Origin of the sequence: Streptomyces sp. NPDC085866 (assembly GCF_044541035.1) — a bacterium.
Taxonomy (GTDB): Bacteria; Actinomycetota; Actinomycetes; order Streptomycetales; family Streptomycetaceae; genus Streptomyces.
In genome coordinates, this window is record NZ_JBITSQ010000007.1 from 140,477 (window position 1) to 198,147 (window position 57,671).

37 protein-coding genes, 5 pseudogenes and 1 riboswitch are annotated in these 57,671 nt (G+C 71.5%); of the genes and pseudogenes, 24 read left to right on the plus strand and 18 right to left on the minus strand.

Going from position 1 to position 57,671, the window contains the following annotated elements; genetic code table 11:
- The first annotated feature begins 115 nt into the window (after positions 1 to 115).
- Positions 116 to 1,978 (plus strand): PAS domain S-box protein, encoded by a 1,863-nt coding sequence (locus ACIF83_RS19140; RefSeq protein WP_399728814.1) that lies wholly within the window; start codon positions 116 to 118, stop codon positions 1,976 to 1,978.
- A 142-nt stretch (positions 1,979 to 2,120) separates the two neighbouring features.
- Here ACIF83_RS19140 and ACIF83_RS19145 read toward each other — a convergent pair whose 3' ends face one another.
- Positions 2,121 to 2,657, minus strand: a complete 537-nt coding sequence (locus ACIF83_RS19145) for a lamin tail domain-containing protein (protein WP_393479294.1) — start codon at positions 2,655 to 2,657, stop codon at positions 2,121 to 2,123.
- A gap of 411 nt (positions 2,658 to 3,068) precedes the next feature.
- On the opposite strand from ACIF83_RS19145, the gene ACIF83_RS19150 reads away from it, so the two are divergent.
- Positions 3,069 to 4,313, plus strand: a complete 1,245-nt coding sequence (locus ACIF83_RS19150) for a DUF2993 domain-containing protein (protein WP_398140710.1) — start codon at positions 3,069 to 3,071, stop codon at positions 4,311 to 4,313.
- 29 nt (positions 4,314 to 4,342) lie between these two features.
- On the opposite strand, the pseudogene ACIF83_RS19155 reads toward ACIF83_RS19150, so the two are convergent.
- A pseudogene (locus ACIF83_RS19155) lies at positions 4,343 to 12,396 on the minus strand (type I polyketide synthase).
- A gap of 290 nt (positions 12,397 to 12,686) precedes the next feature.
- Between ACIF83_RS19155 and ACIF83_RS19160 the strand changes: the two are divergent.
- From ACIF83_RS19160 to ACIF83_RS19175, 4 genes are all read left to right on the plus strand, one after another.
- The gene (locus ACIF83_RS19160; protein WP_393479286.1) at positions 12,687 to 13,511 is read left to right on the plus strand and encodes an SGNH/GDSL hydrolase family protein; all 825 of its coding nucleotides are present in this window, start codon (positions 12,687 to 12,689) and stop codon (positions 13,509 to 13,511) included.
- Positions 13,512 to 13,636: 125 nt separating this feature from the next.
- Positions 13,637 to 15,973: a glycosyl hydrolase family 95 catalytic domain-containing protein gene (locus ACIF83_RS19165; protein WP_399728235.1), complete on the plus strand. Its 2,337-nt coding sequence runs from the start codon at positions 13,637 to 13,639 to the stop codon at positions 15,971 to 15,973.
- 161 nt (positions 15,974 to 16,134) lie between these two features.
- On the plus strand, positions 16,135 to 16,854 hold the full coding sequence (locus ACIF83_RS19170; protein WP_399728238.1) for a class I SAM-dependent methyltransferase: 720 nt from the start codon (positions 16,135 to 16,137) through the stop codon (positions 16,852 to 16,854).
- A 153-nt stretch (positions 16,855 to 17,007) separates the two neighbouring features.
- Positions 17,008 to 19,671, plus strand: coding sequence for a SpoIIE family protein phosphatase (locus tag ACIF83_RS19175; RefSeq protein WP_393479278.1), 2,664 nt, complete (start codon positions 17,008 to 17,010; stop codon positions 19,669 to 19,671).
- Between the two features lie 15 nt (positions 19,672 to 19,686).
- Here ACIF83_RS19175 and ACIF83_RS19180 read toward each other — a convergent pair whose 3' ends face one another.
- Complete coding sequence (locus ACIF83_RS19180; RefSeq protein ID WP_393479276.1) at positions 19,687 to 20,064, minus strand: winged helix-turn-helix transcriptional regulator; 378 nt, start codon at positions 20,062 to 20,064, stop codon at positions 19,687 to 19,689.
- Between the two features lie 168 nt (positions 20,065 to 20,232).
- Here ACIF83_RS19180 and ACIF83_RS19185 point away from each other — a divergent pair, with 168 nt between their 5' ends.
- Positions 20,233 to 21,246 (plus strand): MBL fold metallo-hydrolase, encoded by a 1,014-nt coding sequence (locus ACIF83_RS19185; RefSeq protein WP_399728243.1) that lies wholly within the window; start codon positions 20,233 to 20,235, stop codon positions 21,244 to 21,246.
- Positions 21,247 to 21,319: 73 nt separating this feature from the next.
- On the opposite strand, the gene ACIF83_RS19190 is transcribed toward ACIF83_RS19185, so the two are convergent.
- Positions 21,320 to 22,789 (minus strand): aldehyde dehydrogenase family protein, encoded by a 1,470-nt coding sequence (locus ACIF83_RS19190; RefSeq protein WP_399728246.1) that lies wholly within the window; start codon positions 22,787 to 22,789, stop codon positions 21,320 to 21,322.
- Positions 22,790 to 22,820: 31 nt separating this feature from the next.
- Positions 22,821 to 23,561, minus strand: coding sequence for an aquaporin (locus ACIF83_RS19195; protein WP_393479268.1), 741 nt, complete (start codon positions 23,559 to 23,561; stop codon positions 22,821 to 22,823).
- Positions 23,562 to 23,750: 189 nt separating this feature from the next.
- On the opposite strand from ACIF83_RS19195, the gene ACIF83_RS19200 reads away from it, so the two are divergent.
- Positions 23,751 to 25,433: an IclR family transcriptional regulator C-terminal domain-containing protein gene (locus ACIF83_RS19200; protein ID WP_399728250.1), complete on the plus strand. Its 1,683-nt coding sequence runs from the start codon at positions 23,751 to 23,753 to the stop codon at positions 25,431 to 25,433.
- 35 nt (positions 25,434 to 25,468) lie between these two features.
- On the opposite strand, the gene ACIF83_RS19205 is transcribed toward ACIF83_RS19200, so the two are convergent.
- Positions 25,469 to 26,701, minus strand: coding sequence for an FAD-dependent oxidoreductase (locus ACIF83_RS19205; RefSeq protein WP_399728253.1), 1,233 nt, complete (start codon positions 26,699 to 26,701; stop codon positions 25,469 to 25,471).
- Positions 26,702 to 26,864: 163 nt separating this feature from the next.
- Between ACIF83_RS19205 and ACIF83_RS19210 the strand changes: the two genes are divergently transcribed.
- On the plus strand, positions 26,865 to 27,890 hold the full coding sequence (locus tag ACIF83_RS19210; protein WP_393479261.1) for an aldo/keto reductase: 1,026 nt from the start codon (positions 26,865 to 26,867) through the stop codon (positions 27,888 to 27,890).
- A gap of 226 nt (positions 27,891 to 28,116) precedes the next feature.
- Positions 28,117 to 29,316 carry an enoyl-[acyl-carrier-protein] reductase FabV gene (gene fabV, locus ACIF83_RS19215; RefSeq protein WP_399728256.1) on the plus strand — a complete coding sequence of 400 codons (1,200 nt, stop codon included), beginning with the start codon at positions 28,117 to 28,119 and terminating at the stop codon, positions 29,314 to 29,316.
- A 261-nt stretch (positions 29,317 to 29,577) separates the two neighbouring features.
- On the opposite strand, the gene ACIF83_RS19220 is transcribed toward fabV, so the two are convergent.
- Positions 29,578 to 30,558, minus strand: coding sequence for a hypothetical protein (locus tag ACIF83_RS19220; RefSeq protein ID WP_399728259.1), 981 nt, complete (start codon positions 30,556 to 30,558; stop codon positions 29,578 to 29,580).
- Between the two features lie 372 nt (positions 30,559 to 30,930).
- Here ACIF83_RS19220 and ACIF83_RS19225 point away from each other — a divergent pair, with 372 nt between their 5' ends.
- The gene (locus ACIF83_RS19225; RefSeq protein ID WP_399728262.1) at positions 30,931 to 32,094 is read left to right on the plus strand and encodes a PP2C family protein-serine/threonine phosphatase; all 1,164 of its coding nucleotides are present in this window, start codon (positions 30,931 to 30,933) and stop codon (positions 32,092 to 32,094) included.
- Positions 32,095 to 32,186: 92 nt separating this feature from the next.
- Positions 32,187 to 32,254: riboswitch (guanidine-III (ykkC-III) riboswitch) on the plus strand.
- A gap of 12 nt (positions 32,255 to 32,266) precedes the next feature.
- Complete coding sequence (locus ACIF83_RS19230; RefSeq protein WP_393479252.1) at positions 32,267 to 33,145, plus strand: MBL fold metallo-hydrolase; 879 nt, start codon at positions 32,267 to 32,269, stop codon at positions 33,143 to 33,145.
- 24 nt (positions 33,146 to 33,169) lie between these two features.
- On the opposite strand, the gene ACIF83_RS19235 is transcribed toward ACIF83_RS19230, so the two are convergent.
- Genes ACIF83_RS19235 through ACIF83_RS19250 form a run of 4 tightly spaced genes read right to left on the minus strand, consistent with a single transcriptional unit; the run spans position 33,170 to position 38,019 of the window.
- Positions 33,170 to 34,312 carry an XdhC family protein gene (locus ACIF83_RS19235; RefSeq protein ID WP_399728265.1) on the minus strand — a complete coding sequence of 381 codons (1,143 nt, stop codon included), beginning with the start codon at positions 34,310 to 34,312 and terminating at the stop codon, positions 33,170 to 33,172.
- On the minus strand, positions 34,305 to 36,437 hold the full coding sequence (locus ACIF83_RS19240; RefSeq protein WP_399728268.1) for a xanthine dehydrogenase family protein molybdopterin-binding subunit: 2,133 nt from the start codon (positions 36,435 to 36,437) through the stop codon (positions 34,305 to 34,307). The genes ACIF83_RS19235 and ACIF83_RS19240 overlap by 8 nt, the downstream gene beginning before the upstream one ends.
- Positions 36,434 to 37,426, minus strand: a complete 993-nt coding sequence (locus tag ACIF83_RS19245; protein WP_399728271.1) for an FAD binding domain-containing protein — start codon at positions 37,424 to 37,426, stop codon at positions 36,434 to 36,436. The genes ACIF83_RS19240 and ACIF83_RS19245 overlap by 4 nt, the downstream gene beginning before the upstream one ends.
- A complete protein-coding gene (locus ACIF83_RS19250) occupies positions 37,423 to 38,019 on the minus strand; it encodes a 2Fe-2S iron-sulfur cluster-binding protein (protein ID WP_399728274.1) in 597 nt (198 codons plus the stop codon). The genes ACIF83_RS19245 and ACIF83_RS19250 overlap by 4 nt, the downstream gene beginning before the upstream one ends.
- 243 nt (positions 38,020 to 38,262) lie before the next feature.
- Between ACIF83_RS19250 and ACIF83_RS19255 the strand changes: the two genes are divergently transcribed.
- Positions 38,263 to 38,841 (plus strand): TetR/AcrR family transcriptional regulator, encoded by a 579-nt coding sequence (locus ACIF83_RS19255; RefSeq protein ID WP_399728276.1) that lies wholly within the window; start codon positions 38,263 to 38,265, stop codon positions 38,839 to 38,841.
- Between the two features lie 37 nt (positions 38,842 to 38,878).
- Here the strand turns inward: ACIF83_RS19255 and ACIF83_RS19260 are convergent, their stop codons facing one another.
- Both ACIF83_RS19260 and ACIF83_RS19265 read right to left on the minus strand, forming a co-directional pair.
- The gene (locus tag ACIF83_RS19260) at positions 38,879 to 39,058 is read right to left on the minus strand and encodes a hypothetical protein (protein ID WP_393479610.1); all 180 of its coding nucleotides are present in this window, start codon (positions 39,056 to 39,058) and stop codon (positions 38,879 to 38,881) included.
- Between the two features lie 239 nt (positions 39,059 to 39,297).
- A pseudogene (locus ACIF83_RS19265) lies at positions 39,298 to 39,498 on the minus strand (ankyrin repeat domain-containing protein); the annotation flags it as partial.
- Between the two features lie 280 nt (positions 39,499 to 39,778).
- Here ACIF83_RS19265 and ACIF83_RS19270 point away from each other — a divergent pair.
- From ACIF83_RS19270 to ACIF83_RS19280, 3 genes are all read left to right on the plus strand, one after another.
- Entirely contained in the window at positions 39,779 to 40,132 is a 354-nt protein-coding gene (locus ACIF83_RS19270) for a hypothetical protein (protein ID WP_399728279.1), read from the plus strand.
- A 177-nt stretch (positions 40,133 to 40,309) separates the two neighbouring features.
- On the plus strand, positions 40,310 to 41,878 hold the full coding sequence (locus ACIF83_RS19275; RefSeq protein ID WP_399728282.1) for an FAD-dependent monooxygenase: 1,569 nt from the start codon (positions 40,310 to 40,312) through the stop codon (positions 41,876 to 41,878).
- Between the two features lie 221 nt (positions 41,879 to 42,099).
- On the plus strand, positions 42,100 to 42,513 hold the full coding sequence (locus ACIF83_RS19280; RefSeq protein ID WP_399728285.1) for a cytidine deaminase family protein: 414 nt from the start codon (positions 42,100 to 42,102) through the stop codon (positions 42,511 to 42,513).
- 118 nt (positions 42,514 to 42,631) lie between these two features.
- Here ACIF83_RS19280 and ACIF83_RS19285 read toward each other — a convergent pair whose 3' ends face one another.
- Both ACIF83_RS19285 and ACIF83_RS19290 read right to left on the minus strand, forming a co-directional pair.
- A complete protein-coding gene (locus ACIF83_RS19285; protein WP_399728288.1) occupies positions 42,632 to 43,126 on the minus strand; it encodes a nucleoside deaminase in 495 nt (164 codons plus the stop codon).
- A gap of 87 nt (positions 43,127 to 43,213) precedes the next feature.
- Positions 43,214 to 43,699, minus strand: a complete 486-nt coding sequence (locus ACIF83_RS19290; RefSeq protein WP_399728291.1) for a DoxX family protein — start codon at positions 43,697 to 43,699, stop codon at positions 43,214 to 43,216.
- Positions 43,700 to 44,002: 303 nt separating this feature from the next.
- Between ACIF83_RS19290 and ACIF83_RS19295 the strand changes: the two genes are divergently transcribed.
- Both ACIF83_RS19295 and ACIF83_RS19300 read left to right on the plus strand, forming a co-directional pair.
- A complete protein-coding gene (locus tag ACIF83_RS19295) occupies positions 44,003 to 47,224 on the plus strand; it encodes a BTAD domain-containing putative transcriptional regulator (protein ID WP_399728294.1) in 3,222 nt (1,073 codons plus the stop codon).
- 69 nt (positions 47,225 to 47,293) lie between these two features.
- Entirely contained in the window at positions 47,294 to 48,706 is a 1,413-nt protein-coding gene (locus ACIF83_RS19300) for an FAD-binding oxidoreductase (protein ID WP_399728297.1), read from the plus strand.
- A 395-nt stretch (positions 48,707 to 49,101) separates the two neighbouring features.
- Here the strand turns inward: ACIF83_RS19300 and ACIF83_RS19305 are convergent, their stop codons facing one another.
- Complete coding sequence (locus tag ACIF83_RS19305) at positions 49,102 to 50,049, minus strand: LysR family transcriptional regulator (RefSeq protein WP_399728300.1); 948 nt, start codon at positions 50,047 to 50,049, stop codon at positions 49,102 to 49,104.
- Between the two features lie 146 nt (positions 50,050 to 50,195).
- On the opposite strand from ACIF83_RS19305, the gene ACIF83_RS19310 reads away from it, so the two are divergent.
- The 4 genes and pseudogenes from ACIF83_RS19310 to ACIF83_RS19325 all read left to right on the plus strand — a co-directional run.
- Positions 50,196 to 51,158, plus strand: coding sequence for a DMT family transporter (locus ACIF83_RS19310; RefSeq protein ID WP_399728303.1), 963 nt, complete (start codon positions 50,196 to 50,198; stop codon positions 51,156 to 51,158).
- Positions 51,159 to 51,326: 168 nt separating this feature from the next.
- Positions 51,327 to 51,782 (plus strand): annotated as a pseudogene (locus ACIF83_RS19315) (lectin); the annotation flags it as partial.
- A 111-nt stretch (positions 51,783 to 51,893) separates the two neighbouring features.
- Positions 51,894 to 52,115: pseudogene (locus tag ACIF83_RS19320) on the plus strand (RlpA-like double-psi beta-barrel domain-containing protein); the annotation flags it as partial.
- Positions 52,116 to 52,144: 29 nt separating this feature from the next.
- Positions 52,145 to 52,534: pseudogene (locus ACIF83_RS19325) on the plus strand (nucleotide disphospho-sugar-binding domain-containing protein); the annotation flags it as partial.
- Positions 52,535 to 52,603: 69 nt separating this feature from the next.
- Here ACIF83_RS19325 and ACIF83_RS19330 read toward each other — a convergent pair.
- Positions 52,604 to 52,780: a hypothetical protein gene (locus tag ACIF83_RS19330; protein ID WP_393479217.1), complete on the minus strand. Its 177-nt coding sequence runs from the start codon at positions 52,778 to 52,780 to the stop codon at positions 52,604 to 52,606.
- A gap of 715 nt (positions 52,781 to 53,495) precedes the next feature.
- Here ACIF83_RS19330 and ACIF83_RS19335 point away from each other — a divergent pair.
- Together ACIF83_RS19335 and ACIF83_RS19340 are read left to right on the plus strand one after the other, a co-directional pair.
- Entirely contained in the window at positions 53,496 to 55,403 is a 1,908-nt protein-coding gene (locus ACIF83_RS19335) for a glycoside hydrolase family 5 protein (RefSeq protein WP_399728306.1), read from the plus strand.
- A 648-nt stretch (positions 55,404 to 56,051) separates the two neighbouring features.
- Positions 56,052 to 56,297, plus strand: coding sequence for a Smr/MutS family protein (locus ACIF83_RS19340; RefSeq protein WP_393479209.1), 246 nt, complete (start codon positions 56,052 to 56,054; stop codon positions 56,295 to 56,297).
- Positions 56,298 to 56,318: 21 nt separating this feature from the next.
- On the opposite strand, the gene ACIF83_RS19345 is transcribed toward ACIF83_RS19340, so the two are convergent.
- Positions 56,319 to 57,587, minus strand: a complete 1,269-nt coding sequence (locus tag ACIF83_RS19345) for an alpha/beta hydrolase family protein (RefSeq protein ID WP_399728309.1) — start codon at positions 57,585 to 57,587, stop codon at positions 56,319 to 56,321.
- Positions 57,588 to 57,671: the final 84 nt, after the last annotated feature.

Below are 57,671 nucleotides of genomic sequence, written 5' to 3' on the forward strand. Positions count from 1 at the left end.
CGAATTCCCCGTCGAGATCAGCCTCAGCCCCCTCGAAACCGCCGACGGACTCCTCGTCTCCGCCGCCGTACGCGACGTCAGCGAACGCAAAGCCGCAGAGGAACGTTTCCGGGGACTGCTGGAGGCGGCGCCGGACGCGATGGTCATCGTCGACGACACCGGCATCATCAGGCTCGTCAACGCCCAGACCGAAGCCCTCTTCGGCTACGGCCGCGCAGAACTCCTCGGCCACCCCGTCGAACTCCTCGTCCCCGGCCGCTTCCGCACCCACCACACCACACACCGCAACGGCTACGCCCACAACCAGCAAGTACGCCCCATGGGCGCCGGCCTCGACCTCTACGGCCTCCGCAAGGACGGCACCGAATTCCCCGTCGAGATCAGCCTCAGCCCCCTCGAAACCGCCGACGGACTCCTCGTCTCCGCCGCCGTACGCGACGTCAGCGAACGCAAAGCCGCCGAAGAGCGCATCAACGAGCTGGCCGCGCTGGTCGAGTCCTCCCAGGACGCGATCCTCGCCAAGACCCTCGACGGCCGGATCACCTACTGGAACGCCGCCGCCCAGCGGCTGTACGGGTTCTCGGCCGCCGAGGCGGTCGGACAGCATGTGTCGATCCTCGCCCCGCCCGACCGGGAGGACGAGATCCTGCTGCTCCTGGACCGGTTGCGCCGGGGCGAGAAGGTCGAGCACTTCGAGACGCTGCGGGTGACCCAATCCGGCGCGATGCTCGACGTCGACGTCACCCTGTGGCCGACCCGGTCCCCGGACGGCGCGGTCATCGGCGCCTGTGCGATCGTCCGCGACATCAGTGACCGCAAGCGGGCCGAGGCGGAGCTGACCGAACTGTACGAGCAGCAGCGGCACATCGCGCTGACGCTGCAGCGCAGTCTGATGGGCACGCCGCCCGCGATCCCCGACCTGGCCACCGCGAGCCGCTACCTCCCCGCCACCCAGGGAGCCGGCGTGGGCGGCGACTGGTTCGATCTGATCCCGCTGGGTGCCGGCCGTGTCGGGGTGCTGATCGGTGACGTGATGGGCCGCGGCCTGGAGGCGGCCGCCGTGATGGGTCAGCTGCGGTCCGCCGCGCACGCGCTGGCCAAGACGGGTATGCGGCCCCGTCAGCTGATGCAGGCGCTGGACACGGTCGTGGCCGACCTCAACGTCCCCGACCAACTGGTCACCTGCTGCTATCTCGTCGTCGCCGCCGACTCCGGCGAAGTGGTCATCTGCTCCGCGGGGCATCTGCCGGTCCTGGTCGCCGTCCCCGGCGAGGGTGCCAGCACCCTGTCGACGCCGGTGAACGCGCCCCTCGGCGTCGGCGGTGTGATCTACGAACAGCGCACCACGACCATCGCACGCGGTGCCACCCTCTTGCTCTACACCGACGGTCTCATCGAGACCCCGGGCACCGACATCGAGGACCAGCTCACCCAGCTCATCGGCGCCCTGGACAAGCTGGCGAGCGCCGGCCTCGATCTGGAGGCCGCCGCCGACCACGTACTGACGACGCTGCTGCCCGACGCGAACGGGCACGACGACGTCACCCTGCTGCTCACGCAGGTGCCGGCCGCCCCGCTGGCCACGGCCGGGGCCGAACTGTGCGCGGAGCCGCGCGCAGTGCGTGACGGTCGCGGATTCCTCGCCGCGACCCTCTGCACGTGGGGCTTCGTCGAGCGGGCGGACGACGCGTGTCTGCTGCTGTCGGAGATCCTCACCAACGCGGTGCAGCACGCGCAGGGCCCAATCGGCCTGCGTGTGCGCCGCACGGACACCGAGCTGACGGTCGAGGTCAGCGACCCCAGCCCGCAGCTGCCCCAGCCCCGGGTCGCGGCCGAGGAGGAGGAGTCCGGCCGGGGGCTGCAGCTCGTACGGGCCCTCGCCGACGACTGGGGAGTCCGGCCGACCGACGAGGGCAAGACGACGTGGTTCAGCCTCCGGATCGACCGGCCGCTCGCCCCGCGGCCGACATGGCCGTAGACCCAGGACGAGCAGGAGCCGGTCGACGCGGCCGCACGGGGCCGAGAAGCCGTTGCGAGCGCGGCGCGCCGCCCCCCTGGAGCGGCGCGCCGTGGTGCGGGTTGTCGGGTACCGAGGCAGGGGGGTCGGCACCCCGCGGCGGTCAGAAGCGGTGGTCGCCGCGGTGGTCGCGGCCGTCGCCGAGGTAGTGACGGTCACCTTCACCGCGGTAGTGACGGTCGTGGTCACGCCGGCCCTCACCCCAGGACGAGGCGTCGACGAAGCGGCCGTGGTCGTTGCGCAGGGTGGCGGTGTCGGCGTCGCGGTCCCACACGGAGTAGTGGCGGTCCTGGTAGACGTCGGTCGAGCTGTCGCGGCCGACTCCGGTGTGGACGCGGACGGTTGCCCGGCCCTCCAGCCAGAAGTGGCGGAAGGTGTAGGTGTTGCCGTCCCGGTCGGACAGGGTCCAGCCGCTCAGGTTCACGTCGCGACGGCTGTTGTTGGTGATGTCGACCCACTCCCGGTTGAGGGACAGGTTGGATCGCACATAGCGGCCTTGGCTGTACTGCACGTCACCGATGACCACCTGAGCGCGGTCCGGGTACGCGCTCGCTCGGTCCGCAGCGGAGGCGGGCAGCGCCACCGCTCCGACCAGGGCTGCCGCCACGGCGGCAGCTGCGGTCAGGCTACGCGGGGTCACAGAAACGGAAGCGGACACAGGGTCCCCCTTTGCAGGGTGTGGGCACGTCCGGGCTGCACGGCATCGGGCCGTGGGCCGGGCGGCATGTGAGGAGCGGCCGTGCGGCCGCGCCCCCACACCCTCGTGCCCCGAGCAGGAGAAGCGCGGCACAAACGGGGTGTGTTACAAATCGTCAACATATTGGTGACACTCGCATGTATAGTGCACCTATGCGTTGAATGCCCATTTTGATGCTATTTCAGGCCATCTTTCACATGCGCGCGCACCTGCCTGTCACCCGAAAGTGAGCAACAGTCCTCAGGCGTCTGCCGCGCGTACACCCCCCGACCGTCGGCCGCGAAGTGACCGATTCCGAGCCTTACTTCAGGTAGGACTTGCAAGTCGGGTAGGACTATATGATCAAATCTCCCGATGCGTACCCCCCACATACCGACGCATCAACCTGCCCAGTTCGACGGGCATTCCGCCGAGCGGGTTCCACCCAGCCGCAATCCGTACGACGAACTGGCCGCACTGGCGGACAATCCGCTGGAGGACTTCCTCACCGACGACAGCACGCCGACCTCGCAGGACGACGACGCCGAGGAGCCCTGGGCCCCGCCCAACCACCGGCGCGGCAGCCGCCGCCGCAACCGCGCCACCGGCCTGCCCACCGTGGTCAGAGTCCTCGCGTGGGCGCTCACCCTCGCCTGCCTCGTCACCCTCGCCGACCGCTGGGCGCTGCTGTATGCCGAGCACAAGGCCTCGGAACGGCTCAAGGACCAGCTGCATCTCGCCGCCGCCCCCGAGGTACGGATCGGCGGTTTCCCCTTCCTCACCCAACTGGCCGCACAGCGCCTCGACTCGGTCCGGATCACCGTCCCCGGCATCCCGGCCCGCCGGGTCACCCTCACCCAGGTCACCGCGACCGCACGCGACATACGTATCGACGGCGACGGACCCACCGCCGTGCGCGGCGCACTCGTGCGGCAGGTGCACGGTCGGGTCCTGCTGTCCTTCGCCGACATGAACCGCGAACTCGGCGCCTCCCAGGTGTCCTTCACGGCCCGCGGACCGGGCCGCGTCCGGGCCCACGGCGATCTGCGCGTCGCGGGGAACGATCTGCGGGTCCGGGCCGACGTCCGCATCCGGCGCGAAGGGGAGCGGGGCATCGCCACCTCCGTGGACGGCATGCGGCTCGACATCGGTGACCTCGCGACGTACCGGCCCGGCACCGGGCCCGCCGAGGGCCTCCACCTGACCCGCGACTCGGCGCGCCGGCTCACCCAGGAGGCGGAGAAGATCAGGGCCTTTCTGGCCGTCCCGGAGATCGTGCGGCGCCTGGGCGTCCCCGACAGCGCGGTGCGCGCCGCGCTGCACGACGAGGACAGGCTCCATCAGCTCACCGGCGCGCCGCGCTTCCTGCACGACCTGACCCGCATGAACCTCGTGGACGTGGCGCTCGCCCACCCGGGGCTCCTCAAGCGGCTGGGCCTCGACCTCTCCCTCCTCACCGCACTGACCAAGCTCACCCGCCCACAGGTCGCCGACCGCTTCTCGTTCTCCTTCCAGCTCCCGAAACCGCCCTCGGGCGCCCTGCGCCTGCAGGACGTGACGGTGGACAAGGACGGCATCCACGCCGACGTCACGGGGTCGGGGCTGCTCCTCGGGCACTGAGCATCCGCGCCACAAGCACTGACGATGCCTCAGTCCACGGGCCTCCCGAGCCCGTTCACCCAAGCTTGAATCGCCCGTGCCGTGGTGGGTGCGTGTTCCTCGGCGATGGTCCAGTGGTCGCCGGGGACGTCCACGGTCTCGGACAACTGTGGCCAGGAGGCCCGCCAGGCGTGGCTTCCTGTCTCGCGGCTGCCGTGGGTGCGCATCTCCGGCAGCTGGTCGATGGCGCGTACCAGGAGTGTGGGTACGTTCACCGGTTCGGGGCTCCAGCCGCGGAGCATCCGGGTGTAGGCCCCGAGTGCGGCCAGCGCCATGTCCTCCACCGCGGTGTCGAACCCCTCCCCCATGGCCAGGGCCGCGCGGGCGGGCAGGGCGAGCAGCCATGGCTCGGCCTCCCGCTCGGGAGTCACGTGGTAGGTGTCGACGAGGACCAGGCCGGCGGGCGGGGTACCGGTCTCCGCCAACCGCGCGGCGACAGCGTGTGCCGGACAGCCGCCCATCGACCAGCCCAGCAGGACCGGCCGGCGGTCGCCCAGTTCATCCCGCAGGGTGGCCGCGTGCAGGTCAACCAGCGTCTGCCAGTCGCGGGGCAGCGCGTCGCCGGAGGTGACCCCGGGATGCCGCATCTCCAGAACGTCCCGGTCACCTTCGAAGTGCTGCGCGAGCGCGTCGTACCAGGGCCGGCCCAGGGCCGGGGAGAAGCCGGGGAAGCACACCAGTGGCGGCCGGCCGTCCGTGCCCGTGGCCAGCCGGAGTGGCTCCAGGGCGTGCGCGGCGCGGTCCTCGGGGCCGAAGCCGGGGACGGCCAGTGAGGCGGTCACGAGCAGGTGCATCGCCGAGACGACGTCGCCGGTCCCGCACACGCGTCGGTAGAGGGAGGCCAGGGACTGTGTGGGGCGTGACGGCGGCGCACCGGTGGCCGCCTTCTGACGGGGCAACTCCTCGTGCAGTTCGGCGAGCAGGTGGCTCGTCAGTCGTTCGGTGGTGGGCAGGTCGAAGGTGAGGGTGGCGGGCAGCTCCAGGCCGGTGAGCAGACTCAGCCGGTTGCGCAGCAGAACGGCGGTCAGGGAGTCGAGACCCAGCTCCATGAAAGCGCGGTCGGCCGTCACAGCCGCCGCACCGGGATGGCCGAGCACCTCGGCGACCGCCTCCCGGACCAGTGCGAGCAGGGCGGCGTGACGGTCGTCGGCGGGCAGCTGCGCCAACCGCTCTCGCCACGCTCCCGGCGAGTCATGGGTCGGCCGGGTGGTTCCGGCCGCCGGTCCCCCGTAGCTACGGCCCGGGCCCGTCGCCGAGGCGGGCGGGCGCAACAGACCCTGCAGCGGCGACGGCACCGGCCTCCGCTGCATACCGGCCCTCGGGTCCAACGGCAGCGGTGCCAGGACGGGTTCGTCCGCCGCCAGGGCGGCATCGAACAGCGCCATGCCTTCGGCGGGGGTGACGGCGCGCAGCACTCCGTCACCGGTCCGGCCGGTGCGGGCCGCCATCCCCTCGGCTCCCGACCACGGGCCCCACACCAGGGAGAGCGCGGGCATTCCCAGGGCGGCTCGGTGCACCGCGAGGGCGTCGAGGAACGCGTTCGCGGCCGCGTAGCCCGCCTGACCGGGATTGCCGAGCAGGCCCGCCGCCGAGGAGAAGAGCACGAACTGCGACAGCGGCAGGTCCTTCGTCAGCTCGTGCAGATGCCAGGCCGCGTCCGCCTTCGGCCGCATGACGGCCACGATCCGCTCGGGCGTCTGCGCCTCCAGCACACCGTCGTCGAGGACACCCGCCGCATGCACCACGGCGGTCAGCTCCGTGGCGTACCGGTCGACCACCTCCGCCAGTGCGGACCGGTCGGCCGCGTCGCAGGCGACCACCTCCACCCGGCCTCCGGCCTGCTCGATCTCCGCCGTCAGTCGCCGTGCGCCGGGTGCCTTCGGGCCGCTGCGACTGGTGAGCACCAGTCGACGGATCTTGTGATGATCCGTCAGATGGCGGGCCAGCAGCGCGCCGAGAGCCCCGGTGCCCCCGGTGATCAGTACGGTGCCTTCCTCGCTGAACGGAGCCGAACGGGACGAAGTGGCGGTCGCCTGAGCCAGCCGTGGCACCAGCACCTCCCGGCATGGATGGCGAGTTGGGGTTCGCCCGCCGCCAGGGCCGCCGTCAGCCGGCGCAGCGACTCGGGGTGGTCGTCGACGTCGACGAGGGTCAGGCGGCCCGGGTACTCCGACTGCGCACTGCGCACCAGTCCCCAGACGGCTGCGGCAGGCAGGTCCGGGTCAGGACCGGTGGCACCGCGGGTGACCAGGACCAGGCGCGATCCCGGAGCCAGGGTGGGCAGCCGGTTGTGCAGGAGTTCCAGGGCCCGCGTGACGAGGGTACGAGTGTCGGCGGCCGGGGTGGTGGACGGGGTCGGGGAGGCCAGGGAGACGACGACGGCCGGGGCGTCGCCCTCGAGGGAGCCGGTGTGCCGTGTCCCGGACAGCGAGGCCGCCAGGCCCAGTTCGTCCGGGGATGCCACCGAGAGCGCGGAAACGGTGGCGTGGGCGGGGGCCACGGCGGTCCAACTCGGCCGGTACAGCGCTCCTGCCTGCACACGGTCGGCGGTGCTCGGGACCGCCCGGGTGGTCAGCGCCTCCACCCGCAGCACCGGCCTGCCTGCCGGGTCGGTGAGGTCCACGGCGACCGTGTCCTCCCCGGTACGGCGCAGGCGTACCCGCAGCGCGGTGGCGCCGGCCGCGTACCGGCTGACGCCTCGCCAGGCGAACGGCAGCCGGGGCGACTCGGTCTCCCCCCGGTCTCCGGGGACGAGCAGTGGAGCGTGGACGGCGGCGTCGAGCAGCGCGGGATGGATGCCGTACCGCTGCGCCTCTGCCACGGCGGCGTCGGGGAGCCGCACATCGGCGAGGAGGTCGTCTCCCTGCCGCCAGACGGCCCGTACGCAGCGGAAGGCCGGACCATAGGCATAGCCTTCGCGTGCCAGCCGGTCGTAGGCTTCTGTCACGTCGACCGGTACGGCGTCCGGCGGTGGCCAGGATCCCTGCGGTCCGGGGTGCGGGGCGGGGTCGGTGGCCGACGGTGCCAGCCGGCCGGTGGCGTGGTGGGTCCACGTGCCGACCGGGCCGGAGTCCTCGGGGCGTGCGTGGATGTCGACGGTCCGACGGCCGGCCGGGTCCGGTTCGCCGAGCGCCAGCTGGACCTCGACGCGCGCGCCGGGGTCGGCCAGTTGGAGCGGCAGCAGCAGGGTCAGCTCTTCCAGGACGTCCAGCCCGCAGGTGCCGCCGGAGTGGAGCGCCAGGTCGGCGAGGGCGGACGCGGGCACCAGCAGCCGTCCGTCGACGACGTGGTCGCGCAGCCAGGGCTGGTCGGCGGCCGACAGGTGGCCGGTGCACAGCAGACGGCCCGTGTCCGGGAGGCTGGTCGTGGAGGTCAGCACCGGATGGCCGGAGGCGGTGCGTGCGGCGGTCGGTGTGGTGTCGACCGGCTCGGTCAGCCAGTAGCGCTCCCGCTGGAAGGGGTAGGTGGGCAGGTCCACCCGCCGGGCACGCCTGCCCGGGTGCGCTGTCCGGTGCACGGTGGCCCAGTCGATCGCCGTGCCGTGCTCGTGGAGTCGGGCGAGTGCCGCCAGAGCCGTGTCGGGCTCCGGGTGGCCGGCCCGGGTCGTCGGGGTGAACACCAGCGTCCCGGGCGCCTCGACCGTTGCGATCGCGGCCGAGGTGAGCTGTGCGCCTGGGCCCACCTCGGCGAATGCGGTCACCCCCGTTTCACGCACCAGATGACGTACGACGTCCGCGAACCGCACCGTTTCGCGGGCGTGGCGGACCCAGTAGGCCGCCGAGCGCAGGTCGTCTCCGGTGGCCTGACGTCCGGTCAGTGTCGAAGCGATCGGGATGCGGGGCTCACGGTAGGTGGCCCGGGATGCGGCCCGGGCGTACTCCGCGAGCGCCGGTTCGATCAGCGGCGAGTGGAAGGCGTGGCTGGTGCGCAGCCGTACGGTGCGACGCCCACGGGCCTCGAAGCGCTCGGCCAGCGCCGTCACCGCTCTCTCCGCCCCGGAGACGACGACCGACCGTGGGCCGTTCACCGCGGCGACCGCCACCGGCCCGGCCGCTGCCGGCAGTTCGGCCAGTGCCGCCAGCGCCTCTTCCTCGGTGGCGTCCAGGGTCAGCATGGCGCCGCCTTCGGGGACTTGCTGCATCAGCCGGCCCCGGGCGGCGACCAGGTCGACGGCGTCGCTCTCCGAGAGGATCCCGGCGGCATGCGCCACGGCCAGCTCGCCGACGGAGTGGCCGGCCAGGAAGTCCGGTCGCACGCCCCAGGATTCGAGCAGTCGGAACAGCGCGACCTCGAACGTGAACAGCCCGGCCTGCGCGACATCCGTCCTGTGCTCCCGCACGTCGGCGAGCGCTGTGCCGGACCCTTCCCACAGGGCCTCGCGCAGGGGCCGCTCCCCGACCCCGACGGAGTCGAACCGGCCGCACAGGGCGTCGAAGGCGTCGGCGAAGACGAGGTATGCGGTGTGCAACTCACGGCCGAGGCCAGCCCATCCGGCGCCCTGCCCGGTGAAGAGCAGAGCCAGCCGTCCGCCTGTCCGGACTGGGGACGGCACGGCTGCCGACCCCTCGGCCGAGAGCCGGTCCAGTTCGGTCAGCAGGACGGCGCGGTCCTGGACGGGCAGCGCCGCCCGGTGGCGGAGCGCGGCGCGGGCGGTCGCCGAGGAGAACGCCACGTCCCCGAGCGGCAGTTCGGGCCGTTCGCGGAGGAAGGCGGCCGTACGTCGTGCCTGGGCGCGCAGCGCCTCGGCGGTCGCGCCGGACAGGAGGAGCGGCGGTTCCGGAGTGGTCCGGGCATCCTCGCGAAGCGGGGCCTCCTGCCCGTCGACCGCTTCCTCCAGGATGACGTGGGCGTTGGTTCCGCCGATGCCGAAGGCGGACACCGCGGCGCGCCGGGGTTGCCCGGGAGCGGGGCGCCACGGCTGCTCCCGCTGCAGCAGCCGTACCGCGCCGGAGGACCAGTCGACGCCCGGTGACGGCTCATCGGCGTGCAGCGTGCGTGGCAGCACGCCGTGGTGCATCGCGAGGACGGTCTTGATGACCCCGGCGACACCGGCCGCGGCCTGGGTGTGTCCGATGTTGGACTTCAGCGATCCCAACCACAGCGGCCGGTCGGCCGGGCGGTCGTGCCCGTACGCCGCGAGGAGCGCCCGGGCTTCGATGGGGTCGCCGAGCGGGGTGCCGGTTCCGTGCGCCTCCACGGCGTCGATGTCGGCCGGGTTGAGTCCGGCGGCGGCGAGGGCGTCGCCGATCACCCGCTCCTGGGCGGGCCCGCTGGGCGCGGTCAGGCCGTTGGACGCGCCGTCGCCGTTGACGGCGGAGCCGCGGAGTACGGCCAGCACCGGATGGCCGTTGCGCCGGGCGTCGGCGAGCCGCTCCAGCAGGACCAGTCCGACGCCCTCGCCCCAGGCCGTACCGTCGGCCGCGGCCGAGAACGGCTTGCACCGGCCGTCGGGCGACAGGCCGCGCAGTCTGCTGAACGCGACGAACGGCACCGGGCTGGCCATGACGGTGGCTCCGCCGGCCACGGCCAGCGAGCACTGGCCCGAGCGCAGCGCCCGCGCCGCCCAGTCCATCGCCACCAGTGACGAGGAGCAGGCCGTGTCCACCGTCACCGCGGGCCCCTGCAGACCCAGGGTGTAGGCGATGCGCCCGGAGGCCACGCTGCCCGCCGAGCCGAGCGCGAGGTGTGCCTCGTACTCGTGTCCTCCGCGGTGCAGCAGCCGGCCCGCGTAGTCGCCGTGCATCACGCCGACGAAGACGCCGGTGTCGCTGCCGCGCAGGGCGCTGGGGGCGATACCCGCCCGTTCCACGACCTCCCAGGCGGTCTCCAGCAGCAGCCTCTGCTGCGGATCGGTGGCCAGCGCCTCCCGGGGCGACATGCCGAAGAAGGCCGCGTCGAAGTCGGCGGCACGGCGCAGGAAGCCACCGCGGCGGGTGACCGAGGTGCCCGGCCGGTCCGGGTCGGCGTCGAACAGCCCGGCCAGGTCCCAGCCCCGGTCCGAGGGGAACACGGAGGTGGCGTCCGTGCCGTCGGCGATCAGCCGCCACAGCTCCTCCGGTGCGGAGACGTCGTCCACGGCTCCCGGGTAGCGGCAGGCCATGGCGACGATGGCCACCGGTTCGTCGGGCTGCGGTGTGTCGCCGGGTGTGCCGGGCCCGGCGACACGCGCCGTCGGGGCCGGGGCGCCGAGCAGCGCTTCGTGCAGGTACTCGGCCACCGCGTCCGGCGTCGGGCGGTCGAACACCAGGGTCGCGGGCAGCTGCAGACCGGTCACCGCGCCGAGCCGGTCGCGCAGCAGGACACCCTGCAGGGAGCCGACTCCCAGGTCGGTGAAGGTCTGGTCGGGTTCCGGGTCGGACTCCCCGTCGCCGCGGAGTTCGACCATGACGAGGTTCAGCACGGCGCGGCGCCGCTCCGGGGCCGGCAGCGCGAGCAGCCGGGACCGCAGGGCGGCGGAGGCGTCCTCCCGCTCGGTGACGAGCGCCTCGGTCAACTGCCCGGCGAGCACCGGTCGTCGGATCTTGCCGGAAGACGTGCGGGGCAGCGAACCGCTCAGCCGGATCTCGTCCGGCACCTTGAACGCGGACAGCCGCTCCCGGCACGCGGCCCGTAGCGGCGCGAGGTCGACTCCGTCCGGCCCGGGGACGACGAACGCCACCGGAACCTCGCCCAGCACGTCGTGCGGCCTGCCCACGACCGCCGCGTCGGCGACACCGGGACAGGCCAGGAGCACCTGCTCCACCTCGACCGGGTTGACGTTCTGCCCGCCGCGGATGATCAGGTCGCCCACCCGGCCGGTGACCCGCAGCCCGCCGCCGGGCTCACGTCGGCCGAGGTCGCCGGTCAGGTACCAGCCGTCCCGGAGGACCTGCGCCGTACTGTCGGGGCGACCGTGGTAGCCGATCATCACGCCGGGGCCACGCACCCGGATCTCGCCCTCGTCACCGTCGGTGACGGTGGCGCCGGAGAGCGGGTCGGTCACCCGGACCTCTACTCCGGGCACCGGCTGCGGCAGGCGCTGCGGGCCCGGCACGTCGAGCCGGTCGACCGCGATCTTGCCGGAGGTCTCGGTGGAGCCGTAGCCGTCAAGCAGCGGCGCGCCCAGCAACTCCTCGACGGAGGTGCGCAGTTCCACCGGGCAGGGCGCTCCGGCGGTGACGCACAGCCGCAGCCCTCCCGGTGCCCGCGGCGCCTCGCGCAGTGCGCTCACCAGCAGGTGGTAGGTGGCCGGTACCCCGGCCAGCATGGTGAACGGACCCTGCAGCGGCTGCTGTTCGAGTGCCTCCATCACATCCACGCCGCGGTCCAGGAGGTAGGCGCTCGCCCCCGTGGCGACCACCCCGAGGATGCACAGCGAGTAGGCGTAGGCGTGGTGCATCGGCAACGGCCACAGCAGCCGGTCCTCCTCGGACATGCCGAGGAGCGGCGCATAGGCGGCAGCCGTCGACCACAGCGCGGCCCTCTGGCTCGTCACCACGCCCTTGCGCTCGCCAGTGGTGCCTGACGTGTAGAGGATCCAGGCCGGTTCGTCCAGGCCGAGGCCGTCGTACGGCGGACGGCCCGGATCGGTCCCGGCGAGTTCCTCGTACGAGACCGCGCCCGCGGGCGCTCCGGGCGGCAGCGCCTGCGCACCCACGACGACGACCACCCGCGGCGACTGCTGTCCTGTCGCCACCCGCGCCAGTCGCTCCAGCACAGACGCCTCGACCACGATCGCCACCGCGCCGCTGTCGCGAAGGACATGGGCCAACTCGCCGTCGGCCGCGCCAGGATCCAGTGGCACCCCAACGGCACCCGCACGTACGGCCGCCAGGCAACTCTCGGCCATTTCCACGCGGTTGGACAGGCAGAACACCACCCGGTCCCGGTGGCGCACTCCCAGCCGTGCCAGATGCCCCGCGATCCGCGCCGTCCGCCGATCCAGCTGCTCCCAGGTCACGCCCCGGCGCCCGTCGCGGAAGGCGGTCCTCTCCCCCGCGCGTGCCGCACGCGCCTGGACGGCTTCGACCAACGGACGGACCAGTTCCCCGCGAACCCCCGTCATTCCCACCCCTCTTGTGCGTCCGCCCCCCGACGCCCATCGACTATAGGGTCACGAACCGTTCACGGCCGTCAGCACCGGCCGGGCCGGGCGCGCCGCCGAACGGGTGACGGCTCACCGGGTGAACTCTGCCGAGGAGACGGCACGCCACCGCGCGCGCCCGGCTCCGGCCGGTGCCGCCTCCAGTGCGGCGTACCGCAGCGACGGCACTGGCGCAGGGGTTTGTCAACACGGCTGAGCAGGGAGGACGGCGCTCGTGGGCGGGGGTGACCGGGCCGCGATACAGGAGAGTCATGAGCCGGTCCCGAATAGTGTCCTATGTGTCCTCCGCCCTCCTCGCGGCCGCCTGTACCCTCGCCGGTCCCGCGACGGCACCGGCGGCGCCGAGCGCCGAAGCCATGCACTCCGAAGCCCTCGATTACGTGGCTCTCGGTGACTCCTATTCGGCCGGTGTCGGAGCCGGCAGTTACTTCACCTCCGCCTCGGACTGCCTGCGCAGCGGCCGGGCGTACCCGGTCCTGTGGGCAGCGGCCCATGCGCCGTCTTCGTTCAGCTTCACGGCGTGCAACGGCGCGGGCACGAGCGATGTCATGTCGAGCCAGCTCGGGCCGCTGAGTACCCGCACCGACCTGGTCAGCATCACCGTCGGCGGCAGTGACTCGGGCTTCTCCGGCGTGATGGCGGCCTGTGTACTGCCCGGCACCAAGGCATGTCTCTCCGCCGTCGCCAAGGCACGGACCTTCATGGACGGGACCCTCCCGGGCAACCTGGACCGTCTCTACTCGGCCATCCGCGGCAAGGCACCCGCCGCCCACGTCGTGGTGCTCGGCTACCCGCACCTCTACCAGCCCCACGGCACCTGCTCGGGCGGCCTCACGGACACGGAGAGGTCGGCGCTCAACGAGGCCGTGGACCAGCTCAACAGGGTGACCGCCAAGCGCGCCGTCGCCCACGGATTCACCTTCGCCGACCCCCGGGCCGCCTTCGCCGGGCACGAGATCTGCTCGGCCACCCCCTGGCTGCACAGCGTCGACTGGCTGGATCTGACCGAGTCGTACCACCCGACGGCACCCGGGCAGTCCCAGGGCTACCTCCCCCTCCTGAGCGGCGCGGCCTGAGCGCTCCATACATCGGATGTGTCAGGAACCGATGACCGCCCAAGCGGTTGACAGGCGCATGCGGTACTTCTAAGTTCCGCCATACACCCGATGTTTCGACGATCCGTCAGCCCGGGAGGACGACGATGACCTCGCAGCCGGAGAAGCGCTCGCCGGTGCCCCGCAGAGCCGTACTCGGCACCGCGCTGGGCGGAGCGGCAACGGCGGCCCTGCCCGGGCCGGCCCACGCCGAGTTACCCGCACAGGCGACGGGAGCCGGCGGACCCGGTCCGGCGGACGGTGCCGTCAGGCGCCCATGGCGACTGCGCGACACCATGACGACCGACGACGCCTGGGAAGGGTTTCTGCGCGGCCAGGACCTGCTGTGGACCAGGATGCCCGCCCTCTGGCACGAGGGCCCGTTCCTCGGCGACGGGCTGCTCGGCAGCATGGTCTACCAGGAACCGGGCGCCAGCCAGGTCCGCTTCACCGTCCAGCACGGCCGTGTACAGGACCACCGGCCCGAGTTCGGCAGTGGTTGGGGCACCTGCCGCCTCCCGGTCGGACATCTCACGCTCGAACCGGTGGGCACCATCACCGCCGTCGACTGGCGGCTGAGCCTGTGGAACGCCGAACTCACCGGCACCATCACCACCACAGCGGGAACGCTCACCCTCTCCGCCCTCATCCATGACGAGGTCTTGGCCGCCCGCGTGCGGGCCGACGGCGGCGAGCGGGTCACCTGGACCTTCCACCCCGAGGAGGCCGTCAGTCCCCGGCGCATCAGCGAGGCCCCGCCCGCCGGCTACACCGCCAACCCGCCCTGGACCACGCGGACCGCGGCCGACGGCACCGAGCTGGTGCTCCAGCCGCTCACCGGCGGGGGCCAGACCGCCACCGCGTACCGCCGTACCGGCGACGACCTGCTGCTCAGCGTCGGACACAGCTCGCCCTCCGACACCGCGGCCGAGGCCGCCTCGCTGCGCAACCTCCGGCGCGTGACGTCGTACAGCACCCTCAGGCAACGGCACGTCCGCTGGTGGCACGCGTTCTATCGCAAGAGCTTCGTCTCCTTCCCCGACCAGCGGCTGCAGAGTTTCCACTGGATCCAGCTCTACAAGGTCGCCTCCGCCAGCCGCGCGGGCGGCCCCGTCATGGCCACCTCCGGGCCCTGGCTGGAGCCCACCCCCTGGCCCGCGGTCTGGTGGAACCTCAACGTCCAGCTGGAGTACTGGCTCATCCACGGCTTCAACCACCCGGAACTCGACTCCCTCGCCACCACGCTGCGGCAGAACCAGGAACAGCTCGTCGCCAACGTGCCCGCCGCCTACCGCGCGGACAGCTCCGGCATCGGCCGCAGCTCCGACATGTTCGGCAACCGCGGCGTGGGCGTGCCGGGCAGCGGCGCCGAGACCGGTGACCTCACCTGGGCGCTGCACAACGTGTGGCTGTCCTACCGGCACTCCATGGACCAGGCCCTGCTGCGCGACACGATCTTCCCGGTGCTGCGCAGGGCCATCAACTACTACCTGCACTTCCTCACCCCGGGCAGCGACGGCAGGCTCCATCTGCCGAGCACGCTCTCGCCCGAGTACCCCGTCGTGCCGCCGCAGGACACCAACTACGACCTGGCGCTGATCCGCTGGGGCTGCCGGACGCTGATCGAGTCGGCCCGACTGCTGGGTGTCGACGACGAGTTGATGCCGCGCTGGCAGGAGGTGCTGGCCAGGCTCACGCCGTATCCGGTCGACGACAACGGCTTCATGATCGGCGCGGACACGCCGTACGCCCAGTCGCACCGGCACTACTCGCACCTGCTGATGGTGTATCCGCTGTACCTCGTCAACTGGGACCAGCCCGAGAGCCGCGACCTGATCGCGAAGTCGGTGGCCCGCTGGCACGCGCTGACCGGCGCCCATCGGGGCTACAGCTACACCGGGGCCGCCTCGATGTACGCGATGACCGGCGACGGCGACACCGCGATCACCTATCTGCGCAAGTTCTTCGACCCCACGACGCGCTTCCCCTGCCGCGCCAACACGCACTACACCGAGGCCGGTCCGGTCATCGAGACCCCGCTGTCCGCCTCTCAGTCCCTGCACGACATGTTCTGCCAGAGCTGGGGCGGCGTGGTCCGCGTCCTCCCGGCCGTCCCGTCCGCCTGGGCGGACGTCACCCTGCACAACTTCCGCACCCAGGGCGCCTTCCTGGTCAGTGCGGTACGAAAGGCGGGGGCTACCCGCTTCATCCGGATCAGGAGCCTGGCGGGCGAACCGCTCAAGCTGCGGCACGGCCTCGGCGGCACCCTCACCGTGCTGCTGGACGACGGCACCCCGGCCCACACCCAGGACCTCGGCGACGGCACCCTGGCCATCGACCTGCCCCGGGGTCGCGAGGTGCTCGTCCACTCCGGTGCCCGTCCCGACCTCGTCATCGCGCCCGTCGCCCGGAGCGAGCCGGGGCCGGCGTGGGGACTGCCGTAGCAACTTCCGGTGCAGGTAAGGCTCCAGACGTCAACCGTGCGCAGGAGGGATGCGCTGTCGAGGGAATCTCCCTGTGCCACGGGCTGTCCGGCCGTATCGCGTGCCAGGCTGCCGCCGAGCGCCCTGGTCCGGGCCAGGTTCGGTGCAGGAGGCAGCGACCCTTGATCACCGGCGAAGACCCCCTCGGCTGGGACACCACCGCCGCAGCCGACGCCTACCGAGACCGCGACATGCGGCCGGCCGAGAAGCTGATCTTCCCGGCGGTGCTGCAGCGGCCGGGACACAGCCCGGGCCCGGACCGGCTGGTGCTGGACGGCGGGTGCGGCACCGGTGCGATCGCGGCGCAGCTCACCGGTGGCGGGGAGTGGAGGGTCCAGGCGCTCGACCCGTCGGCGGACATGCTGGACATGGCCGGCGCCGACCGCCCGCACGCTCGTATCTCCTACCGGCTGTTCGACGGCCGCACCCTGCCCCGGCTCGCCGACGACAGCGTCGACGGTGCCGTGTGCGGCCTGGTGTACTGCACCGACCCCGACGACGACCGACTGACCGCCCTCACCGCCGAGATCCACCGCGTCCTGCGGCCCGGTGCCCCGTATCTCCTAGCCGACCTCAACCCCGCAGCGACCGGCGTGGGCTTCCGCACCTTGCGCCACGGCGAACCAGGAGCCGTGTACGCCGACGGCGACACCGTGCCCACGCTGCCCCGGCTGCGCGACGGCACCACGATGACCAGCGTCACCCACTACCGTTCCCTCGACCGCTACCGGTCCTTCCCGACCGAGGCCGGCTTCCCGTCCCCACCGTGGACCTGCCCACGCTCCCCGGCGACGCAGCCGGGGAGGACGAACCGGCGGAGACCGGGACCGCGCCCTACATGATCTTGACGACGCACGCCTGAGGGAGCGCGGCGGCGCGAGGAACCTTCTCGTCGCCGCTCGCTGCGTGCGCACACGCGGGCACCTGACGTGAAGGGCGAGGCACGGCGGTCGTTCAAGGATGATGGCGCGTTGCAGCAGAGGTTAGATGGGTCTATGGACCGGCGGTCCGGGCGTCTACGGTCCTGGCAGGGGCTGCGTACCGTCTCCGGCCAGGTCTTCATCCTGCAGGTCTTCATCATCGTGGTCCTGGTGGCGGCGGCAGTCGTCGCCCTGCTGCTGCAGTCCCGGACGGACGCCGAGCGCGAGGCCCGCAACCGCACACTCGCGGTGGCCTCGGCCGTCGCCTCGTCCCCGTCGGTACGACAGGCCCTGGAAGACCCGAACCCCACCGCCGCGCTCCAGCCGCAGGCCGAGGAAGTCCGCAAACGCGCCAAGGTGGACTTCATCGTGGTGATGAGTCCGGAGGGCATTCGGTACACCCATCCGAATCCGGCACGGATCGGCGAGCACTACATCGGCAACATCGCGGCGGCGCAGCACGGTGGCATCGTCACCGAGACCACCATGGGGACGCTGGGCCGCTCGGTGCGGACCGTCGCCCCGGTCACCTCGTCCGACGGGAAGGTCATCGGTCTGGTCTCAGCGGGCATCACGATCAAGCAGGTCAGCGGGGCGGCCGACCGGCAGGTACCGCTCGTCCTCGCCGCGACCGGGGTGGTGCTCCTGGCGGCCACCGGCGGAACCGCCCTGATCAGCAGGCGGCTGCGCCGTCAGACACACGGTCTCGGCCCGGTGCAGATGACACGCATGTACGAGCACCACGACGCCGTTCTGCACGCGGTGCGCGAGGGTGTTCTGATCGTCGATCCGCAAGGCAGTCTGCTCCTGGCCAACGACGAGGCACGACGCCTGCTCGGGCTCGCGGCGGACGTGGAGGGCCGACCCGTCAGGAGTCTGGGACTCGAGCCGAGCGCGGAGCGGTTGCTGCTGTCCGGTACCGCGACCACGGACCGGGTGATCAAGGTCGGCGACCGGCTGCTGGCGATCAGCCAGCGCCCCATGGCTCAGCAGCCCGGGCTGGGCGGCGCGGTCGCGACCCTGCGTGACACGACGGAGCTCAGCGCGCTGATGGGCCGCGTGGAGGACGTACAGGAACGGCTCAAGCTGCTGTACGACGCCGGCATCCGCATCGGCACGACGCTCAACGTGCCCCGTACGGCCGAGGAACTGGCCGAACTGGCCGTGCCCAGGTTCGCCGACTACGTCACCGTCGACCTGGCCGACGCCGTCCTGCGTGGTGAGGAACCGAACCTGGCGAACATGGCGGAGTTGCGGCGTGTCGCCCTGCACGGCATCCGGGAGGACACACCGCTGTATCCGCCCGGCCACCTCATCCACTTCGACGCCTCCACGCCGCAGGCCTCCGGGTTCGGTTCCGGGCGGATGGTGCTGGAGGCCGACATGGCGGCGTTCTCCGGCTGGCAGGCACAGGCCCCCGACCGGGCTCGCAGGCTGGTGGCCTATGGCATTCACTCCATGATCGCGGCTCCGCTGCGGGCACGCGGGGTGATTCTCGGTGTGGCCACCTTCTGGCGTTCGAAGGAGCCCGCGCCCTTCGGCCAGGAAGACCTCTCGGTGGCGGAGGAGCTGGTCGCCCGTGCGGCGGTGAGCATCGACAACGCCCGCCGTTTCACCCGGGAGCACGCCATGGCCGTCGCGCTGCAGCGCAGTCTTCTGCCGCACGCGCTTCCCGAGCACAGCGCTGTCGAGGTGGCCCACCGCTATCTGCCGGCCGAGGCGGGGCTCGGCGGTGTCGGCGGTGACTGGTTCGACGTCATCCCCCTGCCGGGAGCCCGCGTCGCGTTCGTGGTCGGCGACGTCGTGGGGCATGGTCTGCACGCCGCCGCCACCATGGGGCAACTGCGCACCGCCGTCCACAACTTCTCCACGCTCGACCTGCCGCCCGACGAGTTGCTCTGGTGCCTGGACGAACTCGTCACCCGAATCGACCAGGACCGGGACGACGAGAACAGCGAAGCACCCACGCTCACGGGTGCCACGTGCCTGTACGCGATCTACGACCCGGTGTCCGGTCTGTGCACGATGGCCAGAGCCGGCCACCTGGACGCCCTGATCGCGTACCCGGACGGACGCGCGGACCTGGCCGGGGTCCCGGCCGGTCCCCCGCTGGGGCTGGGCGGGCTGCCCTACGAGAAGGCAGAGATTCGCCTGCCCGAGAGCAGCGTCATGGTGCTGTACACCAACGGCCTGATCGAGGAGCGGCAGCGTGACATCGACGAGGGGATCGAGCAGCTGCGCCGCGCCATCGCCCACGCCGGACGGACGCCGGAACAGTTGTGCCAGGCCGTGATGGACGCGCTGCTGCCGACGGCACCACGCGACGACGTGGCTCTGCTGGTCGCGCGCACCCGGCTGCTCGACGGCGACCGTACCGCGGTCTGGGACGTGCCCTCCGATCCCGCGGCCGTCGCCGGTGTGCGGGCCTGCGCCGCAAGGCTGCTGCACACATGGGGTCTGGACGAGGAGGCGTTCACCCTGGAACTGATCCTCAGTGAGCTGGTCACCAACGCCATCCGGCACGCGACCGGCCCGATCAGCGTGCGCCTGATCCGCGACCGCACCCTCATCTGCGAAGTGTCCGACGGGAGCAGCGTCTCCCCGCACCTGCGACGGGCCACCACCATGGACGAGGGCGGCCGCGGCCTGTTCCTCGTGGCCCAGTTCGCCGACCGCTGGGGCACGCGCTACACGCCCGACGGCAAGGTCATCTGGACCGAACAGCAGCTGCCCGTATAGCCCCGGCGGCCTCGGTCAACTGCTCCGGCTCCGGTCGTAGGCCGCCCGCGCCTCGCCGATCGCCGGGGCCGTCAGCTCGGCCCACCGCCGTATCTCGCGCACGACCGGGCACATGGTCCCGCCCAGGGCCGTGAGTTCGTACTCCACACGGACCGGGACCTCGGGGTGGACCCGGCGAGCCACGAGCCCGTCGCGCTCGAGATCGCGGAGGGTTCTGGCCAGCACCTGCCCACTCACCCCGAGCCGGTTCTTCAGGTCGTTGAACCGGATGGGGCCACCTTCCAGTACATGGGTGATGAGCACGGTCCACCTGCTGGATATGCGCTCGACCGCTTCTCGCGTCGGAGTACCGGTGCCGTAGATCTCGGCTTCACGCCGAGGGGACGTACTCATTCGACAAACCCTCATTCCGTGACGGTAATTCACTTCTGACCAGGTCACTTGCGCGTGACTTGGTGACATAAATATCAGCCACCCGATGAACTTGATGAATCTTCAAGTACCTCCTAGCGTTGATCTCGGCCGGCCATTTGACCCCTCTCACCGAAAAAGAGGAAAGGCATGATCAACCGTCGTTCCATAATCCGTGGTGGCAGCGCCGCCGCCGTCGTCGGCGCCGGCGCCCTCGCTTTCCGGCCGAGTTCCGGTTACGCGGCGGAGACTCCGGGCTTCCTGCCGCTGCCCGCGGACGCGAAGCCGCTGCCCGAGAACGGAAAGGGCTACCGACTGCAGCGTGCCGGAAAGAACGGATACGTCGTCATCACCGGCTTCGTGCAGTCCGTCTTCGTCGTGACCCGCGATGGTGTCGTGATCGTCGACGCACCGCCCGCTTCCCGCGGAAAGCTCAAGGAGGCCATCGCCTCCGTGACCGACAAGCCGGTGACGCACTTCATCTACAGCCATTCTCATCTGGATCACGTGGGGGCTGTGACCGATTTCCCGGATGCGGTGCGTATCGCCCACGCCGACTGCGCCACGATTCTCGCGCTGCACAACGACCCCGCCCGGCCGTTGCCCCAGAAGGTCCTCCACGGGAAGCACAACACGCTGCACATCGGCGGCGAGGAGATCCAGGTGATCTACCCCGGCTCGAACCATGAGTCCGGGAACATCCTCACCTACTTCCCGCGCCAGCGGCTCGCCGTCATGACCGACGTCGTCATGCCGGGCTGGGCCCCTTATCGCGGCTGGGGCAACGCCGACTACCTGCCCGGAATCCTCCTGGCCCACGACGCCGTCCTCGGACTCGACTTCGACACCTACGTCGGCGGTCACGTCTACCGCACCGGCACACGGGCCGACGTCGAGCAGTCACGGGCCTTCTTCGTCGACTTCTGGAACACCACGAAGAAGAACATGGGGGCGATCTCCTTCACCGAGGCGGCTTCCGAGGTCGAGGCGGCGAACGCCTGGGCGGCCCAGAAGGTCTGGATCGACCGCGTCGCCAAGGCCACGCAGGCCGAACTCGTCGAGCGCTGGGGCTCGCGGATCGCCGCGGTCGACACCTTCACCGCCGACACCGCGGGTTCCGTCGTCGTGTCCATCTCCACCGACGCCACCGTCAACTTCCCGTAGTTCCCCTGATCCGACCGTCGGTCCGTTCACCAAGGCCGGGGCGCGCCACAGTGCCCCGGCCTCTGTCGGCTGCTCAGATCGGGAAGTGCGCGTGTCCGCGTACCTGGGCGGTGACCCAGCGCGTGTCGGTGAACGCCTCGACGCCGGCCTGCCCGCCGAAGCGGCCGTAACCGGAGTCCTTCACGCCTCCGAAGGGGGCCTGGGGCTCGTCGCCGATGGACTGGTCGTTGACGTGGACGATCCCGGTGCGCAGGCGGGCGGCCACGTCGAGCCCTGCGGCCAGATCCTCGGTGATGACGCCGGCGGTCAGCCCGTAGGGAGTGTCGTTGGCCAGGGCCACGGCTTCGTCCGGGCCGTCGACGACGTGCACGACGGTGACGGGGCCGAAGGTCTCGTCGTAGTAGATCTTCATGTCCTTGGTGACCCCGGTGAGCACCACCGGGCGGATCAGGGTGTCCGGTCCTTCGGGCCTGCCGGTGCCCGCCGCGAGGGTCGCGCCCTTGGCGACCGCGTCGTCGACGAGCGCCGTGATGCGCTGTGCGGCCCCGGAGTTCACGACGGGGCCGACGGCGACGCCGGGGTCGGCCGGGTCGCCGCAGTTCAGCTCGGCCACCCGGGCGGCGAGCTTTGCCGTGAACGCCTTTGCGAGGGAGCGGTGCACGATGAGGCGGTCGAGACACATGCAGATCTGGCCGGAGTTCATGAAGGAGCCGAAGACGGCCGCGTCGACGGCGTAGTCGAGATCTGCGTCCTCCAGGACCACCAGGGCGTTCTTGCCGCCGAGTTCGAGGACCGCGGGCTTGAGGTGCTGGGCGGCCTGGACCCCGATGGCACGGCCCACCTCGGTGGAGCCGGTGAAGTTGACCATGCGCACGCGTTCGTCGGCGACGAGTGCGGAGACCACGTCGGCGGCGTCCACGCGGTCGTTGGTGATGACGTTGAGCACCCCTGCGGGCAGCCCGGCCTCGTGCAGTATGTCGGCGATGAGCAGGCCGCACGCGATGGGGGCGTCCTCACTGGGCTTCATCACGACCGTGTTGCCGACGGCGAGCGGCAGCGCGACCGCGCGTACACCCAGGATGACCGGGGCGTTCCACGGTGAGACGGCGGCGACGACACCCTTGGGAACGCGTACTTGAGTGGAGATCACCCCGTCGGCGTCGGTGGCGAGGACCTGTCCGGCCGGCCGGCTGACGGCGGCCGCCGCCTCCAGCAGGATGTCGGCACCGAGGCGGGCGTTGAACGCGGCCCACGGTGCGGTGGCGCCGACTTCCTGCGCCATGGTTCGCACGATCTCGTCGGTGCGGCTGACCATCAGCTCGGCCGCCTTGAGGAAGATCTGCCGGCGTGTGGCGGGCTTGGTTGCGGCCCACCGCTCGAAGGCCGCGTCGGCGGCGTCCACCGCGCGGCGTACGTCATGGGCGGTGCCGGCGGCGACCTCCGCGTGGACGTCCCCCGTCCAGGGGTTGATGTCGGAAGTCGTACGGGCGGAGGAGGCGGGCACCTCGGTGCCGTCGATGATCAGGCCGCGGGTGGCGGGCATGCGCTGCTCCAGGATGAAGGGTGCGGGGTGGTCAGGTGGTGGCGGGCTGGGCGGGGGCCGGTCGGCCGGTGCGCAGGGTGCGGTGGGCGCGGCCGGTGAGGAAGCCGGCGACGAGGGGTGAGAGCAGGTAGGTGCCCAGGTGCGTGTATTCGCCGGAGAGCAGCGCCGGACCGAAGGCACGGGCCGGATTGATGTTGGCGCCGGTGACCGTGCCGAGCGAGGCGATGACGAGGCCCACGCCGACGGCGATGACGGCCGGGATGAGGGCGTGCAGCCGAGGGCGGCCCATCACCACCGCCACGGCGGCGAGTACGGCGATCAGCGCCGCGGTCTCGATCAGGAACAGCGCTGTCGTGCCGGTCCCTGGGGCGGGCGCGACCAGGGCGTAGTGGATGCGCAGGACGGGGTCGCCCCACACCAGGCGGGCCAGGGCGGGGCCGCCGACCGAACCGGCCAGCTGCGCCGCGATGTAGGGCAGGACCGCGCGGCCGGGAAAGAGACCGTCGGCCCACAGGAAGACGGTCACTCCGGGGTTGAAGTGGCCGCCGGAGGCACGTCCGGTCGGGGCGTACATGAGCGCGGCGAGCAGCAGTGCCACCACGGCGCCGGCCGTGCCGAGCATGAGGTGGGCGTCTCTGATCGCGAAGGGCGAGTCGGGCAGCGCGAGCAGGCGCACCAGGCTGACCACGCCGAACAGGAGCACGGTCGTCGACAGGAACTCATAGCCGGCGTGACGGGCGAGATCCGCGCGGCTCGGGACGGAAGAACTCATGGCTGTCCTCAGGGTTGGGGCCGGGCCGGTGATGTCCCGCAGGGCCAGGCAACCTGAATTTTTTCGCTGAGTGAACTTTCGTTCGTTCTGCGTGAAACCAGAGTCTGCGGTGTGTGTGCGGCGCTGTCAACGCTCGGTAGCGTTCTCCCGTCAGGGATCAGGACGAGGAGCACAGGAGCTGGGCCGGCGATGGCGGGACGCGCGAGGGCGACGACCGGTGGTGCCACGGAGGCGGGGTCCGGCACGGAGTCGGAGGGCCCGCTGGCGCGGGGCCTGGCCGTACTGAAGGCCGTGGCGGAGGCCGACGGGGCGGTGCGCCCGGCCGACCTCGCCAGGTCGACGGGCCTGGCACGCTCCGCCGTGGACCGGTTGGCCGCGACACTGACCCACCTGGGCCATCTGCGCCTGACGGACCGCGACCTCCTGGCCGCCCCCCGGCTGATGGAGTTCGGCAACGCCTATCTGCGCGCGGCAGGCCTGCCCGACCGGGTCCAGCCGCATCTGGACGACCTGGCCCGCACTCTGGACGAATCCGTGTCGCTGATCACGGCGGACGGTTGCGACATGCGCATCGTCGCTCGCGCGATCCCCCGGGACCGGGTGATTCCGCTGGGGTTCCGGGTCGGTGACCTGCTGCCCGCGGACCGCTGCGCGGCCGGTGCCGTACTCGCCGGCGACTGGGACCCCGAGCAGCACGCGGCCTGGCGGGCACACCGCGCCACCGACCCGCTCGACACCGGCTACCCGGCGCTGCCGCCACGCTTCACGCGTCTCGAACAGGAGGCCGCGGAGGCGGACTTCGCCGCCTGGATCTCCGACTCGGCCGAGCAGGGCTGGGCCCTGGACGACCAGATCGCCGCCCCGGGCCTGGTCGCCCTGTCCGTTCCCGTGCCCGGCCGGGACGGCGGACCCCGGTACGCACTGAGCGTCCTCGCCCACACGAGCCGCTTCGGCGCGGAGGCGCTCCGCACCCACGCCCTGGGCCATCTCACCCGGGCGGCACGGGAGATGGGTGACGCGCTCAGTGCCGACCGCCCGGCAGCCGACGGCCTGACCCCGTCCCCTTACGCCGACGCCAAAACGGAGCTGGGGCCCTTGTTCCTGCAGGCCCTGGCTCGCGGACTCGCGGTGCTCACCGCGCTCGGAGGGGCTCGTGGCGGTCTCACCCTCAACGAATCCGCGGAGGCCGCGGGCCTGTCCTACCAGAGCACGCGCCGCAACCTGCTCACCCTGCAGCACCTGGGCTACGCCGAGCAGCGCGGACGGCACTACCTTCCCGCCCCACGCACCCTCGGCCTCGGCTACGCCCGGCTGTCAGGTCTCGGTCTGGCCGACATCGCGCAGCCGCATCTGGCCGAACTCGCCACCCGCGTCCATGAGTCCGCCTCCGTCGCCGTACTCGACGCGGCGGAGGTGCGTTACCTGGCCCGCTCCGCCACCCAGCAGGTCACGAACGTCAGCATCCACCCGGGAGCCCGACTGCCCGCCTACGCCACGTCCATGGGGCGCGTGCTGCTGGCCGACCTGACCCGGCCGGACCAGGAGCGGCTGCTCGCCGCACTGCCTCCCCGACCGCTGACCCCCTTCACCCGTACCTCGCCCATGGATCTCGCCCGAGTCCTCGTCCAGGCACGGCAGGACGGATACGCCATGGTCGAGCAGGAGCTGGAGCTGGGACTTCGTTCCATGGCAGTGCCCCTGCGCGACGCGCGCGGCAGGGCCGTGGCCGCGCTCAATGTCGCCCTGCACGCGGGACCGGAGACACCCGAGCAGTCACGCGAGCGTCTGCTGCCGCACCTGATCTCCACCGCCCGGGCGGTGGAGGCCGACGTGGCCGCGGTGTTCGCGTTCGGGCCGGTACGCAGCGACTGACACGGGCCCGAAGCCCCTCGCGTTCCTGGCGGCGACTAGCGGAGGGCCACCGTGGGTGGACGTTCCCGAAGTGCGCCGTATCCGATGAAGTACGCGGGCAGGCGCCGCATCCATCGCGATCCGGCGACCCGGCGTGCGAGGCGCTGGGCCCGCTCCGGGCTGCCGAGAGGCGGACGGCCCTGCAGGACGGGTGCGATGAAGAGGGCGTGGGCCGTGCGCTGGAGCGCCTGGGTGGTGACCGTGGTCGGAAGACGTCGGCGCTGCACACCGCGTACATCGCGCAGGCCCACGGTCCCCTTGCGCAGCGGCTCGGTCAGATAGCGGGCAGCGGCCACGGCGTCCTGGACGGCGAGGTTGATCCCGATGCCGAAGACCGGGGACATCGCGTGCGCGGCGTCGCCGATGCACAACAGCCCCGGACGGTGCCAGCGGCGCAGCCGGTCCAGGCGTACGTCCAGGAGCTTGACCTCGTCCCAGGAGCGCAGGGCGTGCGAGCGGTCGGCGATCCAGGGGACGGCCGCGGTGAACTGGGCCAGGAAGCGGTCCAGGCCCGCGGCACGGCGCTGCGCGTCGGCGCCCTTCGGAATGAGTCCGGCGCACTGCCAGTACTCGCCGCGGTCGATCATCGCGGTCAGGAAGCGGTCCCCGGCACCGCCGACGAGTCCGCGCGGGTCCCCTTCCCGCCGTGGCAGGCGGAACCACCAGGCGTCCATGGGGCAGGTGAAGGTGCGCAGTCCCAGTTCCGGCCGGGAGCGCGCCAGTGATCCGCGGCCGTCACAGGCGACGGTCAGGACGGCCCGCAACTCGCCGGTACGGCCGTCGGCGGTGCGGTAACGCACCCCTGTGACCCGTCCGGACTCGATCAGGAAGGAGGTCGCCTCGGTGTTCATCCTCAGCCGGAAGGACGGCTCGCGCCGGGCCTCGTCCGCGAGCAGGTCCAACAGGTCCCACTGGGGCACCATCGCCACGTAGTTGTACGGCCCGCGCAGCACCGTGAGGTCAGCGACGGTGACCGTCGAGCGGCCGGCCCCGACAGGCAGCTGGACGGTGTTCACCCGGCGCTGCGGCAGCTGGGCGAAGCGTTCGGCCAGCCCCAGGTCGTCCAGAAGGGCGAGGGTGGAGGGGTGGACGGTGTCGCCGCGGAAGTCGCGCAGGAAGTCGCCGTGCTTCTCCAGGACCGTCACCGCGACACCGGCCCGGGCCAGCAGCAGGGCGAGCACCATGCCCGCGGGACCGCCTCCCACTACACAGCACGTGGTCTGTTCCATTGCAGTCCTGCCCTTCACGATCACGAGAGCAGTAATTCATCAGTTGATGAATACTATACTCCTCGCCGCGCCGGCCGACCCGCGCAGCAGCGCACGGAAGGCGCCGGCCAGTACCCGGAAAGCACTTGCTTCGAGCACACTCGAACGATCTAGCGTGACGGGCATGAGCAACGGCATCGAACAGATCCGCAAGGTCCGGCTGTGCAACGGCGGCCCCCTCGTGGGGGTGCAGGGCTTCGGCGCCATGGGCATCAGCGACGCGTACGGCGAGACGGATGTCGCGGCGGCCCGCGACACCCTGGAGGCCACTCTCGAGGCGGGTGTCACCCTCATCGACACCGCCGACATGTACGGCTCCGGCGCCAACGAGGAGTTCCTCGCACCGTTCGTGGCCGCGCACCGCGACGAGATCACTCTGGCGACCAAGTTCGGCATCGAGCGCCGCGCCGACGACCCGCGCTACCGCGGTATCCGTAACGAACCGGCCTACGTGAGAAGCGCTGTCGAGGCGAGTCTGCGCCGCCTGAACGTCGAGGTCATCGACCTGTACTACATGCATCGGCGCGACCCCGCCGTCCCGCTCGCCGAATCCGTCGGCGCCATGGCCGAACTGGTGCGGGAGGGCAAGGTCAAGCACCTCGGCCTGAGCGAGGTCACCGGCGCCGAGCTGCGCGAGGCGCACGCCGTGCACCCGATCACCGCGCTCCAGTCCGAGTGGTCGGTCTTCAGCCGGGACGTCGAGCGCAGCGCGGTGGGCGCGGCCGCGGAGCTGGGGGTCGCGTTCGTGCCGTACTCGCCGCTGGGCCGCGGCTTCCTGACCGGTGCCTTCGTCGACGCGGGCACGGAGCTCTCCAGCAGCGACTTCCGGCAGTATCAGCCGCGCTTCACCGGCGACAACGCCAAGGCGAACGCCGCCCTCCTGGAGCCCCTGCGCAAGATCGCCGCCGATCACGGCGCCACCACGGCGCAGATCGCCCTTGCCTGGGTGCACCAGCGGGCCCAGGTGCACGGCCTGACCGTCGTGCCGATCCCCGGGACCCGCAAGCGCAGCCGCCTCCTGGAGAACGCCGCGGCCACCCGGATCACCCTGACCGCCGGCGAACTGACGCTGCTGGAGCCGATCGCCGGCCGGGTGGCGGGCGACCGCTACCCGGACATGTCGTTCACCTCCGTGGGGCGGGAGGCCTAGGACGGAGGTGCCATGTGTACGAGGACGACATCGACAAGATTCCCGAACGGACCCTGGCCCATGTCGCCACATCTCCGTACGGGTTGACCGGACAGGATGGAGGCCTGGCCGGCCCGGAGCGGGCTCGTGGCTTCGCCGCCCCCGCCGAAGCCGTCGGACCGCCGCCCCCCTGCCGGTGGCGCACGCTCTTCACCGGGGCGATGACTCCTCAGCACGAAGGAAATCGATGACTCTCCGCGAGATCAAGCCCGGCAACCGTGGCTTCCTCTACGTCAATTCCCACCCCGAGGGCTGCGCAGCCGTCGTCGACGAGTTGTGGCAGCACACCCCCGCGCCCACCAGCCCGGCCATCGAGGCGGGACCGGTCGCCCTGATCATCGGCTCCAGCGCCGGCTACGGACTCGCCGCCACCGTCGCCGCGTTGCGCACCTACGGTATGCGCGGAATCGGCATCGCCTTCGAGGCTCCCGAGACCGAGCGCCGTACCGCCTCCGGCGGCTGGTACCGGACGGCCCGCACCGCAGCACTCGCCGGACCGGACAGCGATTTCACCTTCCTCAACGCGGACGCCTTCTCCGTCGAGGCCAAGGAAGAGGCACTGGACCACCTCGCTGCCCGGTACGGCAAGGTCGACTACCTCGTCTACAGCGTCGCCGCGCCCCGCCGCACCGACCCGGTCACCGGCGAGGTCCACCACTCGGTGATCAAGCCCCTGGGATCCGCCTACCGGGCCAAGACCTTGCAGTTCGACGGCGACACCCCACTCGTCGGTTCCCTGGAACTCGAACCCGCCGTCGACGCGGAGCGCGACGCGACCGTGCAGGTCATGGGCGGCTCCGACTGGAAGCTGTGGATCGACGCCCTGGCGGACCGTGGCCTCATCCACAACGGCTTCCACACGGTGGCGCTCTCCTACGTGGGCTCCGACCTGACCGCACCGATCTACCGGGCCGGCACCATCGGCGCGGCCAAGCAGCACCTGGAGGACACCGCGCGCCGCCTTCAGCAGGACTTGGCGCCGCTCGGCGGACAGGCCCACACCGTGGTCGCCGGCGCGGCTGTCACCCAGGCCTCGACCGCCATCCCGTCCATCGCCCTCTACACCAGCCTTCTCCGTGCCGTCCTCGGCGACGGCTTCCAGAGCACCGCTCAGCAGGCCGCCGCCCTTTGGCAACAGCTCACCGGCGCGGTGCCGCTCCAGCTCGACCAGGAGCAGCGGATCCGCCTCGACGGCTGGGAGCTGGACGACAAGGTTCAGGACGCCGTCCACGAACGCTGGGCCGCCGCGGCCACCGACACCCTGGCCGAACTCGCGGACACCGCCTGGTTCCAGGCGCAGGTCGGCCGGCTCTACGGCTGGCACGTCCCCGAAATCGACTACGACGCCCCGGCCCAGAGCACGGTTCCCTGGCCGGCCACTGCCTGAGCCGGCGCGGGTCACCTGGGAGCCCCCGTGAGGACGGCCGCGAGATCAGGTGCGGCCTGGCGGGCGAGGGCAGGTACGGAAGTCGCGGGCAGGGTGAACTTTCGTGCTCAGGCGGCCTCTTGAGCGGCCCGTGGCATGAAGGAGAAGCGTCCTGGGCCTTGCCGTCGAAGTCGTCCCGGTCGGTGCGGCGTTCCCGCTGTCGTCGCCGCAATCCGCCTGCGCCGGAGGGCACTTGGCCCCGGCGCGGGCGGAAGCCCGTGGTCACGCGGAGGCCGTGGCGGCGGCGTGTGCGGTGGGAAGCCTGCGGGAGCGGACGAGCACCGGCAGCATGGCCACGCCTGCGGCCACGGCGGCGGCGTGCAGAAGGGCCGCGAACGCGAGGTTCTCGGGAAGCGACACATCAGTGGGGTGCGCGATCGCGACGTACAACGTGATCGGCAGCCTCCAGCCGCTCCACGCGAACAGCGAACCGGTCCCCAGCCAGCCGAGCGTCAAAGGGACCCAGCGGGGCAGACGGGCAGGCCGGCGGCGGCTGAGGATCCATGTGGCAGCGGAGGCGACGAGCGCCCACGTTCCCCACACCCCCGTCAGCAGCCGTCCGGCGGCTTCCCGGTCCGCGGGATGGGCGACACCGGCCGTGCCGCCGAGCGCCCAATAGACCCAGACGAGGCCGATCACCGCCGCGATGCCGGCCGCCCACAGAACCGGCCACGAACTGCGCTCGCCGTCGTCTCCGACTCTTCCCTCGAACACCTCCGGCCAACGCCGTCGAAGGTAGGCGGGCAAGGCGAGTGCGAGACCCAGGCCCATCCCCACGAAGCTGAGCTGGATCAGCGCGGCTTCCCAACCCGGCATGGAAGGGCCGGAGTCCTCATGGCGGTGTGGCGCGCCGCCCGACAGACCCAGCAGCGAGTCCAGTACGGCATACGGCAGCAAGGGAACGAGGAACCCCGTGCCCACCCAGGCGACGAACGCCACCAGCGGTCCCGGTATCCGCATCCCCCAGGGCCGTACGAGGCCGAGGGCCACGGCGATCCCGATGGCCGCCATGCCGATGGTCGCCGTGTTGAGCACCACCCATCCGGTCAGGTCGAACCCGTCACCGATGGGCAGCAGCCCCGCCACCGCCCCGACCACCCATGAGATCTTGATCAACGCGTAGGGCGTCATCACCAGAGCCGCCCCGTACGCCGCCAGCCGCCCCGCCCGGTCCAAACGGTCCACCTGGTCCACCTGGTCCATCGAAGGTCCCCCCTTTTCCTCTCCCCTTGGGAGATCCACCCTCGTCGGCAGGCTCACGCGCCGCGTCACGCGCAGGTCGTATCCCCCTCCCCCATCCGGCGGACACCGTCCTCCACCCATGCCCCGACCTCCAGAACATGCCGCCAAGTGGAGCAATCGCCGGTGTGCCGGGACCCCGCGCAGGAGGCTGGACCTCTTGCAGGGGTCGTGCGATCAGGAGTCCGGTGTGCGAAGGCCGCGAAAGCCGAACCATCAGGCGAGTCGTCCACCGGCACGACACGCGTCCCCGGCTGGTCCGGCAGTTCCGACGGCGCGCGCGTGCGGGAGTGCCGGGTGAGGCTCGGGCACACCCGTCGGGAGTTGGAGGCCGGCATGGCCGTACGAACACAGCTGGCCGCGCCTCCGGCGTGGATGCGCTGGCTTCCGGCGCTGTTCGTCGCGGCCCTTCTGCTGGTCGAACCCGTCACGCCGGTGGACTGGCCGGTGAGCTTCGCACTGATCACCGTGCCGCTGCTGGCCGCCTTCGCCCAGGGGCCGCTCGTGGTCGCCGCCGTCACGGTCTTCGCGGTCCTCTTCGAAGGGGTCCTGGCCGGTACCCCTTGCTGTGCGGGCCGGTCCGTCGGCTATCTGTGGGAGCGCCACTACGTGGCCTCCTACATCTGCACCGTCCTGGTGGGCGCAATCGGCACGGTCCTGGCCGCCCATCGGACCCGCCGTGAACGCACGCTCGCCGACGTGCGCTTCGTGGCCGAGATCGCGCAGCGTGTCCTGCTGCGGCCGGTGCCGCACCGGATCGGCAACCTTCGCCTGGAAAGCCTCTACCTGTCCGCCGCCGCTGAGGCGCGCATCGGCGGCGACCTCTACGAGGCCGTCCCCACCCCGTACGGGGTCCGGCTGCTCATCGGCGACGTCCGCGGCAAGGGGCTGCTCGCGGTCGAGACCGCCGCCACCATGCTGGGCGCGTTCCGCGAGGCGGCTCACGACGAGCCCGATCTGCCCGCCCTGGCCGACCACGTGGAGATCAGCATGGGCCGCAGAGCGATGCTGCTCAGCGGAAGCGAGGTGGGCGAGCGGTTCGTCACCGCCGTCTTCGCCGAGATCCCCACGGACGGTCATCTCGTCCGCATCGTCAACTGCGGTCATCCGCCCCCGCTCCTCATCCGCTCCGACGAGGTGCGCGAACTGGACCGGGGGCGGTCGGCTCCGCCGTTGAACCTCGGCGTGCTGATCGCCGAGCCGTACAACGTCGACGTCTACGATTTCCGGCCCGGCGACCAGCTCCTGCTGTACACGGACGGCATCACGGAGACCCGCGACTCCCACGGCACCTTCTACCCCTTGCTCGAGCGTCTGCGCTCCTGGGGACCCCTTCCGCCGCGGGAGCTGCTGGAACAGCTCCACCGCGACCTGATGGCCTACAGCCACAACCGCCTCCAGGACGACACCGCGGCGCTCACCGCCTGCCTGCTCGCCGACCAGCCGGCCGCGCCGCCTCCTCCGTCGGGCGGGCCGGGCAAAAGCGGCGGGCCGCGGTGATGCCACCGACCACGGACGGCCTCTACGGCATGCGCAGAAGGACGTGCGGGCCAGGGCCACGGGGCCCCGTCGGACACCGTGGTAGCGTCCCGTCGGAGGCTCTGACGTGCCTGCCCCGGACGAGATGTGCGCCGTACCCGGCCCGCCAAGACGACGCACGCACGGAGGCATCGTGGACACCGGCACGCCCCTGATCGACTTCACCAGCGCCCCTCCCCAGGCCCGTTCGCTGGACGTGCGGTGGATCCACGGCTCGCCGTCGGCCAAGCACAACACCGACCCGGACATCCAGGTCCACGCCTATGACGAGCACACGTTCATCCTGCGGCAGAACATGGCGGTGCACTACGAGGCGCCGTTCCTGTTCCTGCTCTGCGGCAACGAACGGGCGGTGCTGATCGACACCGGCGCCACCGAGTCGGCCGAGTTCTTCCCCCTGCGCCGGGTGGTCGACGGGCTCCTCGCGGACTGGCTCGACCGGCACCCCCGGGACGGCTACCAGCTGCTGGTGCTGCACACCCACGGGCACGGTGACCACGTCGCCGGCGACGACCAGTTCACCGATCGCCCCGACACCACGGTGGTGGGCGCCGACCGCGCCGGCGCCTGGCGGTATTTCGGGTTCGACGCGGACCCGGACGCCGTGGCCCACGTCGACCTGGGCGGCCGGGTGCTGGAGTGCCTGGCCACCCCGGGCCACCACGAGGCGGCCGTCACGTTCTACGACCCAGCCACCGGCCTGCTGCTCACCGGCGACAGCGTGTACCCCGGACGGCTCTACATCGAGGACGTCCCCGCCTTCGCCCGCAGCATCGACCGTCTGATCGAGTTCGCCGGCCGTCGACCCGTCACCCATGTGCTCGGCTGCCACATCGAGATGACCACCGAGCCGGGCGTGGACTACCCGGTCCGCACCACCTACCAGCCCGACGAGCCACCGCTCCAACTGACCCCGGCTCACCTTGGCAGGATCCGTGACGCGCTCACCGAACTCGACACCGACCTCACCTGGCGGGCCTACCCGGACTTCGTCCTGTGCCCCCGGGCCTGAGCACGGCGCGGACGGCGGAGCCCCTCAGGCGGCCGTAACCTCGTCACGTCCCCTCTGGTCGTGGTGGATCGGCGTCTTCGTGCCGGTCAGCGAAACGCCCGTCCCGCCGTGTCTGACGGCGACGATCTCCGCGACGATCGACAGGGCGGTCTCCTCCGGGGTGCGGGCGCCGAGGTCGAGGCCGATCGGGGAGCGCAGCCGGGCCAGCTCCCGCTCGCTCACGCCCTCTTCCCGCAGACGTCGATTTCGTTCCTCGTGGGTGCGGCGCGAGCCCATCGCACCGACGAACGCCACCGGCATCGAGAGGGCCGCCTTCAACAGGGGTACGTCGAACTTCGCGTCGTGGGTGAGCACGCACAGGACGGTCCGGGCGTCGGTCGCGGTGCGCCGCAGATAGCGATGCGGCCAGTCGACGACGACCTCGTCGGCGTCGGGGAATCGCGACCGCGTGGCGAAGACGGGGCGGGCGTCGCAGACGGTCACGTGGTAGCCGAGGAACTTGCCGGCCCGCGCCAGCGCCGAGGCGAAGTCCACCGCGCCGAAGACGATCATCCGCGGGGGCGGTACGTTCGACTCGATCAGCAGGGTGAGGGCGCCGGGACAGTGCGAGCCGTCCGCGGCGACGTCCACCGTGCCGGTACGCCCGGCCTCCAGCAGGGCCCGGGCCTCGGCCGCCGCCGCCCGGTCCAGCCGAGCAGGGCCGCCGAGGCCGCCCTCGTACGTGCCGTCGGGTCGTACCAGCAGGGCGCGGCCCAGGAGTTCGGCCGGACCGCGGGCGACCCTGGCCAGGGCCGCCGGTTCGCCCCGGACAACGGCCGACAGGGCCGACGCCAGGACCGTCCGGGCGAGCAGCCGCCCGGCCACCGGCGTGATCAGTACCTCGATCGTCCCGCCACAGGTCAGTCCTACGGCGAAGGCGTCCTCGTCGCTGTAGCCGAACCGCTCTGTGACGCTCTCGCCAGTCCCGAGCGCCTGCCGGCACAGGTCGTAGACCGCTCCCTCCACACACCCGCCGGAGACCGAGCCGATGACGGTGCCCTCGCTGTCGACGGCGAGGGCGGCGCCGGGACCGCGCGGTGCGCTGCCGCCCACCGCCAGCACGGTGGCGACGGCGAAGTCCCGGCCCTCCTCGACCCAGCGGAGCAACTCCGCGGCGATGTCAAACACTTCGTACCCCGGCCTGGATGACGCGGTCCGGTCGGATGGGCAGGCTGCGGTGGCGTACACCGGTCGCGTGCCAGACCGCGTTGGCGACGGCGGCCGCGGCACCCACGACGCCGATCTCTCCGATGCCCTTGATCCCGACCGGATCCCCAGGGTCCGAGTCGTCGATCCAGTCGGCCTCGATGTGCGGTACGTCGGCGTGCGTGGCCACGTGATAGCCCGCGAGGTCGGGTCCGACGTGGCCGCCCGAGGCGCGGTCCCGGATCGCCTCCTCGTGCAGGGCCATGGAGATGCCCCAGATCATGCCGCCCATGAACTGACCGCGTGCCGTGAGCGGATTGACGATCCGGCCTGCCGCGAAGATGCCGAGCATGCGCCGCACGCGCACCTCGCCGGTGCTGACGTCCACGGCCACCTCGGCGAACTGCGCCCCGAAGGAGTGGCGTTCGGCGGGGGCGAGGGCGCCGATGGCCGCGGTGGTGTCCGACCGCACCGTGATGCCCTCCGGGGGGATGCCGGCGCCCAGGGCCAGCCTGTCGCGCAGCTCGTCGGCCGCGGCCGTGACCGCCCAAGCCCAGGAGCGGGTGCCCATGGATCCGCCGGCGATCATGGCCGGTCCGAAGTCGCTGTCGCCGATGCGTACACGGACCCGCTCCGGGGGCACGCGCAGCGCGTCCGCGGCGACCAGGGTGAGTGCGGTACGGGCCCCGGTGCCGATGTCGGCCGCGGCGATCCGGACGGTGAAGGTGCCGTCCGGGTGCGCGGTCACGGCCGCCGTGGACGGCATGGCACCCGCGTGGAAGGAGGCTGCCGCCGTGCCGGTGCCGAGCAGCCAGCGACCGTCCCGGCGCAGACCCGGACGCGGGTCCCGGTCCGCCCAGCCGAACCTGCGCGCGCCCTCGCGGAAGCAGGCGGGCAGATTACGGCCCGCGAACGGCAGGCCGGACACCGGCCCCTTGTCGGGTTCGTTGCGCAGGCGCAGCTCGATCGGGTCGATCCCGCACTGCTCGGCGAGTTCGTCGAGCGCCGCCTCCAGCGCGAACGACCCCGGTGCCTCACCCGGGGCGCGCATCCACGTCGGGGTCGGTACGTCGAGCCGTACGACTCGGTTGGCGGTGTGGTGGGCGTCGGCGCCGTACATCACCCGGGCCACCCCGGCGCTCGGCTCGACGAACTCGTGCACGGTGGAGGTGAGGCTGACCGAGCGGTGCTCCAGAGCGCGCAGCCGTCCGTCGGCGCCGGCGCCGAGCCTGACACGCTGGACGGTGGGGCTGCGATAACCGGCGAGCGAGAACATCTGACGGCGGGTCAGGACCACGCGTACCGGGCGTTGCAGCACGGTCGCGGCCATCACGGCGGCCACCTGGTGGACGCGGACGCCCTTGCTGCCGAAGCCGCCGCCGACGTGTTCGGAGCGTACGTGCACCGAGGCCGGGTCGAGCGAGAAGAGGCTCGCGAGTTCGCCGACGACCCAGGTGGTGCCCTGGTTGGAGTCGACCACCTCGAGTCGGCCGCCGTCCCAGCGGACGGTCGCCGCGTGCGGTTCCATCGGGTTGTGGTGTTCCTCGGGGGTGGTGTACTCGGCGTCGAGGACGACGGCCGACGCGGCCAGCTCGGCGTCGAGATCTCCCTTCTCCGTCACCGCGGGCATATGGCCGTCCAGCGGATAGGCGTCCGGGTGTTCGCCCGTGAAGTCGACGTCGTGGGGCTCCTGTTCGTAGTGCACCACCAGCGCCTCGGCGGCCTCCCTGGCCTGCTCGGACGTCTCGGCGACGACCAGCGCCACCGGCCAGCCCAGGTGCGGCACCCGGTCGTGCTGGAAGACGGCGCAGGTCAAGTCGGGCTTCGATCCCATCAGGCCGGCGTAATCGGTCTCGACGCGCGGGGCGTTGCGGTGGTCCAGGACGGCGAGGACGCCCGGGAGTTCGAGGACGGGAGCGGTGTCGATCCCGCGGATGCGGCCGCGGGCGACCGTGGACAGCACCAGCCAGCCGTGCGCGAGGTCGGCGAAGGGGACCTCGCCCGCGTAGCGGGCCGCTCCGGTGACCTTGTCCCTGCCCTCCACGCGGGTGTGTGCGGTGCCGACGGAGGGCGTCGACGTGGGTGTCCCGGTGGTGACGGTGGTCATCGGGCGGCCTCCTCGGCGAGTTCGGTCAGCACGGCCACGAGGAGGTTGTGCATCAGGGTCACCTTGTAGCCGTTGTGCGGCAGCGGCCGCGCGGCCGTCAGCTCGGCCGCTGCCGCCGCGGCGTAACTCTCGGCGTCGGCCGGCGCGCCGGTCAGGACACGTTCGGCCGCGACGGCCCGCCACGGGCGGGACGCGACCGCGCCGAGCGCCAGACGCACGTCCCGGACGATGCCGTCACGAACGTCGAGGGCGGCGGCTACCGACCCGATGGCGAACGCGTACGAGGCGCGCTCGCGCACCTTGCGGTACCGGGAGTTGGCGGCTGTGGGCGCGGGCGGCACGGTGACGCCGGTGATCAGCGCGCCGGTCGGCAGGGCTGTCTCGCGGTGCGGGGTGTCGCCGACGGGCAGGTAGAACTCCAGGAGCGGCAACTCGCCCGGCCCGTCAGCGGTTTCGTACGAGACGACGGCGTCGAAGGCGGTGAGTGCGACGGCCATGTCCGAGGGGTGTACGGCCACGCAGTGGTCGGATGCGCCGAGGATCGCGTGGTTGTGGTGTTCGCCCTCGACGGCGGGGCAACCGCTGCCGGGGGCACGCTTGTTGCAGGGCTGGGTGACATCGGTGAAGTAGCCGCAGCGGGTGCGCTGGAGCAGGTTGCCGCCGACCGTGGCCATGTTGCGCAGCTGCCCGGACGCGCCGGCCAGCACCGCCTGTGCCAGTGCCGGATAGCGGCGCCGGACTTCGGGGTGGGCGGCCAGGTCACCGTTGGTGACGGTGGCGCCGATGCGCAGACCGCCCTCCGGCGTCGACTCGATCCCGTCGAGCGGGAGTGCGCGGATGTCGACCAGGTGGGCGGGGCGTTCGACGCCGGCCTTCATGAGGTCGACCAGGTTGGTGCCGCCGCCGAGGAAGCGCGTGTCCGGATCGGCACCGAGCAGCGCGACGGCGCCGGCCACGTCGGAGGCTCGCTGATAACCGAACTCCCTCATGCCATGGCCTCCTTGACCTCCGTAGCGGAGCCGGTGCGCACCGCCGCGGCTGCTCCGGTGTCCGATCCGGCCGCGGCCGCCCGGGCCACCGCCTCGACGATCGAGACGTACGCGCCGCAGCGGCACAGATTGCCGCTCATCCGCTCGCGTATCTCATCGGCGGTCAGGGGTGGTGGTCCCGCTTCGGGCCGTACGTCGTCGGTGACCGCACTCGGCCAGCCCGCCGCGTGCTCCTGGATCACCCCGATCGCCGAGCAGATCTGTCCGGGCGTGCAGTAGCCGCACTGGAAGCCGTCCAGGTCGAGGAAGGCCTGCTGCACGGGGTGCAACTGCTCCCCGTCGGCGACGCCTTCGACGGTGGTGATCTCGTGGCCCTCGGCGGCCACGGCCAGTTGCAGGCAGGCGACGGTCCGGCGCCCGTCCAGCAGGACGGTGCAGGCACCGCACTGGCCCTGGTCACAGCCCTTCTTGGTGCCGGTCAGATCGAGGCGCTCGCGCAGGGCGTCGAGCAGCGTGGTGCGGTGGTCGACGGGCAGCGTGTACTTCTCGCCGTTGATCTTCAGGGTGATGACACTGGACGTCGGTAACGCCATGAACAACTTCTTTCGCTTTCCAGGACGGTTGCGGAGAGTGCGTCGAGCGGGCCGCTGCCGGAGGCGGGAACCGAAGGTGCGGGATGCTTGGGCCGATGAAGGTGGCAACTGCTGACTGCCGCAGGGCGGCGTCCACGGCTACCGTGGACGCAACCGGACAGCTATCCGCTACCTGAGGAACCTATACGGACAGCTGTCCGGTTAGCAAGGGCGGGGTTCGGCCAGAACCCTTGAGGAGGACGAGTGCCACAGAAGAAGGACGCCCCGCTGCGGTCCGACGCACAGCGCAACCGTGAGCGCATCCTGGAAGTGGCACTCGTCGAGCTGACGCGCAGCGCGAACGCACCGCTCAGCGCGATCGCCAAGAAGGCCGGCGTCGGGCAGGGCACGTTCTACCGCAACTTCCCCAACCGCGAGGCACTCGTCCTCGAGATCTACCGCCACGAGATGCGGCAGGTCGCCGACAGCGCGGCTCAGTTGCTCGACACCCGGGCGCCCGAGCAGGCCCTGCGTGCCTGGATGGACCGGCTCGCCGAGTTCGCCATGACCAAGGCCGGCCTGGCCGACGCGATACGCCAGGCCACCAGCGCACCGGGAAGCCCGGCGAAGCCGGCTCACACGCCGGTGACCTCCGCGGCGGAACTCCTGCTCCGGGCCAACGAGAAGGCGGGCACGATCCGACCCGGAGTCACCCCGGAGGACTTCTTCCTCGCCATCGCGGGCCTGTGGCAGCTCGACCCGCACGAAGACTGGCAGGCACGCGCCGCCTGGCTCCTCGACCTAGTCCTGGACGGCCTGCGGACGGGGGCGCCCGGCCGGTGAGAGACGCACAGCACGCGACGGTCCGGCCGAGGCGGTGTCAGGCGAGGCCCTCGGCCGATATCGCTCCCTGCTCCCGCAGCCAGGCGACCAGGGTGGCGTGGCCGGACCTGTCGGCGGCATCGAGTGCGGTCAGCCCGTCGTAGCCGATCCGGTCGAGTTCACCGCCTTGCTCCAACAGGTTGGCGGCGAGCGGCTGTTGTCCCACCGTTGCAGACACGCCACAGCGCGTTGGTGATCTCCTCGCGGCGCGGCGGCTCGGCCTGGGGCGGGAAACTGGCGGTGACGCGGTCGGCTGCAGCGAGGGCGGCCCTGCCACAGGCTGGTGCGGGCGCCGCGGTCCAGCAGGCGCCGGGCGGCGTTCCACTGGCCGAAGGCGACCGCGCCGGCGATCGGGGTGCCGCCGCCGATGACCCCGCCGTCGGCTTCGATGTCTGCACCGAGATCGAGCAGGGCGTCAAGGACGGGGACGTCGTCGTTGCCGGCCGCCCAGTGCAGGGGGTCCCGCGGTGCGGGCCGGTGAAGCTCGTCCGCCCCCGCCGCGACCAGCGCGGTGACGGTGTGCGAGCCGCCCGGGTAGTGGCCGGGCCGGCCCGTGGCGATGTGCAGGACCCTTCGGCCGGCCTTCGTGTCGCCCGGCCGGACTGGCCAGGCCCCGATGCACGGCGAGCAGGTCCTGCAGTGCGGGTACGTCGCCTGCGTGGATCACCTCGACGGCGGCAAGAGGCGGCGGTCATGTCGGGCAGCATCGGGCCACCTCCCGGTTCACCACCTGGGTAGCACTAGCCACTGACAACCGGGGCACCGACCAGGGCGACGACCAGGGGCGCATCCGAACGGGTGACAGCGGAACGCTTCTCCTCCGACGGTCCGCATGCGAGGCGCTCGCGGGGAGCAGGGCTGCAGATGACCTTGGTTGTCCTCACGAAACGAGAACTCTGTGCGTCTCCGGAACACCGTCGCCGCCGTTTGCGGTGCTATCGCCCTCACCGCCGCCCTGGCCACCCCCGCGCAGGCCGCAACTGGCGACTTCAGCTACCGGTTCATCGGCCTGAACGGCCGGCCGCAGACGGCCACCCTGCACGACCCGACGAGCGATGAGTGCGTCACCCTGCCCGAGGTCGCGGACCCGGCCGCCTCCGAACCCGCCTTCGCCCCGCACAACGACACCGACGAGTTCGCCATCGTCTTCACCGAGCCCGACTGCTCGGGCGACTCCTGGACCCTCCGCCCCCACGGCAACCCGGCCACGGACCGCCTGAAGCTCCGCTCGGTCGTCTTCCTCATCCAGTGACCCCTCGGCCAGGGCCCCGGCCTGCGGGGCCCTCCCTCCCCCATGCTTCTCGCATTGCGGCCCGCCGCCAGGTGCGGACCATTGATCTCGTGACGGCTCGGGCCGGATTCCCGAGACGGCATCGCCGACGGACACCGAGGGCCCCGACAGTCCCGAGGTGAGCAGGAGGAGCTCGACATGGCCGTGGCCAACGCCGAGGTGGAGGTACTGATCGTCGGCGGCGGTCCGGTCGGGCTCACGGCCCGAGCGCTGCTGGAACGCTGGGGCGTGCGGGTACTGCTGGTCGAGAAGCACGCCGAGCTGTCACCGTTTCCTCGGTCCCGGCTGGTCAACGTGCGCTCGATGGAGATCTGTCGCCAGCTGGGGCTCGCCGACAGGATCGCGGCCAAGGCGTTCGCGCCGGAGTACGGCCGCGTCCGCTTCCGCGACACCCTGCACGACCGGGACTTCGCCACGGCGGCGATGGTCGGGGTCGACGCGCCGGTTCCCGAAAGCCCCGTGATCGGCGTGGTCACCTCGCAGGACCGGCTGGAACCCACTCTGCTCGCCGCGGCAGACACGGAAGTGCGGTTCGGGGTCGAACTCGTCGGCCTGGCCGAAGAAGCCGAGAGCGTCGTGGCCCTGCTCGCCGACCGCCGACGCGATGAGAGGACGCGCGTCCGTGCCCGTTACGTAATCGCCGCCGACGGCGCGCGATCCACCGTCCGGCCACTGCTCGGGATCGACACCGAAGGCCCCGGAGTACTGGGCGGCTTCACCACCGTCGTGTTCGACGCCGACCTCGACCGCTGGTGCGCACACCAACCCGCCGGGGTCTACTTCACCCCGCACGGCTCCTTCGCCCCGCTCTACCCCGAAGGAGGCTGGGCCTGGTTCGGTGCCACGCCCGAGCACACCACGGATGCCGACTGGCCCGACGTCGTCGCACGCGCCCTCGGCCCCGGAGCGGACGTGGAAGCACAGGTGTTGCGGGTCCAGCACTGGGTCATGAACGCGTTCGTCGCCGAGCGCTTCCTGCACGGCCGGATCCTGCTGGCCGGCGACGCCGCGCACGCGTTGCCCATCATCGGCGGCCTGGGCATGAACACCGGCCTCGCCGACGTGCACAACCTGTGCTGGAAACTGGCGGGCGTGCTCCGCGGCTGGGCCGAACCGAACCTGCTGGAAACCTACGAGAGGGAACGCCGCCCCGTCGCCCTCCGGACGCTCAGCCAGGCGGTGGCCAACACCGAGCTCATGGTCCACGTACTGACCAGGCGCCGTGACCAGCTCGCCACTGGCGAATGGACGTCGTCCGAGATCGAACTCCCCTGGTCGGAGCGGTTCTTCGCCCAACTGGGCCTCGTGCTCGGCTTCACCTACCACTCCGCAGCCGTCCTCACGGGCAACAGCACCCCGTCCGAACTGTGCGACGGAGACACGGACTACGTCCCCACCGCAGAGCCGGGCCACCGCATGCCCCACTTCTGGCTCGCACCCGGCCGCTCCACGCTCGACGCCCTCGGCGCATGGTTCACCCTGCTCACTCCGGACCCCACCCACTGGGCCCAACACACCGACGCGCGATGGCCACTACGCGTCGAGACCCTTCCGAAGGAGCACGCCGACCTCTGCGGTATCCACCCGCAGGGAGCGCTCCTCATCCGACCCGACGGTCACATCGGCGCGCGCTGGCAGGACCGCCCGTCGACGGACGGCACCCTCCATCAGGCGCTCGCCTCGATCACCTGCTCGGCACCCTCCTGACAACCGACCCTCGCCCGTCCACTCAGGGCTTCCGCAGCCTCACACCAACTTGGCTCCTGAGCGCCAAGTTGGCCGGACGTCATGTCACGGTCGCGCGAGGGGACGGTGGGTGTATCACGCGTCCACATCATCCGGCGGAACACGCACAGCGCCGATATTCGCTTGCGCACCGGCGTCACTCGGGTCAACGTCGCCTGGCACCCTGACGAAGGCAGAGAAGAATGACCACGCCGACCCACCCCGTCGACCACGAACTCATCCAGGCCGCGGCCCACGTCGCCCGCACCCGCTGCCGGGGCGACAACCACACCATGGCAGCCGCGGCCCGCGCCAAGGACGGCCGGATCATCACCGCGGTGAACGCCTACCACTTCACAGGAGGCCCCTGCGCAGAACTGGTCCTCATCGGCACGGCAGCCGCCCAAGGGGCCTACCACCTGGAGACGATCGTCGCCGTGGGCGACCGCGACCGCGGGGTTGTTCCCCCGTGCGGCCGGTGCCGTCAGGTCCTTCTCGACTACTTCCCGGCCCTCAAGATCATCGTCGGCGAAGGCGACCGCATCCGCAGCGTCCCCATCACCGACCTGCTGCCCGAAAGCTACGTCTGGGCCGACCACCAGCTCAACGCGGAGTAGACAACGTCAGCGGGGCTGGATCCGGGAGCGCAGGTCGATGACCAGTTCGCTGATGCGGCATGCCACGCCCGGTGCGATGCAAGGAGACAAAACACGCCACCCGATTGCATTTTGCTCCCTACCCCCAATACCCGGTATGCACCGCTGCCGCCTCCTCGTACAGGTACGGCCCGGACACCTCCACCGTGTTCCCACCCGACTCGAAGACCTGGCGGCACGGCAGGTCGAGCAGTGGTTCGTTGGGATCCGCTCCCGCGAGGACGTTCAGCTCCGTGGCCGCGAGTGCATACACCACTCGGCGGATGCCGCTCCAGTAGACGGCGCCGGAGCACATCGCGCACGGTTCTGTGCTGGTGTACATCGTGGCCTCGATGAGCCGATTCGGCTCCAGCGTGCGCGAGGCCGACCGCACCAGGTTGGTCTCCGCGTGACCGGTGACGTCGCGTTCCGTCAGCACCGTGTTCTCGGCCGTGAGCAGGACCTTTCCCGCGGAGTCGGTCAGCAGCGCGCCGAACGGATGGTTTCCGTGCTTCCGCGCGTCGGCCGCGAGCTCGATGGCTGCCAGCAGGTGAGCTCGGTCCCGATCGGTCGGTTTGTTCGGTGATGACTGCATTGCGCGCTCCTCAGCGGTTGAACATGGAGGGGAGGTTATACGTATGACCTCAACTCCACCAGAGTCTTCGCTTCCCTTTTGGGTCATCTAGAGACTCAGCGTTATCGCCGCGGCGACCCCGCCCAGACCGAGGGCGAACCCCGCCTCACCCCAGCCGCCCGTGCCCCAGCGGAAGAAGCGGTCCAGGGCGAGGCGGCCCGGGCCGATGGCCGCGATGGCGATGGCGACCACGGTGATGCAGACGCTGTACTCCACGCCGCCGTCCGTGTCCCACAGACCATGGGCGCCCGTGACGGTGGCCATGGCATTGATCATCGTGCCGATGAGGGCGGCGGCCGCGAGTGGAGTGAGCAGTCCGAGGGCCAGGCCGAGACCACCGAGGAACTCGGACGTGCCACCCATGACGGCGAACAGCTTTCCCGGGCGGTATCCGATGCTCGCGAACGCCCGGCCGGTCGCCGTCAGGCCGTTCCCGCCGAAGATCCCGAACAGTTTCTGCCCGCCGTGCGCGGCCATCAGCAGTCCGAAGGTGAGTCGGACGAGCAGGAGGCCCCAGTCGGCGGCGGTGGCCACGGGTGCCCCGGCCGCGTGCGCTCCCGTTTCTGCAGGGCTCGAAAGACGTCGCAATATGTGTTTCGTATCCATGTCAATGCTCCGGTAACAACGCCGGAACGGGCGATACCCCCAGCTCGGACGGATGCCGAGGCGCCGGTCGGTGGTGAGCACCGCACTGCGTCGCGGAGCGTGGACCACCCACGCCGATCCTTCTATGCCGATCCTTCCGCCGCGAGCATGGTCATGCATCCGGGCGGGGGCAGGGAACGGGCCCGCGAGTCCTGGATGCGGTCGGGCTGTAGCCTGCTCGTGAGGGCAGCCATGGCCGATGAGGTACACATCCGACTCCTCGGTGGTTTTGCCGTTGCGGTCGGGGACCGCCCGGTCGCCGCCGGGGCGTGGCGGCTGCGCAAGGCCCGAAGCCTGCTGAAACTGCTGTGCCTGTCACCCGGCCACCGGATGCACCGGGAACGGCTCTACGACCTTCTGTGGCCGGACCTCGACCCGGCGTCCGCGGCGAACAACCTGCACCAGGTGCTGCACGCCGTGCGGCGCGCACTGGCCTCCACCGGCACACCGGGAGACGTGCTCGTCCTCCGCGACGACATGGTGGTGCTCGCACCCGACGGCGGTGTGCGGATCGACCTCGACGCGTTCGAGCAGGCGGCCCGGCGGGCCTCGGGCGTCGGCGGTGCCGCGGACTACCGTGCCGCGCTCGCCCTGGCCGATGCCGGGCTGCTGCCCGAGGACCGGTACGAGCCCTGGGCGAGCGAGGCGGCCGAGGCGCTGGAGGCGCGGCGTGCGGCGCTCCGGCTGGGGCTGGGCGAGGCACTGGAGCACGACCATCGGACGGCCGAGGCCCTCGACGTACTGCGGGCCCTGATCGCGCAGGATCCGCTGCACGAGCCCGGTCACCGGGCGCTGATGCGGGTCCTGGCCGAGGCCGGGCGACGGCGGGAGGCGCTGGCCGACTTCGAGCAGCTGCGGGACGCACTGCGCCACGAGACCGGCGCCGACCCCGACCCGCAGACACGCCGTCTCTACCGTGAGCTGCTGGCCGACTCCGTCGAGGCGCGGGAGCAGCGGCCGGCGGCGCCACGGCACCGTCTGCCGGCGCCTGCGACCGCCCTCATCGGGCGGGAACGCGAGATGGCCGAGGTGGAGAAGCTGCTCGGGCGGGGCAGGCTGCTGACCCTCACCGGGGCCGGTGGCTGCGGCAAGACCCGGCTCGCGCTCGCCGTGGCTGCTCGTCGGGGCGACGACTTCCGGGACGGGGCGTGGTTCGTGGACCTCGGCGGGCTTGCGGAACCGCACCTCGTGCCCGAGGTGGTCGCCGCTGCCCTGGGACTGCAGCTGCCACCGTCCGGAGGCCGGGAAGCACTGCTCGCACAGCTCGACGGCCGCGAGTTGCTGCTCGTCCTGGACAACTGCGAGCACCTGATCGACGCGTGTGCCGCCCTGGCTTCGGAGGTCCTGGCCCGCTGCCCCGGCGTCCTCGTGCTCGCGACCAGCCGTGAGCCGCTGCGCAGCTACGGGGAACGCACCTTCCGGGTGCCCTCCCTGGGACTGCCGGATCCCCGCCGGCTTCCGGGCGTGGAGGAGCTGGGCCGGTTCGCCTCGGTACGGCTGTTCGTGGAGCGGGCCGGCGACGCGGACCCCGGGTTCCGGTTGACCCCGGGGAACGCGGAGGCCGTCGCGCAGATCTGCTTCCGGCTCGACGGCATGCCCCTGGCCCTGGAGCTCGCGGCGGCTCGGGTGCCCGTACTGGCCCCGCGTCAGATCGCGGAACGGCTCGACGACGCCCTGGCCCTCCTCGGCCGGGGCGGCCGGCGCGGCGCGACCCGCCAGGAGACGTTGCTGGCCACCCTGGAGTGGAGCCACCGGCTGCTCGACGAGGAGGAACGGCGCCTGTTCCGCCGACTGGCGGTCTTCGCGGGCGGGTTCTCCCTCGCCGCGGCCGAGGAGGTGTGCGCGGACGGCGCCCATGACACCTCGGTACTGGATCTCCTCGGCCGGCTGGCCGACAAGTCCCTGGTGTGGGCGGAGCCCCGGCAGGACGAGGTCCGCTACCGGCTGCTGGAGACGATCCGGCAGTACGCCGCCGAGCGGCTGCGGGCCGCCGGGGAACTGGCCGCCACCGAGGCCAGGCATCGCCGGTTCTACCTGGAGCTGGCCGAGGCGCGGGACCGCGAGCCGCCCACCGGCATCTGCGGAGCCACCTCGCTCGAGCTGGAGGCCGACTACGGCAATCTCCGGGCCGCCCTGCGCTCCTTCCTGCGCCACGAACCGGACAGTGCGCTCCGGCTGGCCGTGGCCCTGCGCTCGTTCTGGCCCGAACGAGGACGCCTCGCCGAGGGCCGCCGCTGGCTGGAGGACGCCCTGGCCGCCGCACCGGAGCCCACCCTCGCGCGGGCGAGAGCGCTGATGGGGCGCGCCGTGCTGGCCGTCCGCCTCGGTGACGGCTCCCCGCTGAAGGACATCGGCGAGCAGATCGTAGGCATCCACCGGCTGCGGGCGGACCCGGCGGCGCTGGCGTACGCCCACTGCCAGCAGGCGATCCTGCTGTGGATGCGGGGTACGTGGGACCGCGCCCGCACCGCCCTCGACCTGGCGCGCACCCTCGCCCACGATGCCGGCGATCCCTCGGTCCTCGCCGCCGCCGCGCACCTGGAGGGCATCTGGGCCGTATGCCGGGGCGAGGGCTCGGTGGCGCGTGAGGCCTGCGCGGAGTGTCTCCGGCTGCTGGATGACGTCCAGGGCGGGAGGGGGCCGTTCTTCCCGGTGATGACACCGGGTTACGTGGTCGAGGACGACGAGGCGGGGCAGGTGTCGCTGTTCTACGAGGAGACGGTACTCGTCGGCCGTACGGTCGGCCCCGCCCGGGCACGCGGCTACGCCCTGGCGACTCTCGCGTGTGCGAGCCGCCGCGACGGCGACACCGGGGCCGCCGTGGCGGCGGCCGAACGCGGTGTCGACTGCTTCCGCGCGCTCGACGACCCGCACGGTGAGTCCCTGGCCCTCAACACCCTCGGCAACATCCACCGAAGCCGGGGCGGCCACGACGCGGCACGCAAGCACCTCGAGGCGGCTCTGGCGATCCGGCGCCGACTCGGCGACCGCCGGGCCGAGGGCATCACCCTCGGTTGCCTGGGCCTGCTCCACCTGGCCGCCGGGGACACCGACCGCGCGCAGGCGACCCTCTGCGATGTCCTCGCCGGCTTCGAGGAGACCGACGACATCCCGGGCACCACCAACAGCCTGCTCCACCTCGGGCTCGTGGCCAGGGCCGCGGACGACTCGGCGCGAGCCCTCACCCTGCTGACCCGCGCCCAGCGCCTGGAACACATCGCCGGGTCGACCTGCACCGTCGGGTGGGTCGCCCTCATGCTGGCCCGGATGCTGTGGGAGGCGGGGGACCGCGAGGCGGCCGAGGCGGCGGCCGACCGGGCGGGTGATCTCTTCGCCGAGCTGGGCGACACGCGCGGCCCGGCCGTCCTGCGGCGCACGCTGCCCTGGTCGCCCTCCGGTCAAAGCGGCTGCTGAGTGGATGCTAAGAGGCGCTGCCTACGGTCCTGAGTGTCAGTCCGACCAACTCACACCGAGGAGCCGACCATGTCGATCGACACGGCAAAGGGCATCCTGGGGGACGCCACCGTCGCCGAACTGGAGGCGGGCCTGCGCGGCACTGTCATCCGTCCCGACGACGCCGACTACGACCAGGCCCGCGCGGTCTGGAACGCGGCCCATGACAAGCATCCGGCGCTGATCGTGCGGTGCGCGGGTACCGCCGACGTCATGCGCGCCGTCGAGTTCGCCCGCAGTCAGGACCTGCTCGTCGCCGTGCGCGGTGGCTCCCACAGCATCGCCGGGTTCTCGACCTGCGACGACGGCATCGTCATCGACCTTTCGCCCATGAAGGGCGCCATCGTGGATCCGGTACGCCGCCGGGTGGTCGCCCAGACCGGTATGACCTGGGGCGACCTCGACCACGAGACCCAGGCCTTCGGCCTGGCCGTGACCGGTGGCCTGGTCTCCTCGACCGGCATCGCGGGCTTCACGCTCGGCGGCGGCGTGGGCTGGCTGGTGCGCCGCCACGGTCTGGCCTCCGACAACGTGACGGCGGCCGAGGTCGTCACGGCGGACGGCCGTGTGGTGCGCGCGGACCGGGACGAGAACCCCGAGCTGTTCTGGGCCCTGCGGGGTGGTGGCGGCAACTTCGGTGTCGTGACCTCCCTCGAGTACCAGTTGCACCCGGTCGGGCCGCAGGTCCTCGCCGGCCTGATCATCTATCCGCTGGAGCAGGCCCGACAGGTGGTCATGGGCTGGCGTGAGCTGACCGGGAACATGCCCGACGAGCTGACGACCCTGATCAATTTCACCACGGCACCCCCGCTGCCCTTCCTGCCCCCGGAGGTCCACGGCACCCGCATCGTGGTGCTGGCCGGCATGTACGCGGGCGACCCCGCGGCCGGCGAGGCGGCCGTCGCCCCGCTGCGGACGCTGGGGACACCCATCGCCGACCTCATGGGCCCCATGCCGTACACCGGTATGCAGACACTGCTCGACCCGCTGTGGACGGCGGGCGCGCACAACTACTTCACGTCGGCGTTCATCGAGCCGTCCGACGCCGCCCTCGACGCCGTACTGCGCCTCCACCTGACGACACCGTCGCCCTCGAGCGAACTCCATCTCCACCACCTGGGCGGTGCCTTCGCCCGCGTGCCCGCCGAGGCCACGGCCTTCAGCCAGCGTGATTCGAGCGTCCTGTGCAACGTGATCGCCAGGTCCCCGGACCCGACCGGCTTCGACGCGCGGATCGCCTGGGCCCGCGGCGCCCGTGAGGAGATCGCCCGCCACGGCCGCGGGACCATGTACGTCAACTTCACCGGCGACGCGGCCGAGGACAAGGTGCGCGCCGCGTACCCCGACGCGGTCCACGAGCGGCTGGTGCGGGTGAAGGACGCCTACGATCCCACGAACCTGTTCCGCCTCAACCAGAACATCCGGCCCTCCAACGCAGCCTGATCGGCCCTCTGGGCCGAGGCCCGGCCAAGGTGGTCTCCGCCGTACTGCTCAGCCTGGTGCCCGCGGTGATGCCCTTGGCCGGGGAGGTGAACTGGTGATCGCTTTCCGTCTCGTCGCTCTCCGAGCCTTCGGCCGGCGCCGCGTCAGACATAAGGCGCCCCGGTGACAAGCGGGTTGTGTTACGTTCCACGTCGCCAGGTGCTGCTGCGAACCGAGGAGGTGAGACCGATCAACGCTGTGACAGGTCGGGGCTCCCTCCTCTGCATGGGCTAGGGAGTGCCCGCAGAAAGCGTCTCGGGCAACACCGGCCACCCCGGCTACCCGCCCGCTGATCCTGATGGGACACGGGGGCGGCCGGCACAAGAAGGCTCCCGGCATCGTGGCGCGTGCCCGCCCTATCGCGGCCCGCGCACAGCTGATGCCGCACCGGTCGCCGCGTCCTTCAGGAGGGCACCCAGCAGATGGATGTCGGGTCTGTGGGCGGTGCCTGAGCGGCTGACGGTGAAGATGGTCCTGCTGACCGGCATCACCAGCGGGTGGAGACTGACGCCTTCGGCGTTCTCCGGAACGGCCAGGCGAGGAGCCAGGGCTACACCGGCCCCTGCGGCCACCAGTGCGGTCAGCACGGAGAAGTCGCTGCTCCGTACGCGGATGTCAGGCACGAATCCTGCGGCGCCACAGGTGCGCTGGATCATCTCGTAGCAGGACGTGTCGGGTGCCGGAGTCAACCAGGGGTCGTGCGCGAGGTCGACCAGGTCTGCCGGCCTGCCCGGAGTCAGCCCCAGAGCCTGCGCACGATCGGGGTGGAGAACAGCCACGACCGGGTCGTCCATGAGCAGTTCCTGTTCGCTGCCCGACGGGAAGTCACGGGGCAGCACGGTGTAGCCGTGCACGACGGCCACATCCGTCTCACGCTTGCGCAGGGCTTCCAGCGCCGCGTCGGGTTCCTGTTCGACGAGGTGCACGGTGAGTGCGGGCTCCGAGTCCTCGGCCTGTTCCGCGAAGGCTCTGTACACCAGGGGCAGGAGCGTGCGGGCGGCCGACGCGAACGCGGCCACCCGGATCAGTCCGCGTCGCCCTCCGCGCAGGGCCGCGAGGTCGGACTCCGCTGCGGCGAGGTCACCGAGGACCACTTCGGCGTGGGCCACCAGCAGCTCCCCCGCGGCCGTCAACCTCAAGGTGCGGCCCTGCTTCTCCACCACCGGCATTCCGGCCTCGCGCTCGAGTACGGCGAGCTGTTGGGAAACGGCCGGCGCGGTCAGGTGCAGGGCATCGGCGGCCGCTGCGACCGTGCCGTAGGTGGCCAGATGATGCAGGATCCTCAGCCGACGTACATCAAGCATAAGTCGAGCTTAAGCTTCATGAATGGAAAATCAAGGCTGCCTTTTGCCTGGCATCCGGCCGGTGAGCTGCACAATTAAGGATCTCTATGGTTAGCGGGAACAAAACCTAACTGGACCTTCCCGTTCTGTCGCGACACGGTGGGCGGGTGATTAGCCGGTTCACCTCTCCCCGCTTCCTGGCCCTGGCCGGCACGGTCGTGCTCTGGGCGTCCGCCTTTCCGGCGATCCGTGTCGGTGTCGACGGACTCGGCCCGGCGGCCCTGTCGTTCCTTCGCCTGGCCATCGCCGCCGTAGCGCTGGTCGCCGTAGCGCCTTTCGCTCATGTGCGACTGCCGAAGCCGAGCGACCTGCCCTCGATAGCCCTGTGCGGCCTCACCGGCATGACCGCCTACCAGATCCTGTTGAACTGGGGGGAGATCCACGTCGCAGCCGGAACAGCGAGCCTGCTCATCGCGGCCGCGCCCGTGTTCAGCATCCTCCTGGGCAGCGCTTTCCTGGCCGAACCCCTGACCCGCGACATCGTCATCGGCAGTGCCGTCGCCCTCGCCGGAACCGCCGTCGTCACCCTGGCGAACGGTGTCTCCGGATTCACCGCCGCTTCCCTGGTCGTCGTGGCCGCGGCCGTCGTCCAGGGCGTCTACCACAGCGCCACGAAGCCACTCCTGCGCCGGTACACGGGCCTGGAGGTTGCCACCTACGCCATGGTCGCCGGCACCGTGTTCGCCCTGCCTCTGGTCCCGGCAACAGTACCTGCCGCGACCCAGGCTCCGACCGTCGCTCTGCTGTCCGCCGTCTACCTCGGCCTTCTGCCTTCCGCGCTCGGGTTCGTCATCTGGGGCCACGCCGTCGCACGGCTACCCCTCGCCGTCTCCACCGCAGCGCTGTACCTGGTACCGCCGGTGGCTCTGGTCGTGTCCTTCGTCTGGCTCGGCGAGGTCCCGCATGTGGTCGAACTCCTCGGCGGTGGCGTCGTCGTGGCCGGAGTGACCCTCATCAACCGGCGCGGGCGCCGGCCGGCGGTGGAGGCGGCAGCGCAGCCTGCGGTCGCCGCCGAACCGTGCGCCGACATCGCCCGACGGTCGGCACTCCGACGGCTCGATCGCGAGTGACCGGGAGAGCCGCAACTACCCTTTTTTGAGGGCCAGTTCACATCTTGACGCGATTGGTTCAGACCTCTTACGTTCCAGGTCTGCCGGGTGGGTCCGATCCCACCCGTACACCGACCGCGAAAGGCTGTGAGCTCCCCCTTGCCCGCACAACCCCCCACGCCTTCAGCCCTGTTACGCTCCGCGCTCGCCGTCGCCGTCCTCGCCGTATCGACAGGTCTGCTCGCCGCGGCCCCGGCCCAGGCCGCCACCGGCACCATCACCGGCCTCGGCGGCAAGTGCCTCGACGTCGCCGGCGCAAGCCCCGCCGACGGCACGGCCGTCCAGCTCTACGACTGCAACGGCACCGCCGCCCAGCAGTGGACGGTCGGCGGCGACGGCACCGTCCGCGCCCTCGGCAAGTGCCTCGACGTCACCGGGAACTCCACCGCCGACGGCGCCAAGGTCCAGCTGTGGACCTGTACCGGCGGCGCCAACCAGAAGTGGACCGTCAGCGCCGCCCACGACATCGTCAACCCGCAGGCCGACAAGTGCCTGGACGCCACCGGCAACTCCTCGGCCACCGGCACCCGCGCCCAGATATGGAGCTGCAGCGGCGGCGCCAACCAGAAGTGGAACGCGCCGGCCACCCAGACCACCGACCAATGCTGGGCGACGCACTACGGCCCCCAGCCCCCCGGCGCCCTCACCGCCAGCGGCGAGCTCTTCGACAACAACGCCGACACGGCGGCGACATCCCTCAGCCGTCAGCCGCAACTGCCGTTCGGCACACGCGTACAGGTGACCAACACCGCCAACGGCAGGTCCCTTGTGGTCCGCATCAACGACCGGGGCACCTTCACCCAGACCCCACAGGAACCCAAGTGCCTCGATCTGACCGACGGCGCGTTCAGCCGACTCGGTGGAATCCTCGACCCTGATGACGGCCACATCGTCGTCACCCAGACCGTCCTGAACTGAGGGCTCCGTCCTCGCGAAAGGCAGGGCCGGTGGCGTTCCTGGACGGTGGCACGCCGCCGGTGTACGTGGGCATCGGCAGCATGCCCATGCACCCATCGACAGATGTCGCCCGCCTGGCCGTCGAGGCGCCGTGGTGCACCACGGCGGCGCGGGCACCACGACGACGGCCACCCCGGGCGGGCGCGGCTCAGGTGGTGGTACCCCAGTCCGCGGACCAGCCGTACTGGGCCGACAGGGTCGGCGACCTGGGCGTCGGCGTGGCACACGACGGTCCGCGTCCGACCTTCGAGTCCCTGTCGGCCGCCCTCAGGACGGCCCTGGCTCCCGAGACCCGCGCGCGGGCGACGGCCGTGGCCGGCACGATCCGCACCGACGGAGCGAGGGTGGCGGCGCAACTGTTGCTCAACGCGATCAACTGAAAAAGCGCGGGATTCTGAAGCCCGGTCCGCCCTGAAGACGGATGTCCAAGGGACGAAACCGACCGGTGATCATGCAGATTCGGCGTCCTGCGCCCGCTCTCCCTCCGCCTGGGACGGCTCGGTCCTGGGAACGTCCGGATGCTGCTCCACAGCTGAGCGCTCGGCCGGCTCGTCGCGCTCGCCCTCGGCCTGGGAGGGGGTGTGCGAGTACAGCCAGGCGTCGTAATCCGAGGCTCCGGTCTTCATGACGGGCCCCCTTTGCTCGCCTTTGTTCACTCACCTTCCATACTCCTCCGGGAGGCGCGACAAGGCGAGAGCAGCTCCGCTCATGGCGCCACCGAAAAGGATCAACCGGAATTTCTCGGATACGGGATCGCCGCGCGCGTCGGCCGTCACCTCCGCCCTCCAGGACGTGTGGGAGGGCATGGCCGCGCGCATGGACACCGATGCGACCACCGCATCTCCCTGGACGAATTCATAGCGGACAGGCTCGAAGCGGTTCGGGACGGCGCCGACGCTTCGCGGACGCGGAGGGACGGCTTCCTGTCCGTGGACGAGATGGTCGAGGCGACCCTGGAGTAGAGCACAAACTCCGATCCGCGGGCCGGCAGCAGCGATCTGCTCGGGCCTCTGGGGTCCGGGAGCCGTAGGTAGCGGACGAGGCCGCCCTCAGCCGATCCAGCCGATCGACTGCCAGTCGTTCCAACCGCGCCCACCGGCGCGACGGCCGTGTCTCGGTCTGGCCCAGCGCCCGCCGGGGCATGGGCCGGGGCGAGGGCTCCGGCGGGCCGGCGTTCGACTTTCTGGCGGACACCACGCCGCCCGGCACGGGGACGGGTGCGACGGGGGCCTGTGACGGCGCATCAGGTGTGGACCTTCTCAGCCCCATCGGGCACTCTGCATCCTCGGAGTCACACCACCCGCCCCAGGCGGCACCCCCCAACTACCGAGGGCTGTCCACATGTCGATAGCACCAGCTGTCCTGCGTCTGGCCGCGACAGCCGCGGGCCTCCTGCTCGTGGCCGCGCAGACGGCAACGGCGTCCGCCACCGCACCGCCACCACGCTCACCCGCCGCTGTGACGGCCTCGGCCACCTGGACCGCACCCCTGTCGACCCAGGGGCGCTACATAGTCGACGCCCAGGGCAACCGCTTCCGGCTCAAGGCGGCCAACTGGGACGGCGCACAGGGCTCGTGGACGGGCAGCGGCAGCATCACCGACCCCGCCAACCACCACGCCGGCCAGGACTCCTACGGCATTCCGCTCGGCCTCGACCGCGTCCCACTGGACGGGCTGCTCGCCGACTTCCACCAGCTGGGCATCAACGCCATCCGGCTGCCGTTCTCCAACGAGATGATCCACAGCACGACCCCGGTGCCCGACAACGCCGTGACCGCCAACCCCCAACTGCGGGGCGAAACGCCCCTGCAGATCTACGACGCCGTCGTCGGCGCGCTCAGCGACAGCGGGTTCGCCGTCATCCTCAACAACCACACCAACACGTCCCGTTGGTGTTGCGGGGTCGATGGCAACGAGCGATGGAACAGCGGGCAGTCCACACAGCAGTGGGCCGACGACTGGGTCTTCATGGCCCGCCGCTACGCCGCTGTGCCCCGCGTGGTCGGCGCCGACCTGTACAACGAGGTGCGCCGCGACGTCCTGGACGACCCCAACTGGGGCCTGGGCGACAACCACGACTGGTTCGCGGCCGCCCAGCTCGCCGCCGACCGGATCCTCACGGAGGCCAACCCCCGTCTCCTGATGGTGATCGAGGGCATCAACTGGACCGGCGTGCCCGTCGACGGGCTCCCGCACGGCCGGCCGATGCTCACCCCCGCCCGCACCCTCTCGCACACCCTCGTCGACTCCCACAAGCTGGTCTACTCCGCCCACTTCTACGGCTACACCGGACCCCACCACAGCGGCGCCACCGGCATCGGCGAGACGCACGACCCCCGCTACCAGGACCTGACCCGCGATCAACTCGCCGCGGCTCTCGACGACGAGGCGTTCTTCGTAGAGGAGAGCGGCCGGCACTACACCGCACCTGTGTGGGTCAGCGAGTTCGGCGTCGGCGGCAACGAGACGAACACGGCAGCCCGAACCTGGTTCGGGAACGTCACCGACTACTTCGCCGACCACGACGCCGACTTCGCGTACTGGCCACTGGTGGGTTTCGCCGGGCACGACGACTGGGCACTGCTGCGCTACGACACCGCCGGGCACCGCACCGGCATCCTCGACGACGGCGACTGGCGCAGTACGGCATGGCAGCACCTCATGTCCGCGCCGAGCACGACCGGGCCCGTCGCGGCCGTTCCGGTGTGGCGGATGCTGAGCACCGACCACGCCGACGCGGTGGAGTCCCTGCGTGTACGGACCACGGGAGACTGGGATCCGGGGGCCTACAAGGCCGCGTGCCCGGACGGGCTGCGGCTGATCGGTCTGAGCCACACCACCGGTCGCGGCCTGTGCACCGACACCGGTTCGGCGGACCTGCGGACCTCGGCCGCGGGACAGACCGTCGTCGTCGACGAGCGGTACGTCCCGGCGGGCGGCGACTGGGCGTCCGGGTACACCAAACTCCAGTGCCCACAGGGTGGTTTCCTGATCGGCTACAGCCTCCGCGGAGAGCGTGTGTCGGCGGCGCTGTGCGTGCCGGGTCGCACCACGCTGTCGGGAACCGGACGCACCGTGTGGTTCGACCGGTCCGACAATCGCCCGGCCGACGGGGCGGGCGGCGACTACGCCTCCGGTGACTACAAGGGCCAGTGCGCGGCGAACGAGTACGCCGCCGGGATCGCCTTCACCACCCGCTTCGGCAGCCGTCCGGGACCCGATGCGCTGTTGTGCCGGACACTGCCCTGAGGCAAGCCACGCGAAGGGGCCCGTCAGGATCACGGATGGAACTGGCGGCCCAGTGGCGGAACAAGCCGATGCCCTCGTCGTTCGCCAAGAGGCGGGGGCGCGGCTCGTACCGTCTGGTGTTCCAGATCCTGAGGTCCTTGCGGACCTCGCCGACCGCGGTCTTCGACATCGCCCGGGCGAAGGCTCGGTGCAGGCCGTGCCGTGGGAACGACGCGCCGATGGCATCCGGTCTGCGGAGGTCCGCGCAGGCCGTCGCAACCAGCATCCGAGTGCGTCGCGGCCCGGTGGGTGTGCGAAGGCAGGGGCAGTTCTGGCCGGTGTCGGGGACTTCCCAGGTGGGTGCGGCGCCCTCCGGGTCGTACCAGGCGAGGGCGAGGCCGTTGCGCTCGCCGAGGGTGTGGTGCTCCAGGCGGGCGTACGACGGCGGTCCGTCGGGTGTGCCGACGCAGGTGCCGTCGGGGGCGAAAGCGGTGGATCGGGCGCACCGGGTTCTCGCCCTGCACGGTGCGCCCGCCCCGAGGTCGGCGCCGAGCTGCGGACAACAGGGACGCACCGCGCGGAGCCGGCCGGCCGGGCCAGTGCCGAGCACGACGACCCCGCATGGAATCCTGCGGTGACAAGATCAGGACTCCAGTGAGGAGGCTCCCCATGATGTCGCTCGATCTCCATCCCCTCTTCCGCAACAACCGTGACATCGAACTGGCACTGCGGCAGTTCGTCTTCAAGGCCAACCACTCGGGCGAGCCGGTTGCGGAGATCATTCCGGGCAAGGGATCAGGGCAACTCAGGGCGCGTGTCCTCGCGTTCCTCGACCAGAAGCACATCAGGAAGCTGTACGTCCGCCGGGAGGTCGACTCCGGCAACACCGGGCGCATTCTCGTCTACTTCGAGTGAGTCGACCGCCTCGGCCCTGGATCAGTCGACGAACTCCATCGCCGGGTACCGGGGCGAGGGTCCGTCCAGTAGGAGGTCGTGGCGGCCGCGCAGCCAGCGGTCGAAGAACGCGGAGACGTAGGCCTCGTTGGTGCGCACGGCCGTGGTCGGGTCGATCGTGCCGATGTCCTGTGTCTGTGTGGCCGGTGGCAGATCCAGCTGCGGGAGCAGGGCCTCCGCGTCCGTGAAGGACGCGTGTTCGGCGCCGCGCAGTCTGAGCTGACGGTTCCAGCCGGGTGTGTGAGCCCGGAAGGCGGTCCAGCCGGGACCCGTGTCCGTGGGGCCGTCCATGCCCATCAGCAGGAACGGCCGGGTGAGCCCGTGTTCGGCCACCGGCATCAACGTGCCGTCGACGTTGGTCAGGTTGCCGTCCATGTCGATACCGGCGGCGATGCGCGGGTCGGTGTCCATGGCGGTGGCCGCGGCCGTTCCGCCCAGCGAGTGGCCGAACATGCCGACCCTGGTGAGGTCGAGAGCGCCGGTGAGGCCACAGGGCAGCGGGCGGTCGTCCACGTCGGGGTTCCGTCCGGCGTTCAACAGGCTCAGTCGGTCCAGCACGAAGCCGGTGTCGGTGTTCCGGACACCGAGGGCCTTCCTGATGAAGGTGTCGGGGTCGCCCGGGGTGACCATGGTGGCCAAGGCACCGTCGGGGAACTCCACTTCCGGCGATTCGTAGGTGTTGTCGATGGTCACCACCACGTAGCCCCGGCTGGCCAGGTCCGTCACCAGAGTCGTGCCCCAGGTCCGCGGTTCACCTAGGCCCGGGGAGTAGATCAGCACCGGTCGTTTCCTGCCGGCGTCGGCGACCGGAGCACCCTGTGCGGCGTGCGTGACCGTGGCCGCCCAGTCGGCCTGCCCGGCCGGCAGGCCCATCCCCAGGTAGTCGTTGGCGGTCACCGAGTCGAAGTGGGCTGCCGCCTCGGGCAGCATGTAAGGCGCGGCCGGACGCCCGGCTGCGCGGGTCGCTGGGTAGTACACGCCGACCATCAACTCGCGGCTGTTCCTGCCCACCTGCCAAGGGTCGTGGCGGGAGGTGTCGGCCAGGTGCAGCGTCACTTCGCCGACCTGGAAACGGCCTGTGGGGGCCGGTAACCGCATCCGGGCAGGGGGCACGGCCGACCCGCGCGGTGTCGCGGCCTGAGCGGGAAGGAGTGCGATCAGCGAGCTGATGACCATGACCGCGCAGACGGTGACCGCCCGCAGGCCTCGATGCTGATGGACCCGACGCCTGGTCGGCTCTGCCTTCGTCATACCGCCCATCGTGCAAGCTCGGCTCCTGCCCGCGCATCGGGGACATCCCCCAGTCGAACCCGGAGTTCAGGACACGCCCCCGCC

Bases quoted from the DNA above. Each gene is read 5' to 3' on its own strand.
- ACIF83_RS19220 (WP_399728259.1), bottom strand. From the start codon at position 30,558: ATGGACCAGGTGGACCAGGTGGACCGTTTGGACCGGGCGGGGCGGCTG.
- ACIF83_RS19160 (WP_393479286.1), top strand. From the start codon at position 12,687: ATGAGCCGGTCCCGAATAGTGTCCTATGTGTCCTCCGCCCTCCTCGCG.
- ACIF83_RS19240 (WP_399728268.1), bottom strand. From the start codon at position 36,437: ATGACCACCGTCACCACCGGGACACCCACGTCGACGCCCTCCGTCGGC.
- ACIF83_RS19245 (WP_399728271.1), bottom strand. From the start codon at position 37,426: ATGAGGGAGTTCGGTTATCAGCGAGCCTCCGACGTGGCCGGCGCCGTC.
- ACIF83_RS19285 (WP_399728288.1), bottom strand. From the start codon at position 43,126: ATGCAGTCATCACCGAACAAACCGACCGATCGGGACCGAGCTCACCTG.
- ACIF83_RS19330 (WP_393479217.1), bottom strand. From the start codon at position 52,780: ATGAAGACCGGAGCCTCGGATTACGACGCCTGGCTGTACTCGCACACC.
- ACIF83_RS19195 (WP_393479268.1), bottom strand. From the start codon at position 23,561: ATGAGTTCTTCCGTCCCGAGCCGCGCGGATCTCGCCCGTCACGCCGGC.
- ACIF83_RS19250 (WP_399728274.1), bottom strand. From the start codon at position 38,019: ATGGCGTTACCGACGTCCAGTGTCATCACCCTGAAGATCAACGGCGAG.
- ACIF83_RS19165 (WP_399728235.1), top strand. From the start codon at position 13,637: ATGACCTCGCAGCCGGAGAAGCGCTCGCCGGTGCCCCGCAGAGCCGTA.
- ACIF83_RS19190 (WP_399728246.1), bottom strand. From the start codon at position 22,789: ATGCCCGCCACCCGCGGCCTGATCATCGACGGCACCGAGGTGCCCGCC.
- ACIF83_RS19200 (WP_399728250.1), top strand. From the start codon at position 23,751: ATGGCGGGACGCGCGAGGGCGACGACCGGTGGTGCCACGGAGGCGGGG.
- ACIF83_RS19340 (WP_393479209.1), top strand. From the start codon at position 56,052: ATGATGTCGCTCGATCTCCATCCCCTCTTCCGCAACAACCGTGACATC.
- ACIF83_RS19150 (WP_398140710.1), top strand. From the start codon at position 3,069: ATGCGTACCCCCCACATACCGACGCATCAACCTGCCCAGTTCGACGGG.
- ACIF83_RS19225 (WP_399728262.1), top strand. From the start codon at position 30,931: ATGGCCGTACGAACACAGCTGGCCGCGCCTCCGGCGTGGATGCGCTGG.
- ACIF83_RS19185 (WP_399728243.1), top strand. From the start codon at position 20,233: ATGATCAACCGTCGTTCCATAATCCGTGGTGGCAGCGCCGCCGCCGTC.
- ACIF83_RS19275 (WP_399728282.1), top strand. From the start codon at position 40,310: ATGGCCGTGGCCAACGCCGAGGTGGAGGTACTGATCGTCGGCGGCGGT.
- ACIF83_RS19300 (WP_399728297.1), top strand. From the start codon at position 47,294: ATGTCGATCGACACGGCAAAGGGCATCCTGGGGGACGCCACCGTCGCC.
- ACIF83_RS19295 (WP_399728294.1), top strand. From the start codon at position 44,003: ATGGCCGATGAGGTACACATCCGACTCCTCGGTGGTTTTGCCGTTGCG.
- ACIF83_RS19305 (WP_399728300.1), bottom strand. From the start codon at position 50,049: ATGCTTGATGTACGTCGGCTGAGGATCCTGCATCATCTGGCCACCTAC.
- ACIF83_RS19175 (WP_393479278.1), top strand. From the start codon at position 17,008: ATGGACCGGCGGTCCGGGCGTCTACGGTCCTGGCAGGGGCTGCGTACC.
- ACIF83_RS19335 (WP_399728306.1), top strand. From the start codon at position 53,496: ATGTCGATAGCACCAGCTGTCCTGCGTCTGGCCGCGACAGCCGCGGGC.
- fabV (WP_399728256.1), top strand. From the start codon at position 28,117: ATGACTCTCCGCGAGATCAAGCCCGGCAACCGTGGCTTCCTCTACGTC.
- ACIF83_RS19210 (WP_393479261.1), top strand. From the start codon at position 26,865: ATGAGCAACGGCATCGAACAGATCCGCAAGGTCCGGCTGTGCAACGGC.
- ACIF83_RS19205 (WP_399728253.1), bottom strand. From the start codon at position 26,701: ATGGAACAGACCACGTGCTGTGTAGTGGGAGGCGGTCCCGCGGGCATG.
- ACIF83_RS19345 (WP_399728309.1), bottom strand. From the start codon at position 57,587: ATGACGAAGGCAGAGCCGACCAGGCGTCGGGTCCATCAGCATCGAGGC.
- ACIF83_RS19180 (WP_393479276.1), bottom strand. From the start codon at position 20,064: ATGAGTACGTCCCCTCGGCGTGAAGCCGAGATCTACGGCACCGGTACT.
- ACIF83_RS19280 (WP_399728285.1), top strand. From the start codon at position 42,100: ATGACCACGCCGACCCACCCCGTCGACCACGAACTCATCCAGGCCGCG.